The sequence below is a fragment of the Dolomitihabitans soli genome (assembly GCF_022213955.1).
Lineage (GTDB): Bacteria > Actinomycetota > Actinomycetes > Streptosporangiales > Streptosporangiaceae > Streptosporangium_A > Streptosporangium_A soli.
The window spans coordinates 344,437-401,510 of the sequence record NZ_JAKNTW010000006.1 but is presented as its reverse complement, the minus strand read 5'-3'; the positions used below and the strand labels follow the sequence as shown (position 1 = coordinate 401,510).

52 protein-coding genes and 1 tRNA gene (2 of these 53 only partly in view) are annotated in these 57,074 nt (G+C 68.9%); 32 read left to right on the top strand and 21 right to left on the bottom strand.

The genetic code is table 11. The annotated features are described in order from the left end of the window. A protein-coding gene (locus tag MBA17_RS15230) for an amino acid adenylation domain-containing protein (protein ID WP_238497097.1) crosses the window boundary here: on the top strand, positions 1–1,255 show its 3' portion. Its footprint begins 215 nt before the window's first position; the window shows 1,255 of its 1,470 coding nt (coding positions 216–1,470); the start codon falls outside the window, past its left edge; it ends in the stop codon at positions 1,253–1,255. A 49-nt stretch (positions 1,256–1,304) separates the two neighbouring features. Here MBA17_RS15230 and MBA17_RS15225 read toward each other — a convergent pair whose 3' ends face one another. Next, on the bottom strand, positions 1,305–2,696 hold the full coding sequence (locus tag MBA17_RS15225; protein ID WP_238497096.1) for a class I adenylate-forming enzyme family protein: 1,392 nt from the start codon (positions 2,694–2,696) through the stop codon (positions 1,305–1,307). A 79-nt stretch (positions 2,697–2,775) separates the two neighbouring features. Here MBA17_RS15225 and MBA17_RS15220 point away from each other — a divergent pair, with 79 nt between their 5' ends. From MBA17_RS15220 to MBA17_RS15210, 3 genes are all read left to right on the top strand, one after another. After that, on the top strand, positions 2,776–3,258 hold the full coding sequence (locus MBA17_RS15220; RefSeq protein WP_238497095.1) for a phosphopantetheine-binding protein: 483 nt from the start codon (positions 2,776–2,778) through the stop codon (positions 3,256–3,258). 2 nt (positions 3,259–3,260) lie between these two features. Beyond that, a complete protein-coding gene (locus MBA17_RS15215; RefSeq protein WP_238497094.1) occupies positions 3,261–4,601 on the top strand; it encodes an AMP-binding protein in 1,341 nt (446 codons plus the stop codon). A gap of 711 nt (positions 4,602–5,312) precedes the next feature. Continuing rightward, on the top strand, positions 5,313–6,650 hold the full coding sequence (locus tag MBA17_RS15210) for a hypothetical protein (protein WP_238497093.1): 1,338 nt from the start codon (positions 5,313–5,315) through the stop codon (positions 6,648–6,650). A gap of 455 nt (positions 6,651–7,105) precedes the next feature. On the opposite strand, the gene MBA17_RS15205 is transcribed toward MBA17_RS15210, so the two are convergent. The 3 genes from MBA17_RS15205 to MBA17_RS15195 all read right to left on the bottom strand — a co-directional run bounded on the left by MBA17_RS15205 (position 7,106) and on the right by MBA17_RS15195 (position 11,807). Then, a complete protein-coding gene (locus MBA17_RS15205; protein ID WP_238497092.1) occupies positions 7,106–7,795 on the bottom strand; it encodes a TetR/AcrR family transcriptional regulator in 690 nt (229 codons plus the stop codon). 1,007 nt (positions 7,796–8,802) lie between these two features. Next, positions 8,803–10,383 carry an outer membrane protein assembly factor BamB family protein gene (locus MBA17_RS15200; RefSeq protein ID WP_238497175.1) on the bottom strand — a complete coding sequence of 527 codons (1,581 nt, stop codon included), beginning with the start codon at positions 10,381–10,383 and terminating at the stop codon, positions 8,803–8,805. Positions 10,384–11,048: 665 nt separating this feature from the next. Further along, a complete protein-coding gene (locus MBA17_RS15195) occupies positions 11,049–11,807 on the bottom strand; it encodes a tyrosine-type recombinase/integrase (RefSeq protein ID WP_238497091.1) in 759 nt (252 codons plus the stop codon). Positions 11,808–12,505: 698 nt separating this feature from the next. Between MBA17_RS15195 and MBA17_RS15190 the strand changes: the two genes are divergently transcribed. From MBA17_RS15190 to MBA17_RS15175, 4 genes are all read left to right on the top strand, one after another. Continuing rightward, the gene (locus MBA17_RS15190) at positions 12,506–13,042 is read left to right on the top strand and encodes a TIGR03086 family metal-binding protein (RefSeq protein WP_238497090.1); all 537 of its coding nucleotides are present in this window, start codon (positions 12,506–12,508) and stop codon (positions 13,040–13,042) included. Then, the gene (locus tag MBA17_RS15185) at positions 13,039–13,371 is read left to right on the top strand and encodes an ArsR/SmtB family transcription factor (RefSeq protein ID WP_238497089.1); all 333 of its coding nucleotides are present in this window, start codon (positions 13,039–13,041) and stop codon (positions 13,369–13,371) included. Before MBA17_RS15190 ends, MBA17_RS15185 begins: the two co-directional genes overlap by 4 nt. Next, positions 13,364–13,765, top strand: a complete 402-nt coding sequence (locus tag MBA17_RS15180; protein ID WP_238497088.1) for an SRPBCC family protein — start codon at positions 13,364–13,366, stop codon at positions 13,763–13,765. The genes MBA17_RS15185 and MBA17_RS15180 overlap by 8 nt, the downstream gene beginning before the upstream one ends. 579 nt (positions 13,766–14,344) lie before the next feature. Beyond that, positions 14,345–15,526, top strand: coding sequence for an FAD-dependent monooxygenase (locus MBA17_RS15175; protein ID WP_238497087.1), 1,182 nt, complete (start codon positions 14,345–14,347; stop codon positions 15,524–15,526). A 97-nt stretch (positions 15,527–15,623) separates the two neighbouring features. Here the strand turns inward: MBA17_RS15175 and MBA17_RS15170 are convergent, their stop codons facing one another. Further along, positions 15,624–16,568, bottom strand: a complete 945-nt coding sequence (locus MBA17_RS15170) for an alpha/beta fold hydrolase (protein WP_238497086.1) — start codon at positions 16,566–16,568, stop codon at positions 15,624–15,626. Between the two features lie 576 nt (positions 16,569–17,144). Between MBA17_RS15170 and MBA17_RS15165 the strand changes: the two genes are divergently transcribed. Further along, on the top strand, positions 17,145–18,260 hold the full coding sequence (locus tag MBA17_RS15165; RefSeq protein WP_238497085.1) for a sensor histidine kinase: 1,116 nt from the start codon (positions 17,145–17,147) through the stop codon (positions 18,258–18,260). Positions 18,261–18,541: 281 nt separating this feature from the next. Here MBA17_RS15165 and MBA17_RS15160 read toward each other — a convergent pair whose 3' ends face one another. Then, positions 18,542–19,561 (bottom strand): LacI family DNA-binding transcriptional regulator, encoded by a 1,020-nt coding sequence (locus MBA17_RS15160; protein ID WP_238497084.1) that lies wholly within the window; start codon positions 19,559–19,561, stop codon positions 18,542–18,544. A 217-nt stretch (positions 19,562–19,778) separates the two neighbouring features. Between MBA17_RS15160 and MBA17_RS15155 the strand changes: the two genes are divergently transcribed. Genes MBA17_RS15155 through MBA17_RS15135 form a run of 5 tightly spaced genes read left to right on the top strand, consistent with a single transcriptional unit; the run spans position 19,779 to position 24,202 of the window. Beyond that, positions 19,779–20,762: an ABC transporter substrate-binding protein gene (locus tag MBA17_RS15155; RefSeq protein ID WP_238497083.1), complete on the top strand. Its 984-nt coding sequence runs from the start codon at positions 19,779–19,781 to the stop codon at positions 20,760–20,762. Further along, on the top strand, positions 20,759–21,586 hold the full coding sequence (locus MBA17_RS15150; RefSeq protein WP_238497082.1) for an ABC transporter permease: 828 nt from the start codon (positions 20,759–20,761) through the stop codon (positions 21,584–21,586). Before MBA17_RS15155 ends, MBA17_RS15150 begins: the two co-directional genes overlap by 4 nt. Continuing rightward, positions 21,550–22,377 carry an ABC transporter ATP-binding protein gene (locus MBA17_RS15145; RefSeq protein WP_238497081.1) on the top strand — a complete coding sequence of 276 codons (828 nt, stop codon included), beginning with the start codon at positions 21,550–21,552 and terminating at the stop codon, positions 22,375–22,377. The genes MBA17_RS15150 and MBA17_RS15145 overlap by 37 nt, the downstream gene beginning before the upstream one ends. Beyond that, complete coding sequence (locus MBA17_RS15140; protein ID WP_238497080.1) at positions 22,374–23,192, top strand: ABC transporter permease; 819 nt, start codon at positions 22,374–22,376, stop codon at positions 23,190–23,192. Before MBA17_RS15145 ends, MBA17_RS15140 begins: the two co-directional genes overlap by 4 nt. After that, on the top strand, positions 23,189–24,202 hold the full coding sequence (locus MBA17_RS15135) for an amidohydrolase family protein (RefSeq protein ID WP_238497079.1): 1,014 nt from the start codon (positions 23,189–23,191) through the stop codon (positions 24,200–24,202). The genes MBA17_RS15140 and MBA17_RS15135 overlap by 4 nt, the downstream gene beginning before the upstream one ends. 100 nt (positions 24,203–24,302) lie before the next feature. Here MBA17_RS15135 and MBA17_RS15130 read toward each other — a convergent pair whose 3' ends face one another. The 4 genes from MBA17_RS15130 to MBA17_RS15115 are packed head-to-tail and all read right to left on the bottom strand — an operon-like array spanning position 24,303 to position 28,241. Next, positions 24,303–25,151 (bottom strand): shikimate dehydrogenase family protein, encoded by an 849-nt coding sequence (locus MBA17_RS15130; protein WP_238497078.1) that lies wholly within the window; start codon positions 25,149–25,151, stop codon positions 24,303–24,305. Positions 25,152–25,177: 26 nt separating this feature from the next. Continuing rightward, positions 25,178–25,951: an enoyl-CoA hydratase/isomerase family protein gene (locus tag MBA17_RS15125; RefSeq protein WP_238497077.1), complete on the bottom strand. Its 774-nt coding sequence runs from the start codon at positions 25,949–25,951 to the stop codon at positions 25,178–25,180. Continuing rightward, entirely contained in the window at positions 25,948–27,513 is a 1,566-nt protein-coding gene (locus tag MBA17_RS15120) for an acyl CoA:acetate/3-ketoacid CoA transferase (protein WP_238497076.1), read from the bottom strand. The genes MBA17_RS15125 and MBA17_RS15120 overlap by 4 nt, the downstream gene beginning before the upstream one ends. A 5-nt stretch (positions 27,514–27,518) precedes the next feature. Beyond that, positions 27,519–28,241 carry an SDR family NAD(P)-dependent oxidoreductase gene (locus MBA17_RS15115; RefSeq protein WP_238497075.1) on the bottom strand — a complete coding sequence of 241 codons (723 nt, stop codon included), beginning with the start codon at positions 28,239–28,241 and terminating at the stop codon, positions 27,519–27,521. Between the two features lie 304 nt (positions 28,242–28,545). On the opposite strand from MBA17_RS15115, the gene MBA17_RS15110 reads away from it, so the two are divergent. Beyond that, entirely contained in the window at positions 28,546–29,706 is a 1,161-nt protein-coding gene (locus MBA17_RS15110) for a Gfo/Idh/MocA family protein (RefSeq protein ID WP_238497074.1), read from the top strand. A 114-nt stretch (positions 29,707–29,820) separates the two neighbouring features. Continuing rightward, positions 29,821–30,684 carry a sugar phosphate isomerase/epimerase family protein gene (locus MBA17_RS15105; RefSeq protein WP_238497073.1) on the top strand — a complete coding sequence of 288 codons (864 nt, stop codon included), beginning with the start codon at positions 29,821–29,823 and terminating at the stop codon, positions 30,682–30,684. A gap of 8 nt (positions 30,685–30,692) precedes the next feature. Here the strand turns inward: MBA17_RS15105 and MBA17_RS15100 are convergent, their stop codons facing one another. Further along, a complete protein-coding gene (locus tag MBA17_RS15100) occupies positions 30,693–31,718 on the bottom strand; it encodes a LacI family DNA-binding transcriptional regulator (RefSeq protein WP_238497072.1) in 1,026 nt (341 codons plus the stop codon). Between the two features lie 441 nt (positions 31,719–32,159). On the opposite strand from MBA17_RS15100, the gene MBA17_RS15095 reads away from it, so the two are divergent. The 8 genes from MBA17_RS15095 to MBA17_RS15060 are packed head-to-tail and all read left to right on the top strand — an operon-like array spanning position 32,160 to position 40,719. Further along, entirely contained in the window at positions 32,160–33,200 is a 1,041-nt protein-coding gene (locus MBA17_RS15095; RefSeq protein WP_238497071.1) for a glycosyltransferase family 2 protein, read from the top strand. Next, a complete protein-coding gene (locus MBA17_RS15090; protein WP_238497070.1) occupies positions 33,193–34,599 on the top strand; it encodes an aspartate aminotransferase family protein in 1,407 nt (468 codons plus the stop codon). Before MBA17_RS15095 ends, MBA17_RS15090 begins: the two co-directional genes overlap by 8 nt. Continuing rightward, positions 34,593–35,630, top strand: a complete 1,038-nt coding sequence (locus tag MBA17_RS15085; protein ID WP_238497069.1) for an NAD-dependent epimerase/dehydratase family protein — start codon at positions 34,593–34,595, stop codon at positions 35,628–35,630. Before MBA17_RS15090 ends, MBA17_RS15085 begins: the two co-directional genes overlap by 7 nt. Before the next feature lie 20 nt (positions 35,631–35,650). Next, complete coding sequence (locus MBA17_RS15080) at positions 35,651–36,601, top strand: UbiA family prenyltransferase (RefSeq protein WP_238497068.1); 951 nt, start codon at positions 35,651–35,653, stop codon at positions 36,599–36,601. Next, positions 36,598–37,683: an endonuclease/exonuclease/phosphatase family protein gene (locus MBA17_RS15075; protein ID WP_238497067.1), complete on the top strand. Its 1,086-nt coding sequence runs from the start codon at positions 36,598–36,600 to the stop codon at positions 37,681–37,683. The genes MBA17_RS15080 and MBA17_RS15075 overlap by 4 nt, the downstream gene beginning before the upstream one ends. Next, a complete protein-coding gene (locus MBA17_RS15070; RefSeq protein WP_238497066.1) occupies positions 37,680–38,669 on the top strand; it encodes a lysylphosphatidylglycerol synthase domain-containing protein in 990 nt (329 codons plus the stop codon). Before MBA17_RS15075 ends, MBA17_RS15070 begins: the two co-directional genes overlap by 4 nt. Beyond that, the gene (locus MBA17_RS15065) at positions 38,609–39,721 is read left to right on the top strand and encodes a glycosyltransferase family 4 protein (protein ID WP_238497065.1); all 1,113 of its coding nucleotides are present in this window, start codon (positions 38,609–38,611) and stop codon (positions 39,719–39,721) included. The genes MBA17_RS15070 and MBA17_RS15065 overlap by 61 nt, the downstream gene beginning before the upstream one ends. After that, positions 39,721–40,719, top strand: coding sequence for a glycosyltransferase family 2 protein (locus MBA17_RS15060; protein WP_238497064.1), 999 nt, complete (start codon positions 39,721–39,723; stop codon positions 40,717–40,719). The genes MBA17_RS15065 and MBA17_RS15060 overlap by 1 nt, the downstream gene beginning before the upstream one ends. A gap of 146 nt (positions 40,720–40,865) precedes the next feature. Here MBA17_RS15060 and MBA17_RS15055 read toward each other — a convergent pair whose 3' ends face one another. Next, the gene (locus MBA17_RS15055; protein ID WP_238497063.1) at positions 40,866–41,549 is read right to left on the bottom strand and encodes a response regulator transcription factor; all 684 of its coding nucleotides are present in this window, start codon (positions 41,547–41,549) and stop codon (positions 40,866–40,868) included. A 463-nt stretch (positions 41,550–42,012) separates the two neighbouring features. On the opposite strand from MBA17_RS15055, the gene MBA17_RS15050 reads away from it, so the two are divergent. From MBA17_RS15050 to MBA17_RS15020, 7 genes are all read left to right on the top strand, one after another. Continuing rightward, positions 42,013–42,417, top strand: coding sequence for a GntR family transcriptional regulator (locus MBA17_RS15050; protein ID WP_238497062.1), 405 nt, complete (start codon positions 42,013–42,015; stop codon positions 42,415–42,417). Next, the gene (locus tag MBA17_RS15045) at positions 42,414–43,301 is read left to right on the top strand and encodes an ABC transporter ATP-binding protein (protein WP_238497061.1); all 888 of its coding nucleotides are present in this window, start codon (positions 42,414–42,416) and stop codon (positions 43,299–43,301) included. The genes MBA17_RS15050 and MBA17_RS15045 overlap by 4 nt, the downstream gene beginning before the upstream one ends. Further along, positions 43,298–44,344, top strand: coding sequence for an ABC transporter permease (locus MBA17_RS15040; protein WP_238497060.1), 1,047 nt, complete (start codon positions 43,298–43,300; stop codon positions 44,342–44,344). The genes MBA17_RS15045 and MBA17_RS15040 overlap by 4 nt, the downstream gene beginning before the upstream one ends. Continuing rightward, on the top strand, positions 44,341–45,762 hold the full coding sequence (locus MBA17_RS15035; protein ID WP_238497059.1) for a S41 family peptidase: 1,422 nt from the start codon (positions 44,341–44,343) through the stop codon (positions 45,760–45,762). The genes MBA17_RS15040 and MBA17_RS15035 overlap by 4 nt, the downstream gene beginning before the upstream one ends. A gap of 10 nt (positions 45,763–45,772) precedes the next feature. Continuing rightward, positions 45,773–46,927 (top strand): alpha/beta hydrolase family protein, encoded by a 1,155-nt coding sequence (locus tag MBA17_RS15030; RefSeq protein WP_238497058.1) that lies wholly within the window; start codon positions 45,773–45,775, stop codon positions 46,925–46,927. 358 nt (positions 46,928–47,285) lie between these two features. Further along, positions 47,286–48,014 (top strand): helix-turn-helix domain-containing protein, encoded by a 729-nt coding sequence (locus tag MBA17_RS15025; protein WP_274385411.1) that lies wholly within the window; start codon positions 47,286–47,288, stop codon positions 48,012–48,014. Between the two features lie 186 nt (positions 48,015–48,200). Continuing rightward, positions 48,201–48,491, top strand: coding sequence for a hypothetical protein (locus tag MBA17_RS15020; protein WP_238497056.1), 291 nt, complete (start codon positions 48,201–48,203; stop codon positions 48,489–48,491). 42 nt (positions 48,492–48,533) lie between these two features. Here MBA17_RS15020 and MBA17_RS15015 read toward each other — a convergent pair whose 3' ends face one another. The 9 genes from MBA17_RS15015 to MBA17_RS14975 all read right to left on the bottom strand — a co-directional run bounded on the left by MBA17_RS15015 (position 48,534) and on the right by MBA17_RS14975 (position 56,826). Continuing rightward, a complete protein-coding gene (locus MBA17_RS15015) occupies positions 48,534–49,205 on the bottom strand; it encodes a response regulator (protein ID WP_238497055.1) in 672 nt (223 codons plus the stop codon). Next, positions 49,202–50,329 carry a sensor histidine kinase gene (locus MBA17_RS15010; protein WP_238497054.1) on the bottom strand — a complete coding sequence of 376 codons (1,128 nt, stop codon included), beginning with the start codon at positions 50,327–50,329 and terminating at the stop codon, positions 49,202–49,204. The genes MBA17_RS15015 and MBA17_RS15010 overlap by 4 nt, the downstream gene beginning before the upstream one ends. Next, positions 50,326–51,123, bottom strand: coding sequence for a hypothetical protein (locus tag MBA17_RS15005; RefSeq protein WP_238497053.1), 798 nt, complete (start codon positions 51,121–51,123; stop codon positions 50,326–50,328). The genes MBA17_RS15010 and MBA17_RS15005 overlap by 4 nt, the downstream gene beginning before the upstream one ends. A 1,007-nt stretch (positions 51,124–52,130) precedes the next feature. Further along, positions 52,131–52,204, bottom strand: a tRNA-Lys gene (locus tag MBA17_RS15000). A 268-nt stretch (positions 52,205–52,472) separates the two neighbouring features. Continuing rightward, the gene (locus MBA17_RS14995) at positions 52,473–53,147 is read right to left on the bottom strand and encodes a response regulator (protein ID WP_238497174.1); all 675 of its coding nucleotides are present in this window, start codon (positions 53,145–53,147) and stop codon (positions 52,473–52,475) included. Positions 53,148–53,250: 103 nt separating this feature from the next. Next, a complete protein-coding gene (locus tag MBA17_RS14990; RefSeq protein WP_238497052.1) occupies positions 53,251–54,348 on the bottom strand; it encodes a sensor histidine kinase in 1,098 nt (365 codons plus the stop codon). A gap of 51 nt (positions 54,349–54,399) precedes the next feature. After that, positions 54,400–54,798, bottom strand: a complete 399-nt coding sequence (locus tag MBA17_RS14985; protein WP_238497051.1) for an OsmC family protein — start codon at positions 54,796–54,798, stop codon at positions 54,400–54,402. Between the two features lie 271 nt (positions 54,799–55,069). Next, positions 55,070–56,131 (bottom strand): sensor histidine kinase, encoded by a 1,062-nt coding sequence (locus MBA17_RS14980; RefSeq protein WP_238497050.1) that lies wholly within the window; start codon positions 56,129–56,131, stop codon positions 55,070–55,072. After that, entirely contained in the window at positions 56,128–56,826 is a 699-nt protein-coding gene (locus tag MBA17_RS14975) for a response regulator transcription factor (protein ID WP_238497049.1), read from the bottom strand. The genes MBA17_RS14980 and MBA17_RS14975 overlap by 4 nt, the downstream gene beginning before the upstream one ends. Before the next feature lie 94 nt (positions 56,827–56,920). Between MBA17_RS14975 and MBA17_RS14970 the strand changes: the two genes are divergently transcribed. Further along, positions 56,921–57,074: the start of an FAD:protein FMN transferase gene (locus tag MBA17_RS14970; RefSeq protein WP_238497048.1), read on the top strand. 569 nt of this gene lie beyond the right edge of the window; the window shows 154 of its 723 coding nt (coding positions 1–154); it begins with the start codon at positions 56,921–56,923; its stop codon lies beyond the right edge, outside the window.

The following is a 57,074-nucleotide window of genomic DNA, read 5'->3' as shown; positions in this document are numbered from 1 at the left end:
GCTACGGCTGGGCGCGGCCTACGTGCCGATCGACCCGCTCGGACCGGCGGCCCGCGCGGCCGCGGTGATCGCCGACTGCGCGCCGCGGGTGCTGGTCACCACCCCGGCCAGGGCGCAGGCCCTTCCCTCCGTCGAGTGCCTCACCGACTGGACCGAGGTGACCGGGTGCTCGGCCGCCCCGCTTCCCGAGCCCGGCGGCGGGCCCGACGACCTGGCGTACATCCTCTACACCTCCGGCTCCACCGGCGTGCCGAAGGGGGTGTGCCTGTCGCACGCCAACGCGCTCGCCTTCGTCGAGTGGGCCGCGAGGGAACTCGGCGCCGGCCGCGACGACCGGTTCGCCAACCACGCTCCGCCGCAGTTCGACCTGTCCGTCCTCGATCTGTACGCCGCGTTCCGGGCCGGCGCCTCGGTGCATCTGGTGCCGCACGAGCACGCCTACGCCCCCGACCGGCTGGTGGCCTTCCTCCGCGAGCAATCCATCACCATCTGGTACTCCGTGCCGTCGGCGCTGATGATGATGGTGCGCGCCGGCGGATTGCTCGACGCCCGGCCGCCGCGGCTGCGCGCGGTGCTGTTCGCCGGCGAGCCCTACCCCGTGGCGCACCTGCGGCACCTGCGCAACCACTGGCCGGACGTGCGTTTCCTCAATCTGTACGGCCCGACGGAGACGAACGTCTGCACGTTCCACGAAGTGCCGATCCTGCCCGAGGACGGCACCGATCCCGTTCCCATCGGGCGGGCGTGCTCCGGTGACGAGGTGTGGCCCGAGCGCGACGACGGCAGCCGGGCGCGGGTGGGCGAGGAAGGCGAGCTCGTGGTGGCGGGGCCGACCGTGATGCTCGGTTACTGGGGACATCCGCCGCAGGGCGGCCTGCCGTACCGGACGGGAGACCGGGTCGTGCTGGGCGGCGACGGCGATCTGCGCTATCTCGGGCGTAAGGACGGGATGGTGAAGGTGCGCGGTCACCGGATCGAGCTCGGCGAGATCGAGGAGGTCCTGCACACCCATCCCGCCGTCGCCGAGGCGGCCGCGGTGGTGGCGGGCGACGGGCTCGCCGCCCGGCTGGTCGCGTGGATCGTGCCGAACGGCGAGCGGGTGCCCGGCCTGCTCGAGGTCAAGCGGCACTGCGCCGCGTCCCTGCCGAGATACATGATCGTGGACACCGTACGGGAACTGGACCGGATCCCCAGGACGGCGACGGGCAAGGTGGACAGGCAGCGCCTCGCCGCGCTGGAGACCCGCAACGGGTGAGCGGGTCCACGAACCTTTCGCCCGGCCCAAGAGGCTCCTGGACACCCCGCTAGTGGCGCAGCGCCGACCTGTCGATCTTTCCCGTGGAGCCGCGTGGCAGGTCGTCCAGGACGTGGCACGCGTCGGGGAGCTTCTGCGGGCCCAGCCGCGCCTCCAGCTCACGCAGGATGTCGGCGGAGCCGAGAGATCCGACGGCGTAGAGGATCGTCTTGCCGCCGTCGGCCGGAGGCACCAGCGCCGCGTCCCGCACGCCGGGGATCTCGAACACGGCCGCCTCGATCTCCGCGACGCTGGCGCGGACACCCTTGATCTTGAATATCTGGTCTTTCCTGCCCTGGAAGTAAAGGTGGCCGGATTCGTCGAGGCAACCGATGTCGCCGGTCCGCAGAAAGGGCACGCCGGTGTGCGGATCACGGCCGAACGTGCGTGCGGTGAGCTCGGGCGCCCTCCAGTAACCGGCCATCACGTGCGGACCGCAGACGACGATCTGGCCGCTCTCCCCCGCTTTCACCGGCCTTTCCCGCTCGTCCAGAATCGTGACCGACGTGCCGGTGAGCGGCCTGCCGACCGACAGCGGACTGCCGATATGTCCGTCGGGTTCGAGAATCGACACGCGCTTGCATTCAGTGAGCCCGAACATGAGCTGCACGGCCGCCCCAGAGAATGTCTCCTTCAACGCGCTGATCGTCGAAAGCGGAAGGTGTTCGCCGGTGTTGGTGAACAGCCGGACATGGGCGATGGGCGAACCGCGGCCCGCCAGACGCGCGAGCATTCCGGCCAGACCGGGCACCACGGGGACAATGGTCGCCTCATGGCGTTGAATCTCCACGGCGAGGCGTGCGTCGTCGCGCGGGTCGGCCAGGACCAGCGTCGCCCCGGAAAGCGCGGCGAGAAGGATCTGATAGAGGCCGTAGTCGAAATTCAGCGGCAGCCGGCAGAACACGGTGTCGTCGTTCCGGTAGCGCAGTCGCTCCTGGACGGCGCGGGCGGCGAACAGGATCCGCTCGTGCGGCGCGACCACGGCCTTGGGCTCCGCCGTACTGCCCGAGGTGTAGAAGAGGATGAGCGGGTCGGACTCCGGGTGCCTTGGGAAGCTGAGATCCCGCTCGGCGATCGCCGGCCACGCCGCGTCGAAGTCGACGGTCAGGGCGGGCTCGGCGTCACGCGTTATCTGGGCGCCTTGATAGGGCTTGAGCGTCTCACTTGTGGGGACGAAAATCGCGCCCACCCGCGAGCATCCGTACAAAGCCGCCAGGAAGCGTTTGTCGGAAATCGCCCTCACCATAATGCGGTCACCGCGGCGCACGCCTCGCGCGGACAACCAGGCGGCGAACGCCAGGCTGTTGCGCCGCAGCTCCGAATAAGTCCACGAGCCCGTACGGTCACGCACCGCCGTACGGCCGGGCAAGGTAATGGAGTCGAGTATGTCATGCACCAGCACGGAACAGAACCACCTTTGCTGATCGAGCCGCGTCGGGCTACCATCCCGGACACGATATCCGGCTGAATTGGGAGTAGAAATGACACCAGAGAAAGTGGCGTCCACTCATCCTTACGTGAAAAAGGCGGCGTCATTCATCCATGACGGCGAATTGGCGATCGCCGTGGTGCCCGACCTGTACGCCAGCGCGGTGGAAATCCGCGAGCATCTTTGGCGGGAGCTGAGGGACGACGCCCCCGAACTTGTGGCCCTGGTCGAGGAGTTGCCCGACGACGCGGGACTGTTGAGCGAGCGGGTGGCCGCGCTCGACCCCGGCGAGCTGTCCCGCTACGTCGAAGCCGCGGGAGATGTGGAACGGCGACTCCAGGGCATCGTCGCCGAAGTGCTCGAAGCCGAGCGCGTCGGCGTGCTGGACGACCTCATCGACCTGGGCGCGGACTCGCTGACGGTGGTGCGGATGAGCACGCTCATCTCCGAGCGGCTCGGGGCGGAGATCTCGCTGGAGGCGGTCTTCGACGCCTCGACGATCCGCGCCCTCGCGCGCCTGGTGGAGCACCAGTAGTCGTGTTCCTGGCCCACGGCGCACGAGCCGACCCCGCGCTCGTCCTCCCCGGCGGCGACGACATCCGCTACGGCGACCTGCCGCGAGCCATGGTCCGATGGAGCCGTCTGGCCGGCGAACTTCCGCGCAAGGGACTCGTGGCGCTCTTCGCCGACCTCTCCCCGGACACGGTCCTGTGCTACCTGGCCTGTCTGGAGGCGGGCCACGCCGTCCTGCTCGCCGATCCCGCCCTGTCGGAGCGGGCGGTCGCGCGCCTCCTGGCGGCCTACGAGCCGGAGCTGGTCGTGCGAGCCCCCGGCGTACCACCCGAGGGGTATGAGGCGCGGCAGGACACCACGGTGTGGCGGCGCACGTCGCCGGCCGAGCATCACCTCCACGACGATCTCGCTCTGCTCATGATGACCTCGGGCACCACCGGACGCCCGCGCGCCGTCCGCCTGTCGAGGATCAACGTGTCCGGCAACGCCCGCGACATCGTGCGCGCCCTGGGCATGGACGCCGCGGACCGGGCGGTCACGTCGCTGCCGCTCCACTACTGCTACGGCCTGTCGGTGCTCAACAGCCACCTGTCCTGCGGGGCCGCGGTCGTGCTGACCGACGCCTCCCCCACCGGCAGGAGGTTCCTGCGGCTGATGGCCGCCGAAGGCGTGACCGCGATGGCCGGGGTGCCGCTCACCTACAGGGCGCTGTGGCCCGTTCTGCGCAGGGAATGGCCGGCGTCGCTGCGTTCGCTCACCCAGGCGGGCGGGGCCCTGCCCACAGCCGCCGACTACGCACGGCTCGCGTCCGCGCGCGGGGCCCGCTTCTCGGTCATGTACGGCCAGACCGAGGCGACGGCCAGGATGTCGGTCCTCGACACCGCGGCGCACCCGGACGCGATCGGTTCCGTCGGCCGGGCCATCCCCGGCGGCCGGTTCCGCATCGAGGACACCGGCGAGATCGTCTACGAGGGACCGAACGTCATGCTCGGCTATGCCGACACCCGCGAGGATCTCGCACGGGGAGACCGGCTGCACGGCGTGCTGCGCACGGGCGACGTCGGAACGCTCCGCGACGGCTTCCTCTACCTGGACGGCAGGCTCAAGCGCATCGTGAAGGTGGCGGGCAGGCGGATCAACCTGGATGAGGTCGAGTCCGCCCTGGCCGGTATCGGCGAGGTCGCCGTCGTAGGGTCGCCGGAGGGGATGACCGCCTACTGCCTGGCGGACGAGGCCCGGGTGCGCCGGCACGCGGCCACGATCTGCGCCGGCTTAGGGATTCCGCCCGCCTACCTGCGCATTCAGCTGACCGGAAGCCTGCCGTACACGTCCACAGGAAAGATCGACTACCAGCGCTTCGGCTGACGAACCTCCGGCCGATCTCGGCCGGTGCATCGCCGAACTGGACGCGGCCGGATGACCGAGGCGCCCCGCCGTCGGGCTACTCGTGGCCGACGTATGAAGTGCCCTGAGGCAGCCCCGCGGTGGAGCCTCGCTCAGCCCCGGAGAGATTCGCTCAACCGAATCGTGATCCCATGTCAGGTGTTCGCCTGACATGTTCGCCTTCCCACTGTCTGTAAGCTCGCAACCGGCTGCTGTGCGGGCGCAGCCGTAAAGGCATGCCCGCCCAATGCCCCGGCGGACGGTACGAAGGGCTCGGGCGGCATCCGTTCGACATCGTCGGCGCCGCCCCCGAGCACGGTTTCCGTTCGTTTCCCGCGCGGTTTCGATCGCTTGGAGAACGGCTCGCGCACGTGGGTTCGCCAACAATCGCTGGTCTGTTCTGAGAGGTCGCCGATGTCCCACCCATTCCCGCCACCCCCCGGACCGGTGCCCGGCAGACAGCCGCACGGACCGGTGCCCGGCAGGCACGCGCACGGACCGGTCCCCGGCGGACAGCCGCACGGACCGGTCCCCGGCGGGCAGCCGCACGGACCCGGTGCGCCCGGAACGCCGGGCTGGAATCCGGGTGGCTATCCACCGGGGGGGCCGGCAGCGGGCGGCCCCGGCGGACACCGGCTCCCTCCCCGGCGCGGCAGCGGCGGCGGGAAAGGGCCGCTGATCATCATCATCGTCGTGCTCGCCGTCGTCCTGATCGGCGGAGTCGCACTGGTCGGGGGCTGGATGCTCCTCAACAGGGGCGAGCGCGAAACCGGACCGCCCCTGGGTTCCCCCGACGACCGGCGTTCTTCGGCCCGGTCGGCGTCACCGACCGCCGACGCGGTGCGGCGGACCGAGGCGGTCAAACTGCGGCCGATCAGCGGCGACCAACTCTGCGCCGCCATTCCGGAAGACCTCCGCAAGAGCCTGGTCACCGATGGCAAGTACGGCGGGAAGAATGCGTCCACCGGAGCCGCCACCGAACTCGAGAAGCGCGCGGGCTGCCAGTGGGACAACAACAAGATGGACGTCGGCGGCGGCACCATCGGCTATCGCATTCTGAGTATCTCGGTGGCGGCCCGCGGCACCGAAAGCCAGAACGCGGTCGAGTACGCCAAGACGCAGTTCGACAGCAACAAGGAGGGACACGAGCGGCGGGTCAACGTCCGGGACGGCAAGCGGATCGACGGCAAGACCTCCGGCTCGACGTTCGGCGATCTCAAGGAACTGAAGTTCGGCGACGCGTCGTACAGCCAGAGCTCGATCCAGCGCAGCGGCCTCAAGGCGACTGTGTTCGCCCGGCAGGGCCCCTGGCTGATCGAGGTCATGTACGGCGGCGACAACCGGACCGGGGACAAGTACCCCTCCGGCGACGAGGTGCGGGCCGGGGCCGACAAGGTCGCCGAGCGAATCACCGCGGAGATGGCCAAGGACGCCGGCGAGACGAAACTCGACGGGCCCTGCGCGATCCTCAGCCCCAAGGACATCGAGTCGGCGTTCTTCCCCACCGCCGAGGGACCATCCGTAAGCGGTAACGACGGCAACATAGAGCAGACCGGCTGCACCTGGAGGATCAGCGAGGCGGTCGAGCACGAGCCCGGCCAGGAGTACACCGCTCGAGGCGGCCAACTGGACGTCCGGGTGGTCGACTGGGGGGGCGGCGGCCTCGGATCGAAGTTCCAGTTCGATCGCGATGCGAAGAAGTACGACCGCTACCGCGCCCAGGGCGGCATCGGCGACGACAACATCCACACCGACTACCAGCCCCGCCAGGAGCTCTCCGGACTCGGCGAGAAGGCGTTCGCCGTGATCTCCTCCACCACCAGGCCGGATGAGCCGGAGAAGGATCCCAGGCAGGAGGTCCTGATCAAGGTCCTGACCGGCGACCGGACCATCGAGTTCACCTTCCGGGGGACGACGACCGGCGGCGGCCTCGTCGCCGCCGACGGCTACCAGAAGCCGGTCTTCGAGTCCTCCATCGCGCAACCGGCCGTGGAGAAGCTGGCCAGAACCTTCCTCGCCGGCCTGAAGTGACGGATGGCGCGGCGGCCCCCGCTGCCCGCACCCGCGGTGCGGGCAGTGGACCGCTCACGCTCGCAGGCGTGGGGGCAGATCAGGTCGTGCGTCCGGTGGCGGCCGGGCCCAGCGGATTCGAGGAGTCGCTCCCCCCGCGCGCGGATCCTCGCCGAATCCGCGGGCACCCGTGACCGCACCGGCCAACGCCAAGACGTGCGTCCCGGGTGAAGGGGGATACCCGCTGCCCCTGCGTAGTGGGTATCCGCGCGGCCAAGCCGCAGCTGATCACCACTCTACGAAGGCAGGGGGCGTGCCGATGTCCGGTGAACGCCTTACAACGAGGTCTCCGTTTGGTCGAGCCGGTTGACGGGAAGGTCAGCTCGCCTGAAGTGAGGGTGTCCTTCGCGCGAGGCGCCGCGTTCGCACCAGGCTGACCGCCGGCACGGCGGCGATCACGAACGCGCCGGTCCCGATCACGACGTAGCAGCCGCGCGGCCCGATTGGGTGGCGAGGATTCCGCCGGTGATGAAGGCGATGAGGCGCTCAAGGTCAGCGGTGCGGGAAGGGTTTTCCCGGGGACCGGGGCTCTGCCGCTGAGGCCATTCCAGTGCGGTGAAAGTTCCGGACTGATGGAGGCTGAGCAGTCCCAGCATGCTGGTGTAGACGAATCGGACGGCGTCCTCGTCAAGGTCGGGCAGGGCGCGGCCCAGCGCGGTGAGATAGCGGCCCTCCACGGGGTCGACCTGGTCGGCGAAGACCTGCCGGACCTTCGGATCGGGTTCGCCGAGCATGCGGCCGATGAAGCGCGCGACATCGGGCCCGCTCTGGCCGTGTCCGTCCAGAAGGCTGGCACCCGGTTCGACGAACGCGCGCACCAGCGCCGCCACCGACGGCGGCTGAGGCTCAGATTCGAACGCGTCCAGCCGGCGACGGCGTTCGCCGTTGATGGCCTGCATCGTCCGATCGATGACAGCGCGCAGCAAGCCGTCCTTGGATCCGAAGTGGTAGTTGACCGCAGCGATGTTGGTCCGGGCCGCTTCGGTCAGCATCCGCAGCGAAGTCGCCTCGATACCCCTCTCGCCGAACAGCCGCACGGCCGATTCGATCAACCGCTCCCGCGTGGATCCCATCTGCTGCGCAGCGGCGTCGTCGTGCGCGGTCATCACATCTCCCAAGCGTGTCGCGATGGTGTGCCCATGGTAGGGGGAAGGCCGGAATACGCCGGAAAGACACCGCGGGGCCTGAAGGCCGGTCGTTAGGGTGATCGTCGTCGTGTTGGTGGCGGTTTTGGGGGCTTCGGGTGACCTCGGTCGATCGGACGGCATATCCGGGGTTCGCCAGGGTGGTGTCGGCGCGGGAGCTGGCGGAGGCATTCACACCAACTGAGGCCGAGGTCGCGTGGGCTCGTGGCCGAACCCAGGATGAGCACCATCTGCTGGCGCTGGTGATGTGGCTGAAGTCCTACAAGGCTCGGGTACTTCCCGAAGGTCGAGGACGGGTCCGTGCCACCAGGGGGCCAAGGAGCTGTGAGTAAACCGGGGACTCCCGGAGGGCGTGACATAAAGGCGGTTAGCGAGCGACGCGACCTGCGGAAACGTCCCCGCCGTCGTTAACGCGGTGGCGAGCGCCGGACTCATCCCCGAACGCCCAGACCGGAACCCGGAGTCGGGCACCTCAGCCGTCACCCGCTGTGCGGCCAGGACGAAGATGCCGATCTTGCGCCTACAGTCCAGCGGGCTGGTTGCCGACCTGGCGGGGGCGCTGGGCATCGACCAGGTGCTGGAGTTCGGCGCGCTGGACGGCGAGGTCTGCCGGTCGGTGAGTTCGGGCCCAGCCGTGTGCGCGCCGGGGGTTTCGGTGGTCCTCACTGCGGCCGAACGGCGATCGATTCGGCGGAGAGCGTGACCTCGACGGTGATGTGCGGATTGTCCAGCTGCGGGAGCTGAAGCCCGCGCTTGAACTCCTCCGCATCGTCCGGCATCACCTTCGGCTGAACTGTGACCTTGACTTGGCCCTCCGCTCCCGAACGTGTCCCCAGCCGCCAGGTAGCTGATCGCAGGTCCTCAGTCGTTGTCGGTCACTCTGATTTCGGGGGACGTCGTGGGAGCGGAGGTCCTCGGCTTGGTGGCGAGGGGAGCAGCTAGGGCCCCTTGCTATCGGGATTGCACTATTAGGACGGGACCGTTGACCGAAGTTGCTTGACCACCGCCTGGACAGCCTCGGGCGGGCCGTCCACCCGCACGATGACGCCACCGACCCTGACCAGTGACCCGGCACGGAGTCCGGCGTCCGGCGCCTGGCCAGGGGTTCCGTCGAGCAAGGCGTCAGCGTCCTCTGGGCGCTTGGTGACCCACCTGACTCCGACGGAGACCTCGCCGATGCCCTCGATGTCGCTCGCGTAGCAGGAGGACCTGGCGACCCTGGTGGAGCCGATCACCATCTCGCCCCAGTCGCGCCGGCCGTCGGGCCGCCGTAGGCGCTTGCCCGGCACGGCAGCCACCAGTTTCGCGCAGTCGGGCCAGCTCCGGGGGTCCACACCGCTGAACTCCAGCGGCTCGGCCCCTGGGGTCGAGCTGTAGGCGATCAGCCGGTGCCCGGATGCCTCTTCAGACGCTTTTTGTGATGGGCGGATGGCCACGATCAATCGTCCGTCCACGGCGCCTACCCAGCGGATGGGTCCGAAACCTGGATTGGCGTGAATGGGCAGCGCCCTGGCTGATCCCGTCGCCGGATCGACGACCGTCACCCAGTGTGTCGGTTCGCCGCCTTGGCCGCCCGCCGGAGTCGGCCCGGTGCCGTACAGCCGGCGCCCGTCAGAGATGAGGTTCGACTGCGGTATCGGCAATGCCACGACCTTCGCGGCGCCGGTGTGAGCGTTGACGACAGCCATTCGCGTCTTCTCCGTCCCACTCCCACTCCCGGTGAGCCAGACAATGTGATCTCCTGCGATGACCGGCTCGCAGCGGCGGCATTCGAGCGTCTGTTGTGCCTTGTCGCGGCTGAAGATTGTCGTCCTCCCGGAATCCGACGCAGAGATCACCGCGGCACCTCGCGCCACCGAGATGACATCGGGATAACCGATCAAACCGTGGTCATGGCTCCAGAGCACATCGCCGCTGGCGGGGTCGAGGCCGAGAAAGCCACTCGTGAAGAGGCCCCCCCCACACCTTTCCTCCAGCACGATGACGCTGGCGTCGGTCGCGTGCGGGTAGAGCGCGATCGAGTCGCAGCCCTTGCCGACGTCCGGATCCCCATCCCACAACTCCTCGCCGGTGCGCATGTCGATCCCGGCAAGTACGGGGGTGGCGGGGGAATGACTCTCGCGGACCAGGACACGTCCATGAACGAAGAAGCCGGTGAAGGGCTCGACCTTCTTCTCCCAGAGCAGGCGTCCCGTTGCCGAATCCAGCGCGACGAGCCTCTCCTCCTCGCCTTCCGTACTGAGCAGCACCACACCCGCTGCCAGCCTCGACCAATCGACCTTCCGCCCAGGTTCCCTGTAGTGCCACACGCTCTGCCCGGTGGTCGCGTCGAACCCCTGCACCCCGTCGGTGGTGAACAGCACGAGGCTGCCACCCTCCACCTCGAAGTTCGCACGCTCCCCCTCGACCGTCACCTGCCAGTCCGCGTTGAGTAGCCCAAGGGCAGGCCCGTGACCGCTGACGGCGGTACGCGCCACCTTGCCGACCACATGATCCGTTTCCACCTTCTTCGGAGGATCCTCCTGAGCGCACGCCCCGGCCATCAGCATCACGGCCACTACGAGGGCAAGGATCCGCTTCATGGCGGCGGACGATACCCATCTCCGGTATATCCCGAGTATGTCGGGCCAGGAAGGCGTCAACCACCGCCATCCACTCGACCAGGCGTCCTTCTCCTGTAGGTGGCCCCAGCCGCCAACTAGCGACACAGCCCTGTTCACAGAGGTGCCGAGCTGGGGTTTTGCCTCTCAGCTGTGCGTGTTCTCAAAGTCGTGACCGTCTCCGCTCCCGAGAGCACGATCTTCTCGGAAACCGGTTGACCTGCGCAGATCAGCTTAGTTTGGGGTTAGGGACACGTTCGGGAGGAGGAGGCCGAGATGGCCGACCTCCTCAGGACGCGGCAGATCAGGGCCCGAACCGCGCTACTCGTCGGCGTAAGGCTTGAAGAGCACGTCGCGTTCCATCCACGACTCGTTGAGCAGAAAGCAACGAACCCGGCTCCGACCTACAAGAACGTGGCGCCGCCGCATGCGCCCTTCGAGGGCGTCGAGCTGCCGCACGGCGTCGGCCGCCTCCTGCAGCTGGGCGAGCAGGCCGCGCAGTCCCTGCGGTCGCGGGGGCGCCGGGTGCCGGCCACGATGCGGGCAAGGGCTCCAGCAGCAACCGCATCACCACGCCAGCACTGTAGTGCGCGCCCCCGCGCGAAGGCGCTGGGTCAGAGATCCTCGATATAGCCGGCGGCGATGTCGTCGGGCGGGTTGGTGTACAGGCGCAGGTAGCGGTCATTGGCGTGGCCGAGGCGGCGTTCGAGTTCGGCGCGGTTGTGGCCGGAGGCTTGGGAGAGCTGGAAGGCGAAGGTGTGGCGGGCGTCGTGCGGGCGCAGGGTGCCGAGTTTGCGGTCGGGGTCGTTGGTCTGGGCGTCGTGCAAGCGGCCGATCTCGCCGACGATGGTGTTGATCGAGCGGGGTGACAGGCGGCCGTCGGGGCGGCGGACGGCGATGGAGGCGGCCGACAGGAACAGCGCGGCCGGAATGGTACTGACGGCGGCGGCGCCGGGCCGCTCCTGGTCGAGGTAGTCGGCCAGCGCCTGGCGGGCGTCACGGCCGAGGAACACGGTCCGGCTGGTACGGCCCTTGCCGCGTACGCCGATCAGGCGCGCCTTCTTGGCCTGGCGGAGCCGGTCGGGGTCAGCCGGCTCCAGCTGGTCCAGATCCAGGCCGACCACTTCGGCGCGGCGCAGCCCGGTGCCGAACAGCAGGTAGATGATGGCGCGGTCGCGCAGCGGGCGCGCGTGGGCATGGGCACGCGCGCCGGCGCCGCGGTGACGGCGGCCCTTGAGCTCGTGGAAGGTCTCGATCCGGTCCACGATGTTCTTGACAGTGCGCACCTGGGCGGCGGCCAGCGCGCGCGGCTGCGGGGCGGGTAGCGGCAGCGGGGCCACCTTCTTGGCGTGCCGGTAAGAATCGAGCCACACGGCCCAAAGCGACGCTGCGTAACCGGGAGCTCCCGGGCGGCTTGACATAAAAGCACTTAGCGAGCAACGCGACCTGCGGAAATGCCCGATCCAGCGTTATCGTGCCGCAGAGCGTCGGACTCATCCCCGAACGCCCGGACCGAAATCTGCCCTCGGCGGGTGGCACAGTCGCGCACCGTGACCTGCGGCGACGCCGCTCGTTTGGGCCATGTGACGCGTTTCTTACCACCGGGCCTAATCGCGAAAAATCCAACGGAAATGCCCCTGGCCTGCTCTGATGTGAGGGCGTCGCATGGCTGGTGTGCCGGTGGTGGATGCGGCGGGCTGGGCCGAGGATGCCGCTGACTTCGCCGGAATGCTCCACGTCGACGCTGGCGAAGCGATATCCGTTGGATTTTCCGCCGTTGCTACCGGGACCCCATTACGAGTCAACGGCGGGGGCCAGGTCGGCGGGCTTACGCGCTGGTCAGGCGGTAGATGCGGTTCGGTGAGATGTGATCGCGTAAGACGGTGTTGCTGTACGGCACTGCTGTACAGCAACGTCGTCCGATGGCTCATCTCGCCGTCGTCGGCAGAGAGCCGGTTGGCGAGGTTGCGCGCGTCCATGGTTCCTCCGACGCCGGGACACGTCCTACCTCATCGGTCCGTCTACAAACAACCAATTGACTTTTGTACAAATCATTGTTTGTGTAGGAGCCATGCTCATCACCGACACCCCCGACCTGCTCGACGAGGGCCTGGCGTGGACGACGGCCCGCATCGCCGCCGTCCCAGCCGATGCCCTCGATGTCCCCACCCCCTGCGACGACTGGGACCTCCGGACGCTGCTCGACCACACCGTCGAGACCCTGGCGATCTTCGCCGACGCCCTCGACGGCGGCGGCGCCACCGCCACCGGACCATGGGACGCCGCCATGGCCGACCTCGCGGCCCGGACCCGGCTCGCCTGGCGGCAGCCCGGCGTGATGGACCGCACCTACGAGCTGCCGTTCGGGACGATGCCCGGGCCGGTCATGGCGTCGGCGACCCTGCTCGAGGCCGTCGTCCACGGTTGGGACATCAGCCAGGCGAGCGGCGAAGCGGCGTCCATCCCGGAGGACCTCGCGCTCGCCGTCCTCGCCTTCGCCCACGCGGCCCTCGGGGAGGCGCAGCGTGGCGACGCCTTCGGCCCGGCGCTCGACATCGGCGCAACGGCGTCCGAGCAGCTCATCGCCTACCTCGGCCGGACGCCGTGAGCGCCGCCACCGCCAAGGTGCTGGACAGCACCCTTCGGGCGCTGGCCGACGGCAACCGCCGCGCCATCCTGAGCATCGTTCGGGACGAACCTCGGGCGGTGGGCGAGGTCGCCGAGGCGATGGCGATGAGCCAGCAGGCCGTCTCCCACCACCTCCGGGTGCTCCGGGGGGCCGGGCTCGTCACCGAGACGCGGGAGGGCACCCGCCACCTGTTCGTCGTGCGCACCGACGGCTTCGCCGCCGTCCGCCAGTTCCTGGAGGGCTTCTGGCCCGATCACCTGGCCGCTCTCAAGGCCGCCGCCGAGAAGACCGCGAGGACCAATGGCTGAGTTCGCAACCTCCATCGACATCGAGGCCCCGCCCGAGATCGTGTTCGACCACCTCGTCACGGTCGACGGGATGCTGGCGTGGATGGGCCGGCGCGCCGAGCTCGATCCCCGGCCGGGCGGCGTGTTCGCCGTCGACATCGACGGGAACCCGATCCGCGGCGAGTTCGTCGAGGTCGACCGGCCCCGCTCGGTCGTCGTCACCTGGGGCCTGGAGGCCAACGACGTCCTCCCCGCCGGATCAACCGAGGTGGCGTTCCGCCTGACGCCGACGGCCACCGGCACGCGGGTCGACCTGACCCACTCGAACCTGCCGGAGTCGCAGGTCCCGCCACACGCCGAGGGCTGGCTGCACTTCCTCGGCATCCTCGCCGAGACAGCGGCCGCCGCCGCCTGATCGATCAGGTCGGCTGGGGCTCCCGGGGTAGGCCGAGGGGTCCCGGTAGCAACGGCGGAAAATCCAACGGATATCGCTTCGCCAGCGTCGACGTGGAGCATTCCGGCGAAGTCAGCGGCATCCTCGGCCCAGCCCGCCGCATCCACCACCGGCACACCAGCCATGCGACGCCCTCACATCAGAGCAGGCCAGGGGCATTTCCGTTGGATTTTTCGCGATTACTACCGGGACCCCCACGAGCTCACGGGTGACAAGGTCCAGTTCGGCGGCGAGCCAGCGGGCAGCGGCAAGCCGGGCCAGGACCGGATCATCGGGGAAAGCGCGGGTCTCGGCCGCCCGCTCGCGCAAGAAGCGGCGCAGGGCAGTCCGGACGGGACCTGCGGTCAACGGCTTACGCGGCGAGGAGGCCATGCACCTATTGAAACCTAAGTTTCAGCACTTCAGACGCCACTCCCGGGCATCACACAGCCTCGGCGGTGTCTTTCCGGCGCATTCCGGCCCTCCCCCTGATATAGCATCCGTTTAAATCGATCGTTTGAAGCGATCGTTTCAAATGGTCATTTGAATCGGGAGCGGCGGATGAGCACCAGCACGGCGATCATCATTGGCGCGGGAATCGGCGGCCTGGCGGCCGCTCACGCCCTGCAACGCGACGGCTGGCGAGTGACGGCCTATGAGCAGGCCCCCGCCATCGCGCCGGTCGGAGCCGGCGTGGGCATCGCCCCCAACGCCGTCAAAGCCCTGGACTACCTCGGCCTGGGCCAGGCCCTGCGCGATCACGGTCGGCGCCAGACAGGATTGGAGATCCGGCTACGGCGAGGCGGGCTCGTCGGGCACATCCCCGCCGCCGACATCGAGCGCCGCTACGGCGCCTCGTTCTACGCCCTGCACCGGGCTGAGCTGCACCGCCTCCTCATGGCTGGACTCAACCCGGACACGCTGCGCTCCGGCCACCGCGCCGAGAAGATCACACCAGGACCCGACGCGGCCACCGTCACCCTGAGCACGTCAAACGGCACCGTGTCGGAAACGGCCGACCTGGTCGTGGCCGCCGACGGCGTCCGCAGCCGACTGCGCGCGGCCCTGCTCCCCGACTACCCCGGCCCGACGTACGCCGGATACACGGTCTGGCGCGGCATCGTCCCAGCCGAGCGGGCCGAGCCCCTGGGCATACCGGCGATCCTGTCGGAGACCTGGGGACATGGCGCCCGCTTCGGCTCTGCGACGATCAACGACGGGCAGATCTACTGGTTCGCCTGCGAAAGCGTCCCGGAGCACGCCACCCCCGAGCACGACCTCGGCCTGCTCGCCGCCAGGTTCCGTGGCTGGCACGATCCCATCCCCGGGCTCCTCGCGGCGACCCCCGAAGACACTCTGTTGCGGCACGATGTGTACTACCTGCGGGCCAGGCTGCCGGGATTCGTCCATGGCCGAGTGGCGCTGCTCGGCGATGCCGCCCACGCCGTAACGCCGGACATCGGCCAGGGGGCCTGCCTGGCCATCGAGGACGCCGTGACGCTCGCCGCCGCGATCGAGGAGAACGGCATCGACGCCGGGCTCCTCGCCTACGACGAACTCAGACGCCCCCGCACCGAACGTATGGCGCGCACCTCCGGCAAGCTCGGGCGCATCATGCAGACCCACAACCCCGCAGCGGCCCTACTGCGCAACTCCATTGCCTCGGCACTACCCACATCGCTGCTGATCAGCGCAGTGGGAACCGCCTTGGCCTGGACCCCACCCCTCGGCGCCGACACCTGAACCCCGGGAGTAGCAGTCCTGGTCACCCTGAGCGCGCGAGGATGGCTATCCGTAAGGGACTGCGCAAACTCGTGACGACACGGTGCGATCGGCCGGGTCACCCACCATTCGTTTGGCGTGCGGCCTGCGAGGTGACGCGCTGAATAGCCTGGACGGCGACGTCAGGCTGGTCGACGTAGATGTAGTGCCCGCTGTTCGTGGCCGTTCTCAGCTTGCTGCTGCTGGACACCGCGAGCCACTTGCGCTGGCCTGCGGACCACGCCTTCTCCAGGCTCGGCCCGACCTCGGGGATGGCCGCGAGGTACTGCTGGCCATGCTGGACCACCTCCACCGGGATGTTCCCGGCGGAACGCACCTCGCCGTCGGCGATGACGAGCTTCTCCGGGTTCTTGCCCTTGAAGATCGCGAGGTTCTGTACGCGCACCTCGGCCGCCGGGCCCTTGGCGGACTCGGGGATCGCCTTCGTGATGTCGGCGACCATCGTGGGCGACGTGGCGTCCATCAGGACCAGCCCCTTGACTCTGGCCTCATGGTCGGGGGCGTACCTGGCGGCGATCAGCCCGCCCAGGGAGTGCCCGGCCAGGACGACCGGGTCGTCACCGGCGACGCGGTCGAGCACCCCGGTCAGAATCTTCCCGGTGCTGGAGAAGTTCTGAGGGTCATCCGGTTGGTCGCTCGCGCCTGCGCCGAGCCGGTCGTAGGAACAGACCCGGTTCTTCTTGCTCAGCGTCTTCTGGATGGCGGCCATCTTGTCCAGCCCGTCACCCCCTCCGTGCATCAGGATGATGACCGGCTTGCCTTTCGCGGGGTCTCCCGAACAGGACACGTTCACCGACCGGCCCGCGACTTTGACCTTCTTGGTTCCAGAGATCAGGTCGGCATCGGCTTTCCGCGTGGTGGGAGCGAAGGGATCCCAGTCGTCCGCCGATTCGCCCCCGCAGCCGGCGAGTCCCGCACCGACCACGGTGCAGCACAGTGCGACCACAACGAATGCCTTGATCTTGCGGAGCAAGATGTCCTCCAGGGAGAGAATTGACGCCAAGATGCACACGGCGGTGTAGTGGAAAGCGGCCGAAGCGCTGCGGCTACGCCGAAACGCTAGGGAATCGACGGCCCGGGAGTCATCACCGCACGGTGGACACTCGCCGGTAGCTCGCACGGGGGACAAGTGCGCCGCGACGAACCTGGCGCTCCAGGCCAGGGTGGGGGGCGGCCCTCGATGGTCGCCAGGCTTGAGGTCTTGCCGACCCATTCATGCCGAGCAGGGCGTACAACTCGCCCCGCCGCACCGGCGTGGACATCGCCGTACGTGAGGTTCAGGCGGCCGACGTCGATGACTGGTGTCGAGGACATGCCATCGAGCTCAGCCGTCGCCGCGCTCATCTGCCAGTGCGACCATGTCATGACCTCGCCATGACATTCCCGCAGGTGAAGTCATGACGCGGTGTCACTGTCGGCACCACGGAGCAGGAAGAATACTGGGGCAGACTCTGCTGTTCGATCCCGGAGAGCCACCCATGCCAGACCACTGCGCGATACCGCCGACCGTGGACATGGCTGATGTGGACAGCCGCGATCCCACCGCGCAACCGACCGCCCGGCAACCAGGTGAGGACCAGTGAGCCCGACACACGCGGCCCCCGAGAAGACCGAGCCGGCGCAGGGACAGCTACGCAAGCTCAACCTCACCATGTTCCTCCCGCTGCTCGCCGCCGCCGGGGCGGTGGTGGTGGCGACGGACGCCCGCTCCTGGTGGGAAGCCCTCGCCCTGGGCGCGGGCGTGGTGGCGGCACTGGTCGCCTTCGTGCGGTGGGCGGCAGGCGACGTCCTGCGCGTCGCGCTCCCCTGCCTGGTCGTCACCGCGGCCGTGTGGCCCTTCTCCGTACTGGTGGTCGACGGCAGCGCGGCGTTCTACGGCATTTCGATCGTGAGCTCTCTCGTCATCCCTCAACTGTCGCGCCACCGGGGCGCGGCAGCCCTCGCGCTGGCCGTCTATGTCGCCGCGGTGGGCGCGACGAGGCTGCTGGTGCCGCACGAGGACGTTCCCAGCGTTCTGGTGCACTATGTCCTCATCCCCACGGGCATCACCGTGGCGCTGATCGGACTCAGGTTCCCCAACAAGCGGTTCTACGACGTCGTCACGGAGCTGGAGGAGGCACGGGAGCGGGAAGGGGAGCTGGCCGTCATCCGCGAACGCGTCCGGTTCGCCAGCGACCTGCACGACATCCAGGGCCACACCCTCCACGTGGTGAAGCTGAAAACGGCGCTCGCCCAGAAACTGGTGGACAGCGACACCGAACGAGCCAAACAGGAGCTGCGGGAGATCCACGCCCTGGTCAGCGACACCATCACCCAGACGAAGGAGCTCGCCTACGCACAGCGGCGGCTCAACCTCTCCGCCGAGCTGGAGAACGCGAGGAACCTCTTCGAGGCCGCGGGCATCCAGGTGCGCATCGACCGCGAAGCAGACGTCGACCCGGGCGCGAGCGAACTGCTCGGCCAGGTACTGCGCGAGACCACGACCAACATCCTGCGCCACGCCCAGGCGACGCAGGTGCGGATCACCTTGTCGGAGTCGAGCATCACCATCGTCAACGACGGCGCCCAGCAGGCACCGCTGCCCGAGCTCCGGGGACTGGCCGCCCTCGAACAACGCGTCACCGCCGACGGAGGTGAACTGACGGTCGAACAGAACAACGGGCAGTTCCTGACGGGCGCGGCATTCCCGCACTGACGTTCCGGGGGTATCACTCCAAAAGCGATACCCAGGCTAATGAGATCACCGCGGGCGGCAGTGCGGTAGTCGATCATCCGGACGGGAGTTGACGTTCACGGACGCGACCGACGGCGTGATCGCGGGTCTGCGCCTTCAACTCCCGCTGGAAGGCGACCATCCCGGCCTGAACACCACACCACCGGTATCCGTCAAAGCGGAGCAAGCCCACCCGGTCAGAGTCAGTGGATGAGCATTGGCACGACACAGGGAGTGTGAGTGCCGTGATCTCGCCCGCGGGGTCACGAAGAGCGTCGTGCGGTGGTCTCCCGAGGGATGAGCCGGTGGCTCAGGATGGTGGTCGTGGCGTCGCCGGTGTCGGCGCCCGGGGCGGTGTCGAGGATGTGGCGGGCGGCCATGGCGCCCATCTCGTACAGCGGGAGGCTCACCGTGGTGAGGCCGACGAACTGGGCGACTCTGAGGTCGTCGATCCCGGCGACGGAGATCTCTCCGGGTACGTCGATGCGCGCCTGCCGCAGGGCGTTGAGCGCGCCGACAGCGGCTTCGTCGTTGGCGGCGATGATGGCGTCCGGCAGCGGCGGTCGGGCGATGAGCCGCATGGTGGCGGCGTGTCCGGCCTCGTAGTCGAAGCCACCGGGGATGCACCGCGCGGTTTCCGCGAGGTCGGCGTCGCTCATGCAGGCGAGGAAACCCTCGCGGCGCTGGTGAGTGGCGATCATGCCGGGCGGCCCCTCGATGAACGCGATCCGGCGGTGGCCGAGCGAGACGAGGTGGTCGGTGATGTCGTACGCGGCGGCCTGGCTGTCGGCGGTGATGACCGGGCATCCGAGGTCGCGGACGGTGAGTGAGACCGCGTGGATGCCCTGCTCCTGTGCCTGGCGGACGGCCTTGACCAGGGTCGGCGCCTCGGGGTCGTCGACATAGCCGCTGCCAGCGAAGATCACTCCGGCGGCACGGTAGTTGCGCATGGTCTGCAGCCGGTTGATCTCAGTGGCGGTGCGCCGGTCGACATTGGACAGCATGGTGACGTAGCCGGCCCGGGTCGCCACGTCGTCCACACCGCGGGCGATGACGGAAAAGTACGGGTTGACGATGTCGCTCACCAGGACACCCAGGAGGCGGCTGCTGCGCGAGACCAGCGCGCGCGCCAGGGCGCTGGGCGAATAGCCGAGCCGCTCGGCGGCCGCGATGACCCGGGCGCGCGTCGCGGCCGAGATGGGGTGACTGGAGCCGTTCAGCACCCGCGACGCAGTGGACACGGCCACACCGGCCGCTCGGGCCACTTCCACCAGGGAACTCACGACTATCCCTCCTAGGACAACGTTTGCCTAATCGTTGCAGCTCCGACCCAGGCAGGCAAGCGAATGAGAGAAAATGCCACATAGTCAACCTGCGGAAACCCCTTGACGAATCTGTGTCATAGCTCACTAACATGCCATCAGGCATACGTTTGCCTAGCTCGCTATCTCCACTTATGCAGGGCTTGGGCCAGCGGACGCGAGTTCGAAGGAGGAGGACATGCACGCCGGGACTCATATGAGAAGGCTCGCCGCGCTCGCGGTGCTGTCCGCCGTCGCCGCGTGCGGCGGCGGGGGCACAGGTACGACCGCAGACGGGACGTCGTCGTTCACGGTGGCGGTCATCGAGCCGGACATCACGACGGTGCCGATCCTGGCGGCCATCGACGCCGTCCGCCAGGCGGGACACGAGGTGAAGGTGGTCGAACTGGCCGAGCCGGAGCTGGCCATCGAGGGGCTGGCCAAGGGCGACTACGCGATCTCGGCGGAGGCGACGAGCCCCGCGCTGATCGCCATCGAGCAGGACGCCCCCATTAAGATCATCGCCGATGTCGTCGGCAACCAGTGGGCGATTTATGGCAAGCCGGGCATCTCCTCCTGTGACGATCTGAGCGGGCGCCCGTTCGGGATCTTCAGCGCGGGTGCGGTGGCGACGGCCATGGCCAAGGAGTGGGTGAGCACCGAGTGCGGCGCGGGCAAGGTTCCCAAGTACCTGACGATCGGCGGTTCGGACGTGCGCGCCCAGGCCCTCGTCGCGGGCCAGCTCGACGCGACGCCGCTGGAGATCTCCGACGTGGTCACTCTGGAGTCTTCGGGCACGTCGAAGTTCACCCAGGTGGCCGACTTCGGTAAGAGCCTGCCTGACGTGCATCCGCAGACCGTGTACGCCAACGCCGGGTTCCTCGCTGAGCACAAGCAGGCGGCGCAGACTTTCGTGACGGCCCTGGTGCGGGAGCACGCGAAGATCAACGCCGATCCGCAGCACCTGGTGGGGCTGGTGGCCAAGCACCTGCCGGACGAGAAGCCCGCCGACGTGGCCGAGATCGCCAAGCGGTACGTCAAGGCGGGCCTGTTCGACGCGGCGGCCCTGACGGAGCAGAACGTCCAGGGCACCATCGACTTCTTCGTCCGGGCCGGCGTGATCAAGCAGGGTATGACCGCGAAGGACGCGGCCGACCTGTCCTTCATCAAGGCGGCCGCATGACCGCCGCCTTCCGGGCCGGCCCTCGACCTGCGCGCCGCCCGGACGTACTGCGGCGCCTGGCCGGCGCGAGCCTGCCGTACCAGTTGCTGACGTTCACCGTCTTCGCCGCCGGCTGGGAGCTCTACGCCCGCGGGTGGGGCGGTCTGCTCATCCCCACCTTCACCGAGACCGTCGCGGCGACGGTGGAGCTGCTGGGCAGCGCGGAGCTGTGGCGGGCGATGTACGTCAGCAACCAGGCGCTGGTGCTCGGCTTCGGCATCGCGGTCGTGGTCGGCGTGCCGGCGGGCATCGTGCTGGGCCGCTTCCGGCTGCTGGAGCGATTCGCGGACGTGTATCTCAACATCCTGCTGGTCACCCCGATGGCGGCGATCATCCCGCTGCTGATGATGTCGGTGGGGTTCGGGCTGGCCTCGCGGGTCATCCTCGTCACGATCTTCTCGATCGTGATGGTGGTGGTGAACAGCCGCACCGGGGTCCGGCAGGTGGACCCGTCGCTGATCGAGATGGCCCGCTCGTTCGGGGCGAGCGAGCGGCAGATCTGGACGCGGGTCCTGCTGCCCGGCGCGCTGCCGGCGATCATGACGGGCATCCGGCTGGGCGTCGGGCGGGCGGTCACCGGGATGGTGATCGTCGAGCTGCTCATGGTGTCCACCGCGCTGGGCGGGCTGATCCTGGAGTACCGCGGCCTGTTCAAGGCCCCGCTGCTCTACGGCACCATCGTGATCATCTTGGCGGAGGCGCTCCTGCTGATCTCCGTCGCGCGGTGGGGCGAACGCAGGCTGACTCGGTGGGCTCAGACGACTACGGCAAGGAACGCGCGTTGATCGAGATCCGTGGATTGGGAAAGAGCTTCGTCGGCCAGGACAACGAGACGGTCGAGGCGCTACGGGACGTCAACCTCGATGTCGGGGAGAACGAGTTCCTGACCGTGCTGGGGCCGAGCGGTTGCGGGAAGACCACGCTGCTGAAGACCATCGCCGGGCTCATCCCCTGGAACGACGGCGACATCCGCATCGACGGCACGCCCGTACGCGGCCCCGGCCCCGACCGCAGCATGGTCTTCCAGAACTTCGCGCTGCTGCCCTGGGCCACCGTGCTGGACAACGTCGCGTTCGGGCTGCGCATGCGCGGGGTCGGCCGGGCCGAGCGCGAGGAACGCGCCCGCTCGCTGATCGCCATGGTGGGCCTGTCCGGGTTCGAGACCAAACGGCCCGGCGAGCTGTCCGGCGGCATGCAGCAACGCGTCGGCCTCGCCCGGGCTCTCGCCATGCGGCCACGGGTGCTGCTCATGGACGAGCCGTTCGGCGCAGTCGACGAGCAGACCCGCCGCCTGCTGCAGGAGGAGCTGCTGTCGATCTGGGAGGAACACCGGATGACCGTCGTGTTCATCACCCACAGCATGGAGGAGGCCGTGCTGCTGGGCGACCGCGTCGTGCTGATGAGCGCCCGCCCCGGCCGCATCTCCGAAATCGTCCCGGTTCCGCTGGAACGGCCCCGCTCCAGCGACGTCGGCGCCCTCGAACGCTCAGGCCAGTACGTCGAGATCACCGCCTACCTGTGGGACCGGCTCCGCGACATGCACGAAGAGCACCGCCCGTCCAAGGTGGCCGGATGAGTGCTCTGGCCGACCACCACAGCACACGTGCGGCACCTGCCCGCAAACGGCCGTCCTGGCGGCGCCTGCCCGCCGCCCCGATCAGTCTGGCCGCCGGAGCCGCGGCCTGGGAACTGATCGGGCAACTGGCCGGAATGTCGTTCTTCCCCCCGCTCAGCACGGTGCTGGCCCGCCTCGCCGACATGGCCACCAGCGGCCTCATCGTCACGAGCCTCGCCGACAGCCTGGTCAACCTGATCCTCGGGTTCGCCATCTCGCTGGCCGCCGGCCTGGTCGCCGGCGTCGCCATGGGCCGCTACCGCAAGGTCGAGGCCGCTCTCGGCGTGTACGTCTACGCGCTGCTGACCGCCCCGTCGCTGGTCTTCGCGCCGATCTTCTTCTCCCTACTGGGGGAGGGCCGCGGCTCGATCGTCGCCGTGGTGGTCATGTACGCCATGTTCGTCATCATCATCAACACCGCCTCGGCCATCCAGTCCGTACCGGTCCATCTGGTCGAGATGGCCCGCTCCTACGGCGCCGGCGAACGCCAGGTGCTGCTGCGCGTGATGCTCCCGGCCGCCGCCCCAATGATCATGGCCGGGGTCCGGCTCGGCGTCGGCCGCGCCGTCACCGGCATGATCAACGGCGAGATGTTCATCGCCGTCGTCGGCCTGGGCCGCATCGTCACCCAGGCCGGCGGCCGGTTCGACAGCGCCGGCGTGCTGGCCGTGCTCCTGGTCATCATCGCCGTCGCACTCGGCGCCGTCGCACTCGTCCAAGCCGTCGACCGCCGCATCACCCGCTGGGTTCCCAGGACAACGAGAGGAAATCAATGAAGGTCGACGCCTACAGCCACATCCTGCCCGCGCCCTACTTCGAGCGAATGCGCGAACTCGCCGTCGACCCGGGCGCGCTCAGGAGGTGGCTGGAGCTGCCCGCGCTGCACGACCTCGACGTCCGGCTCCGCATGATGGACGAGTTCGGCGACGGCTACCAGCAGGTGCTCACGCTGTCCTCACCGCCGATCGAACTGCTCGCCGGCCCGGCCGAGTCCGCGGCACTGGCCCGGCTGGCCAACGTATCGATGCTGGAGCTGTGCGAGAAGCACCCCGACCGGTTCCCGGCCTTCGTCGCCTCCCTGCCGATGAACAACCCGGACGCCGCCCTGGCCGAGCTCGCCTTCGCCATCGACGACCTCGGCGCCCGCGGCGTGCAGGTCTTCACCAACGTCAATGGCCGGCCGCTCGACGATCCGGCGTTCCAGGTCGTGTTCGACGAGATGGCCGGGCGCGACCTGCCCATCTGGATGCACCCCACCCGCAGCGCCGCCTTCGCCGACTACGCCACCGAGGACACCTCCAAGTACGAGATCTGGTGGGCGCTCGGCTGGCCGTACGAGACCAGCGTCGCCATGGCCCGGCTGGTCTTCTCCGGCCTGTACGAACGCCATCCCGACATCAAGATCATCACCCATCACATGGGGGCCATGATCCCCTACCTGGAGGGCCGGATCGGACTGGGCTGGAGCGACCAGCTCGGCAGTCGCACCGCCGGCGAGGACTACCGCAACCTGCTGCCACAACGGCCGCTCGACTACTTCCGCCGCTTCTACGCCGACACCGCCCTGTCAGGTTCCGACATCGGCATCCGCTGCGGCCTCGACTTCTTCGGCGCCGACCACGTCCTGTTCGGCACCGACTGCCCCTTCGACCCCGAAGGCGGACCCATGTACATCCGGGAGACCATCCGCGTCCTCGACGCCATGGACATCCCCGGCACTGATCGCGAGCAGATCTACCATCGCAACATCCGGCGTCTGATGCGGCTGCCCGGCGGACGACCGTAGCCAGGGACCACGCCGTCGCCGGCCGGGCGCGACAGCACCCACGGGGAAGGTGAAGGAGGGCGACGACGTCGCCCTCCTTCACGGCTTTGGCGACCCGGCCTCAGGGTTGGAGGTCGTCGCGGGCGAGCAGCGGCGCGACCGCGTCACGCATCACGTCGGTGGGATCGGCCAAACCGGTCCACCTGGTCCATGCCCTCGCCGCCTGAGCGACGAGCATCCGGTCGCCGTTCGCGGCGCGCATGCCCCGAGCGCGGGCCTGACGCACCAGTTCGGTCTCGGCCGGGATGTAGACCACGTCGAAGACGGCGGCGGAGGGGTTGATGAGGCCGACATCCACGACCGGCCCCGGAGACAGCATGCCGACCGAGGTCGCGTTCACGAAGACGTCGGCATGGGCGAGACGCTTGCCGACTCTGGGGTCCCCGAACGCCAAGGGGTCGATCGGGGCGAAGTCCGCGAACTCTTCGGCAAGCCTCCGGGGCATGGCGACGTCGAGATCGAGGACGGTGAGTTTCGCGACACCGGCCGTCGCGAGTCCGTACGTGGCGGCGTGGCCCACCCCACCGGAACCGGCGACCACAGCGGAGCGTCCGGTCAGCTCGCCGGGGTGGCACGACCGCAGAGCGGTCAGAAACCCGAGGACGTCGGTGTTGAAGCCGATGAGTCTCCCGTCCTCGCCGACGGCGACGCTGTTGACCGCACCGATCCGCCGGGCGTCCGGTTCGATCTCGTCGAGTAGGGTCATCACGATCCGCTTGTGGGGGGCAGTGATCTGGAAGCCCATCCAGCCGTCCCGCCGGGCCTGTTCGACCTGCTCGGCGAGCTCCGCTTCGTCGACCTCGCGCAACTCGTACCGGGCCTCGACGCCGGCGGCGGCGAACGCCGCGTTGTGCATGACCTCCGAGTGCCGTCGCCGCAGCGGCTTGCCGAAGAGCGCCGTTGTCCGCATCTGTTTCTCCTCAACTCCTGGATGGTTCAGCGACCGATGAACCGGGGTGCGCGCTTTCCGAGGAAGGCCCGTGCGCCCTCCAGGACGTCGCCGGTCGCGAACACGACCTCAGATCCGTCCATCTCGAGCGCTAGGCCCTCCTCGAGGGTGGTCTCCGTGGCGGCGTCGAGCAGCTTCTTCGCCACCCGCATGGCCACCGGCCCGCGCTCGGCGAGCGTGGCCGCCATCTCACGTGCGGCGGCCACGGCCCCGCCGACCTCGACGACCTGGGTGAGCAGCCCGATCGACAGCGCCTTGCCGACGTCCATCGGCTGTCCGAGCAGGATGATCTCTTTGGCACGCGCCGGGCCGACGATGCGGGGCAGGCGCTGTGTGCCGCCGCTGCCAGGAGTCACACCGAGCTTGAGCTCGGGCATGCCGAGCTTGGACCGGGGCGTGGCGATGCGGAAGTCGCAGCACAGCGCCAGCTCGAGCCCGCCGCCGAGCGCGTGACCCTCGATGGCCGCGATCGTGGGCACCTGGAGCATGGCGAGTTGGCGGTAGACCAGTTTCTCCAGAAGCAGCTTGCCCTCGGCGGCGCGTCCGTGAAGCGACTCGAACTCCGCGATGTCCGAGCCGGCGCAGAAGGCCCGGCCGCCGGCCCCGTACACGATCACCGCGCGGGTGGCGGCGTCCTCCGCCACCGCCTGCAGCACCTGACGCAGCTGGGCCGTAAGCTCGGTCGTCACGACGTTCATCGGCGGGTTGTCCAGCACGATCTCGGCGCAGATCCCGGGGACCAGATGCACCAGCTCGGTCACGAGAGCGCCTCCTCGGTGCGGAAGTGGCGGGCGAGGCCCATGGGCTCCGGCGCGAACAGCCGCGCATCCATCAGCGTGAGCGACGCGCTCATCGCGGGCTTCACACCCATGTGGGCCAGTACGTCACGCTCGACGTCGATGCCGGGCGCCACCTCGATCAGCGCGAGGCCCTCGGGAGTCAACTCGAAGACGGCTCGTTCGGTCACGTAGCGCACCGACTGCCCTTTCTGCGCCGCCAGCTCTCCGTTGAAGCTGATTTCGGTCACCGCGTCGACGAATTTGCGGTGGCGGCCTTCCCGCACGATGCTGAGGGAGCCGTCGTCGAAGGAGACCCGCAGGCCGCCGGCGGTGAACGTGCCCACAAAGCAGAGCCGCTTGGTGCTGGTGCTGATGTTGATGAAGCCGCCCGGACCACGGGGATGCTCGTCGAAAGCGTGCACATTGACATTGCCGGCGCGGTCGACCTGCGCGAACGACAGGCTGGCGATGTCCAGCCCGCCGCCGTCGTAGAAGTCGAACATCGAGGGCTGCTCCAGCCGGGCCTGGTAGTTGTACCCGGCGCCGCCGTCCCCGCCGAACGCGGGCACCCCGCCGAAGATGCCCTGCTCCACGGTCAGCGTCAGCGCCTCGGCCACGCCTTCCTCAGCGGCGATCGACCCGATCTGCTGGGAGATGCCGAACCCGAGATTGCAGATGTCGCCGGGACGGAACTCCATGAACGAGCGACGCGCGATGACCTTGCGAACGTCGAGCGGAGTCCGCGCCAGCCCGGCCGAGGGCGCCCGCAGTTCGCCGGAGTAGTAGGGAGAGTGAGACGTGAGGTACGTTTGGCGCTGCCGTGCGTCGGTGTACACAAGGTCGGTCAGCGCGCCGGGGATGCGGATGTCGCCGGGGCGCAGCGACCCGCGGCCGGCTAGACGCTCGACCTGAACGACCACCTTGCCACCGTTGTTGTGCGCCGCCATGGCGAGCGCGAGCGAGTCGCCGAGAATAGGCTCGTGCTCAAATGTCAGGTTGCCGTCCTCGTCGGCGGTGGTCGCCCGGATGACGGCGATGTCGATCGGCAGCGAGTGGTAGAACAACCACTCCCGCCCGGCCAGCTCGACGACCTCGACGATGCACTCGATCGTGCGGGCGTTCTGCCGCCCTCCGGTCTGCCGCGGATCTACGTACGTGCCGAGTCCGACGTGCGTCAGGTGGCCCGGGCGGCCTGCGGCCATGTCACGGCACAGGGCCGACAGGACTCCCTGAGGCAGCGAGTACGCCTCGAGGGCGCCCGCCGTGACGAGGGCGCCCAGCCGCGGCTCGTTGCCGATGTTGCTGCCGATCGTGCGCCGCGCCAGCCCGGGGAGCGCGAGCTGGGAGAACCCGACGTCGCCGAAGTCACCGATGCCGACGACCCGCACCGTCGTCAGGTCGCGAGGACGGCCGGCGCGCCCGAAGTGCTCAGCCAATGCGTCGATGAAGGCTTGCGGGACGCCGTGTCCGGCGCCGGAGCCTCCCACCCAGACGGCCGCGCCGTCATGGATCAGCGCGACGGCGTCCTCGACAGTGCCGATCACCGGGCTCATGGCATCAACCCGCCGCTGTTGGGATTGAGGGTCTGCCCGATCAGCAGCGACGACGCGTCCGACAGCAGGTACACGACGCAGTCCGCGACCTCGCCGGGCTCACCGAAGCGCCCCAACGGGAGCTCGGCCATCCGGCGGCGGCCGACCTCGCCTTGCATCACCATGCGTCCCATGTCGGTGTTGGTGACCCCCGGTGCCACGCAGTTCGCCCGGATGCCTCGCTGGCCGAACTCCCGTGAGATCGACTTCGCGAGCGCGATGACGCCTGCCTTGGCGCTCGCGTAGTGGGCGACCCCCGGCCAGCCGACCAGCCCCAGCCGTGACGCGACGTTGACGATGGCGCCCTTGCCCCGCTCGAGCATGCCCGGCAGGACGGCCTGGCTGGCGTGAAAGGCGCTGGTCAGATTGGTAGCGATGACCCGATCCCACTCTCCGGCCGTCATCTCCAGGAACGGCGAGTCCGGCATGACCCCGGCATTGTTGATCAGGCCATCGATACGCCCGAACCGCTTCTCCGCCCCTCGGATGAAGGAGAAGACCTGCTCCCGGTCGGTGACGTCGCACGCGAACACCTCTGCCTCGAGGCCGTGCCCGCGCACGAGGTCTGCGACCTCCTTCGCACCTGTCTCACTGTCGTGGTAAGCCACCGCGACGCTCGCTCCCTCCGCCGCGGCGGCCAGGACGATCGCCCGGCCGATCCCTTTCCCGCCGCCGGTCACCGCGACGACGCGGCCACTTAGCGAACCCTTCCCGTTCCGTGCAGCCATGCTGCTCCTTAGAAAGCGCTTTCAATTTTGGGCTATGCTCGCACAGCATGACGAACACCTCAAGAGACGATCCCCTTTCCCGCCGGCGACACGACCGCGGCCCGAGCCGTCGTGGGCGTCCGCTCATTGACACAGGCCGTCGCGCTGCGGCCCTCGGCGGCAACGCGTGCAGGTTGTTCGACTGTTAAGGTGCTCCTTGACAGATTACGAGCACAGCGATTAGAAAGCGCTTACAGAAACCAGAGAGGAGTCGGACATGGATCACGTTCGCGTCGGAATCATCATGAACGGCGTCACCGGACGGATGGGGACGCGCCAGCATCTGGAACGCTCGGTCCTGGCGATCCGCGATCAAGGAGGGATGCAGCTGGCCGACGGGCGGCGGCTGATGGTCGACCCGATCCTCGTCGGACGCAACCCGGCCAAACTCGAGAACCTGGCCAGGCGCTGCGGGATCGACCGGTGGACGACCAGTCTCGACGAAGCGCTGGACAACGCCGGCGACAGCATCTACTTCGACGCGCAGACCACCAAGGAACGAGCGGCGTCGATTCGCAAGGCCATCGCCGCCGGGAAGCACGTCTTCTGCGAGAAGCCGACCGCCGCATCGCTGGGCGATGCCCTTGAACTCGCGCGCCTGGCCACGAGCGCCGGGCTCAAGAACGGCGTCGTCCAGGACAAGCTCTTCCTTCCGGGCATGCGCAAACTCAAGCGGCTCATCGACTCCGGCTTCTTCGGCACCCTGCTCAGCTTCCGGCTGAACTTCGGCTACTGGGTCTTCGAAGGCGACTGGCAACCCCCGAACCGTCCGTCGTGGAACTACCGCAGCGAGGACGGCGGCGGACTCATCCTCGACATGTATCCCCACTGGCGCTACCTGATCGACAACATCGTCTCGCCGATCACGTCGGTTCTCTGTCACACGGAGATCCACATCCCGAGGCGGTGGGACGAGAACGGCGAGGAGTACCAGTCGACCGCCGAGGACGCCGCATACGGCATGTTCAAGCTCGAGAACGGCGTCCTCTCGCAGTTCACCACGTCCTGGGCGACCCGGCCCTACCGCGACGAGATCGGTGAGTGGCAGCTGGACGGAACCCACGGCAGCGCGATCGCCGGTCTGCGTGACTGCAGGACCCAGGAACGGGTCAACACACCGATGCCGGTGTGGAACCCTGACGTCCCGAACCCGCTCGACTTCCGCGCCGGCTGGAGCGAGGTGCCCGACAACGAGGAGTTCGACAACGCGTTCCGCGTCCAGTGGGAGATGTTCCTCCGGCACGTCGTGGAGGACGAGCCATTCGCCTGGGATCTGTTCGAGGGCGCCAAGGGCGTGCAACTGGCCGAGCTGGCTCTGCAGTCGTCACGGGAGCGGCGCTGGATAGACGTTCCCGAGTTGACGCTGGAACCGGCCTGACGTCGCGGGCCCTCCGCGCCCACCCGGCCGCGGAGGGCCGCAGGTGTTTCTCGCACACGTCCAGCACATGCTGCCTGTGCCGGCCGCGCCGGTCATCGACGGAAAGGGTCTCTCGTGAACACAGAGCGACTGAGCATCAACCAGATCACCGTGAAGAACTCCTCCTTCGAAGAGACGGTCCGGGGCCTGGCCAGGCACGGGATCGGCTGGCTGGGAGCATGGCTCGGCCCAGTGCGGGAGTACGGCGTCGATCGTGCGGCGAAGCTGCTGCGCGAGCACGACGTACAGGTCTCCAGTGTCTGCCGGGCGGGCTTCTTCACCGGCGAGAACCCTGACGGAGGCGGACTCGATCGCGCGGCGAACCAGCGCGCCGTCGATGTGACCGCCGCGATCGGCGGCGACGTGCTGTACCTGGTGGCCGGTGGGGTGCGCGACGACCTCGACCTCGAGGCGGCACGCCAGGCCGTCATCGAGGGCATCGCCGAGCTGGTTCCGTACGCCGCGTCGGCGGGGGTGCGCCTCGCCGTCGAGCCGCTGCATCCGATGATGTGCGCGGAGCGATCCGTCGTCGTGACGCTCGACCAGGCACTGGACATCGTGGAGCGATTCGACCCGGCACACGTCGGCCTGGCGGTCGACACGTACAACGTGTGGTGGGACCCGAACCTCTACGCGGCGATCGAACGTGCGGGTGAGCGCACGATCTCGTACCAGGCGTGCGACTGGCTGGTGCCGCAGCCGCACCCGCTGTTCGGCCGCGGCATCCCCGGCGAGGGCACGATCGACATCCCGGCGATCACTCGGGCGATCGGCTCCGCAGGGTACGCCGGTCCGATCGAGATCGAGATCTTCAACGAGGCGGTGTGGGCGACCGATCCCGACGACGTCCTGAGCACGATCACGGCCCGCTTCGGGCGGTCGGTCCTTGGGCCTGCGAGCGGTCGATCTCAGGCCCGGGAGGAGCCGGTCGCGGGTTGAATGGCGGATCAGCGCGGCGGTGCGACGCTGTCGCGCCGCACGAGAGTGCCCTTGACCTCCACGATGTGCCGCGGGGACGCGGGTTTCAGCGCGAGCTCCATCGCGTTCTCACCCACCTGCTCAAGCGGGAGCTCGACGGTGGTGAGCGAGGGCACCGCGTCGATCGCGGCCGGTATCCCGCCGAAGCCGGTGACCGACACATCGTCGGGGACGGTCATGCCCTGCGCCCGGAGCCAGGACAGCGCGCCGAAGGCAACGACGTCGGAGATGGCCAGCAGGCAGCGAGGCGGCTTGGGCCGCTTCATCAGCAGATGCGCACCGGCCAGCCCGCCATCGCGCGACATGTCGACGTACACGATGTCGTCGCGTCCCAGTGTGAGGCCATGATCCTTGAGTCCTTGCCTGATGCCCTGCAGGCGGTCGCGGACCGCGAGCAGCCGCAGCGGTCCGGCGATCACACCGAACGAGGTGTGGCCCAGCTCCACCATGGCGTGCACGAGCGTGCGCATGCCGCCGGAGTTGTCGATGTCGACCACGTGACCGACCGTGCGACCCCGTGTCACGGACACGACCGATCCGCCGGAGTGCTGGTAGGAGACGAGCTCGGCGTGCATCGCCGCGGCGTGGGCACTGTCGCGCACCGAGCTGCCGGCCAGGATGATGGCGCGCACGCGTTGGTCGGCCAACCGCTTGGTGTACTCCAGCTCTCGGGAGGCGTCGCGGTAGGAGCACACCATGCTGACCAGCAGATCGTGCCGCTCCGCCACGGTGATGACACCCCCGCTGAGCGTCGCGAAGTACGGATCGCGGACGTCGTGGATGACCAGGCCGATATTCGTCGAGGTGGCCATGGCAAGGGCGCGGGCGTGCGGGTTGGGCCGGTATCCCAGCTCGGCGGCCGAGGCGAGAACACGTTCGCGCAGGCCGGCCCGGCCGCCGTATTCGGGGTCGCTCAGCATCCGCGAGGCGGTGGCAAGCGACACCCCGGCATGCTCGGCAACATCCTGCAGGCGCACGAGGGGCTGTCCCACCATGACTGACTGACTCTCCTGTCGGCGGCTTCGGTTGTCGCCGTCACCGGGGATACATGACTGCGGAAATTGTAACCGCTTACACATGGAAGAGGTGCTTGAGCAGATCGCAGTGCCGGCGCAGGACGGTATCCGGACGCGCAAGGAGCCGCAGTCGGCGTAGGACCTCGCGCGTCGGGATCAGTCAGCATTCAAACGATCGCCGTCCTGGTCGGACTCGCGGCGGCACTCGGCTTCGTCCATCTGTTCACGGCACGGCTCGTGGGCATCGTCACATCTGATCCACCAGACCGGCCGTGCTTCCCCCAAGGTCTGAAGGCTCCTGGGACGAACCGCGCCGGATGGCTACTCCATTTGAGCGATCTTCCGTCTCTCGCGCATCAACCCGCCGCTGATGATCCTTTGTTGTGACACTCGCTCAGCACCATCACTAAGGGGGTTTGCATGGACCAGAGAAGACCCCTCGTCGCGATCATCGTGCCGAACTTCAATTACGGACATGCCCTCGCGCCCTGCCTGAAAGCCGCTCGCGAGCAGACCTACGAACCGATCGAGCTCATCGTCGCCGACGACTGCAGCACCGACGACTCCGTCGAGGTGGCACAGAGGTACGGAGCACGCGTCGTGAGCACCGCGGCCAATGGCGGAGCCGCCACCGCACGCAACCTCGGCGCGGCACACGCCTCGGGTGAGGTGCTGATGTTCGTCGACTCCGATGTGGCGCTCCGCCCTGACGCGGTGGCCAACGCGGTGGCGATCCTCCTGTCCGACCCGGAGATCGGCACCGTCTGTGGGACGTACGACTCCGTGCCGCTGACCAGGACCACCATGATCAAGGAGTACCGCTGCCTCCACCAGTACTACTGGATGAACGAGGCCGAAGGTACGAGCAGCTTCCACTCCGCGCTCTTCGCCATCGAGGCCGACCTGTTCGCGGAGGTCGGGCCGTTCGACCCGCAGCTACGCCACACCGAGGACGGCGACTTCGCCTATCGGCTGTCCCAGCACCGGAGAATTCTGTGCAGCACCGCCGTGCAGGGACGGCACGACCACGACGACACGCTCCGGTTGGTCCTGCGGAAGGTGTTCCATCGCACCAGGCTGCACATCCCGCTCTACCTGCGCCGTCGCGCCCTGTCGGGTGGCGCCGCGACCGGGCCGCGGGCGGGGGCCAGCGTGGCCGCCTTTCTTGCTCTGCCCGCGCTCGCGCTGCCGGTGGCGCTGGGGCCGCTGTGGTGGCCGATGCCCCTCGCGCTCCTGTGCCTGTCGGTGGTTTTGGACCTCGGGCTGTACCGGTTCGTCCGGCGCACCCGCGGTACGGCGTTCGGCCTGTACTTCACCGGGGTCCATTTCATCGCCAACGTCACCGTCGGCGCCGCGGCGGCCATCGGCGTCATCCAGTGGCTGAGTTCTGGTTCCTTCCGCCGCCTCTACGACGCCACATATCGCGGGAAGACGCGCCAAGAAGGGAACGTGCATGCCTGAACTCATGAGTGTCGAGCAGGCCGAGCAGCTCACCGCGGATCAGGTCCACCAGCTCTACCGGGATTACGTCAACAAGAACCAGGTCTCCCTGATGACCTCGTTCGGCTTCGGCCAGGAACTGGTCGACCACGCCGAGGGCGCGTACATCCATCTGAAGGACGGGCGCCGCATCCTGGACCTGACGGGCGGCGTCGGCGTGCTGAACCACGGCCACAACCATCCGCGGATCCTGGCGGCCCGGATGAAGTTCCAGCAGAACCGCCGGATGGAGGTACACAAAACCTACTTCTCTCCCTACATCGCGGCTCTCGGAAACAACCTCGCCGCCGTCCTGCCCGGCGATCTGAACATGTCGTTCTTCCCGAACTCGGGCGCCGAGGCGGTGGAGGGGGCCGTCAAGCTCGCCTACAAGTACCACCAGGGCAAGCGGAAGACGATTCTGCGCTCCGACATCAGCTTCCACGGCAAGCTGCTGGGCTCCGGCGGCCTGACGGGGAGCGCGCAGAACAGCTTCGCCTATCCCACCATCCCCGGGGTGGGCACCTTCCGCTACGGCGACCTCGACTCGGTGCGATCCGCCGTACGGGCGCACCGCGGCGACGTGTACGCCCTGCTCATCGAGCCGTTCAGCGCCTCCACGGTCTCGTGGTGCTCGGAGGAGTTCCTGCGCGGAGTGCGGGAGCTGTGCGACGCCGAGAACATCGTGCTCGTCTTCGATGAGATCTATACCGGGTGGGGCAAGACGGGCACCCTCTTCTACTTCATGCGCTATCCCGGCCTGGTCCCGGACGTGCTCACCACGTCGAAGTCCTTCGGCGGCGGGAAGTCGTCGATCTCGGCGTTCGTCGCGCGCGAGCCGGTGTTCCGCAAGGCGTACGACAACATGGCCGACGCCATGGTGCAAAGCACGAGCACCACCTACTACGGGTTCGGCGAGGAGTGCGCGACGGCGCTGGAGGCGATCAACATCGCCATGGAGGACGACTATCCGGCCCGCGCCCGGGCCCTGGAGGCCGTCCTGCGCCCGGGCCTGGAACGCGTGCAGAAGATGTATCCCGACATCGTCACGGACGTCGGCGGCTCGGGTGCGCTCTGGGGCCTCTTCCTCACCGGCGGCTCGAAGCTGCTCGACATCGCGGGCAGGATGCCTCCGCTGAAGGACCCGAAGTTCCGCGCGAAGCTCATCGCGAGTTCGATCATCGATGCGCTCTATCGCGATCACGGAATCTACGCCTACTACACGCTCAACGGGCGGAGCCCTCTCATCGTCGGGCCGCCGCTCGTGGCGGAGCCTGCGGACATGGAGGAGTTCGTGACCGCTCTGGAGAAGGTTCTCGACCGCGGTCTGGCGAACCTGATGACCCGCTTCATCCGCGAGAAGGTGAGTTCACTGTGGTAGGCAAGGTCGTGGTGACCGGAGCCGCGGGAATCCTCGGCTCCCAGCTGACCGAGCGCCTGCTGGCCGACGGGGTCGAGGTGTGCGGCGTGGACCTCCGGCCGATGGACCAGGCGGCGGGGTTCACCTCCCGCGTGGCAGACGTCCGCGACACGCCCGCGCTGACCGCCGCGCTGACCGGCGCCGACGCCGTCGTGCACTGCGCCGCCGCGTTGCCGAGCTATCCCAGGGATCAGATCCGGCCCATCATCGTCGGCGGCACCACGTCGATGCTGAAGGCGGCCGCCGACGCCGGCGTCACGCGAGTGGTGCACATCTCCTCGACCGCCGTCTACGGCCTGCCGAAGACCGTGCCCACCCCGGAGGACCACCCGAGGGTGCCCGTGGACACCTACAGCGCCGCCAAGGCCGAGGCGGAGGAGGTCGTCGAGAAGTTCCGCGCGGACGGCCGGTGCGTGAGCATCCTCAGGCCGAAGACGTTCCTCGGCCCTGGTCGCATGGGGCTGTTCTCCATGCTCTTCGAATGGGCGGAGGAAGGACGCAACTTTCCCGTCATGGGACGCGGTGACGTACGCATCCAGATGCTCGGCCTCGACGATCTGGTCGATGCGGTGGTGACGGTGCTGTCCGCCCCCGAGGACGTCGCTGCGGACACCTACAACCTGGGCGCGGCCACGTTCGGTACCCTGCGCGAGGACTTCCAGGCGGTGCTCGACGCCGCGGGCCGCGGTAGGCGGGTGGTCTCGATTCCCGCGCGCCCGGCCGTACGCTCGCTCGAGCTCCTCCAGCGGCTCCGGCTCTCTCCCGTGTACGGCAGGCTGGTGCACAAACTGCTCGACGACTCCTACGTGGACATCGACAAGGCCCGCCGCCGCCTGGGTTTCACTCCGCGTCTGTCCAACCAGGACGCCATTCTCCTCACCTACGACTGGTGGCGGGCTCATCAGCACCGGAGCGACGCGAAAAGCACGGGCAACACCAGCCGGGAGCCGTGGCGTCAGGGCGCTCTCTCGCTGGCCAAGGTCTTCTTCTGATGGCGGCCCGGAGGTAACGCATGTCCAGCACCCGACTGGATGCCCCACCCAACCCCGTGCTGCCCACGGTCAGACGCCGGGGCAGAGTCCGCGGGCTGATTTCGCTGGTCCGTCCGCATCAGTGGGTGAAGAACCTGCTGGTGCTCATTCCGCTGGTGGACCCGGTGACGTGGCCGCACCTCGCGCCGCTCCCGCTGACGTGGGCCGTCTTGATCTTCATCCTGACGGCGTCGATCGTGTATGTGGGCAACGACCTGCTCGACCGCGATCGGGATCGTCGTCATCCGGCCAAGCGGGAGCGGCCGATCGCCTCGGGTGAGGCCTCCGTCCCGCTCGCGTTGATCTTCGGTCTCGTTCTCCTGGGCGTCCTGGTCGCGCTGCTCGCGACGGCCGCCCCCGGGCTCGCCTTCCCGGTCGGCTGCTATCTGGTGCTCAACGTCCTCTACACCATCTGGCTCAAGCACATCCCCCTGCTGGATCTCTTCGTCGTCGTGATCGGCCTCCAGTTACGCATCGTCGCCGGGTACCAGACCACCGGGGTGGCGCCGTCGATCTGGCTGCTGCTGTGCGCGCTGTTCCTCTGCCTGGTGCTCCTGCTGGGCAAGCGCCGTAGCGAGTTGAAGGTCTCGGGGACGCTGCACCGTCCCGCGCTCAGGGGGTACTCCGCCGAGTTGATCGGCCAGATGCTCACCCTGAGCGCCGGCCTGGCGGCGATGTCGCTGATGCTGTTCCTGACCGGAGTGACGGCGCGCCAGCCGGTGGCGGGCCTCGCGGTCCTCCTGCTCACCCCGCTGGCGCTTCTCGGCCTGTTCAGATATCTCCAGATTCTGGCCATCGACGGCGGCGGCGCCGATCCGTCCCGCACGCTGGTGCGAGACCGGGTGATCCTGGTCATCGCCTGTCTGTGCGCGCTGATCGTGATCGGGCTGCCGCTGCTGGCCCCGATGATCTCGGAGGTCTGGCTGCGATGACCACTGTCACCACGCCGCGCAGTCCGGCGCAACAGGATGCGACCGGCCGGTGGTGCCTGGGCACCCGCCTGGTTATCACGGGGACCTCGCTCTGGGCGGCGTTCCTGCTCGCCCATGTCCTGCTGTCCGGGCGCTGGTGGCCGTGGGCCCTCGTCGAGCTGGCGCCGCCGCTGGTCCTGATCGTCGTCCCCGCGCTGCTGCTGGCGGTGACGCCTCTGGCCGCCCGCCGTACCCGATGGCCGGTGGCCGTGACGCTGAGCGTGACACTGGTCCTCGGGATCCCCTGGTCAGGGCTCTCCCTGGCCTCGTTCACGGCACCGCCGGCTGCCGCGGGGTTGAAGATCTTCTCCTGGAACGCCGACTACTGGAGCCAGGCCGACGACCCGGAGACGTTCTTCGACTTCCTGCGTTCGCAACGTGCGGACATCTACCTTTTGCAGGAGTATCTCCATTACACCAATGGGCCCATCAAGATCGACGACCTTGCCCGGATCAGGGCCGCGTTCCCCGGTTACCACGTCGCGGCGGCGAGTGAGCTTGTCACGATCTCCCGGCTACCGATCTCGGCCGCGCATCCCATCGCCGCCGCCAACGGCAGCGCCCCGCCGCCCGGCTCCGTATGGGACGACTACTACACGACCAAGGCCCTGCGTACGGACATCAGCGTCGGCGACCGGCTGGTCTCCTTCTACAACGTGCACCTCGCCGTACAGGTGAACCCGGACATGAGTCCGCTCAGCGGTGACTTCTACCAATTCGTTCGTGAGCAGTACCACCGCAGGGTCGCCCACCTGAACCAGCTCAGGGAGAACCTCTCCGCCAACGAGAACCAGGTCGTCGTCGCCGGCGACTTCAACTCCACACCCTGGATGAGGGAGATCCGGCAGTTCTGCGGGGATCTGACCTGCCATGATCCGGCCGGCTCCGGCCTCTACCCGGTGTCGTGGAACGCGCAGGACCGGCTGCGGCTCTGGCGCCTCGACTGGGTGCTGTCCCGTGGCGACATGACGGTGTCCGGTTACCGGTTCGTCGAAGGACGCGGCATGTCCGACCACGTGGCGCAGGTGTTCACGCTGTCGTGATCGTCAAGCTCCGCTCCATCATCTCCGTCGTCTTCGGGCTGGCTGTCGTCGCCTTCGTCGTCGTGGCCGTCCGTGAGCAGGACTGGACCGCGCTCGAGGCCATCGACGTCCGCCGTTTGCTCCCCTACGCCGGCGCCGCCTTCCTGATCAACGCGCTCGCCCTGTGGATCGGCATGCTGTCATGGCACTCCATGCTCACCGGGCTCGGTTCCCCCATCGGCCTGTGGGTGGGGTCGCGCATCTACTTCGTCGGCTTCCTGGCGAAGTTCGTACCCGGACGGGTGTGGACGCTGCTGGCCAACATCCGGATGGGAACGGCCGCCGGCGTCACCCCCGCACGCATGACGGCCGTCTACCTCCTCAGCGCGGCCATCGGAATACTGACGGGCGCCCTGGTGGGGATCCCGGCGGCACCGGCGGTGACGGGTACGCCCGGCCTGCTGATGGTCCTGGCCGCCGTACCCATCGGTGTCCTGCTGGCACGGCCCGGCCTGCTGCACCGAATGGTGTCGGCCGTGCTGCGCCTGCTGCGCCGCCAAGAGCCGCAGGACGTCCCCTCAGGGCGCGGGGTACGCCTGGCGATCGCCTGGCAGAGCCTGTCTTGGGCGATCTCGGGCATCCATCTGTGGCTGCTGGCCGTGGCCGTGGGGGCTCCCCCGCTCAAGGCGCTCGCGGTGTGCGCGGGAGCCTTCGGCCTGGCCGTCATCATCGGCCACCTGACGCTGCTGACGCCGGACGGCCTTGGCGTACGCGAGGCGCTTCTCCTCGCGGTGCTGACGGTCGTCCTCCCGCTTCCCGCGGCCGGCACCGTGGTGGTGCTCAGCCGTCTGATCTGCACACTCAGCGAGCTGACGATGGCCGGAACGGTGCTGCTCGTCGCTCATATCCGCGTACGGTCCCGCAACGAGCCGGAAGAGAGGGGCCCATGGCCGGTTTCGACCTCATCCTCGTCCTCAACTACTACTCCCCCTACGTCAGCGGTCTGACCGACTCCGCCCGCGCGATCGGCGAAGGGCTGGCAGGCCGTGGCTGGCGGGTCGCGGTGGTGACCGCACAGCATCTCCCCTCGTTACCGCGCCGGGAACGGCTGAACGGCGTCGAGGTGTTCCGCTGCCCGGTCGTCACCACGATCAGCCGCGGACCCGTCAGCCCGTCGCTGCCGTACACCGCGGCGCGGCTGGCGCGCAGGGCGTCCGTCGTCAACCTGCACACGCCCATGCTGGAGGCCGGGCTGATCGCCCGGATGTGCCGCCCCACGCCCGTCGTCACGACGTACCACATCGACCTGTGGCTGCGGCGCAGCCTGATCAGCCCGCTGGTGCTGGCAGGCGTCGACGCCGCGGCCCGATGGGCGATGCGGCACTCGGCCGCGGTCGTGGTGAACAGCGAGGACCAGGCGCGGTACTCACGGCTCTGGCCCACGATGCGGCGGGCGGACCTCCACTCCATCCCTGCCCCCTGCCAGGACAGGACCGGCGGCGACGCCGGCTACCGGGAGACGGAGGGCCTGCACGTCGGGTTCGCGGGGCGCATCGCCGCCGAGAAAGGGCTGGAATACCTCATCTCAGCCTTCCGCCGGATCCCCGAACCGGACGCCCGGCTCCTCCTCGCCGGCGACTACGTCAACGTCGCGGGCGGCAGCAGCATCGAGCAGGTACGGCAGGCCGCCGGCGACGATCCGCGGGTACGGCTCCTCGGCCTCCTCGGCGGCCGGGAGATGAACGACTTCTACTCCTCGATCGACGTGTTCGCCCTGCCGTCCATCTCGGAGTCCTTCGGCATCGTCCAGGCCGAGGCGATGATGACCGGAGTTCCGTCGATCACCACCGACATCCCGGGCGGCCGCGTGCCCGTGGTCGAAACCGGCTTCGGCCGCCTGGTGCCGCCCCGGAACCCGGAGGCGATCCTCGACGCGATCGGAGAGCTTCGGGGGGTCACTGCCGAACGGCGGAGTGCCGGTGCCCGGGCGGCCGTGGCGAGATACAGCCTGAACGCCTGCATCGACGCCTACGAGAGCCTGTTCAGGAAGGTGCACTGATGGCAGAGGTCGCCGTCATCATCCCCAACTACAACTACGCGAAGAGTCTGCGGCGATGCCTCACCGCCGTGTTCGCGCAGACCCTGCCGCCCGGCGAGGTCATCGTCGTCGACGACGCCAGCACCGACCTCTCCGTGGACGTGGCGCGGGAGTTCCCCTGCACGGTGCTCACGACCCCGGTCAACCGGGGTCCGTCCGCAGCCCGCAACAGGGGGGTGGCGGGCAGCACCGCCGAGATCCTCTTCTTCCTCGACTCCGACATCGAACTCGAACCGGACGCCATCGAGAACGCCGTGGAGATCCTCCGGGCGAACCCGGGCATGGGCTGCGTCCACGGCATCTATGCCAAGGAACCGATGTTCGAGGCGGGCGCGGTCGAGTACTATCGCGTGCTGCACAATCATCACGCCCGCAAGCGCGCCGTCGGCCCCTCGGGAGCGCTGTTCGCGCTCGGTGCGATGCGCCGCGAGGTGTTCGAGGAGATCGGGGAGTTCGACGAGGCGCTGCGCAACAGCGAGGACATGGAGTACGGCGCTCGCCTCGCACGCCGATATCCCAGCTCCCTGACGGATCGGATCGCAGGCCGCCACGACGACGACAAGTCGCTCCGCGTCATCCTGCGCAAGCAGTTCCAGCGCTCCCAGACGATCCTGCCGATGATGGCGAGACAGCCCCAAGGCCGCACCGTGCGGTTGAACCGCACCAGCGGCGTGGCGTGCGCCGGGCTCACGGTGCTCTCCGCGCCATTGGCCGCCGTGTCGCCCGTCCTGGGGCTGCTGCCTGTGCTCTTCCTGCTGCTGTTCGCTGTGCACGATCCGGCTCTGGCACGCTTGGTGATGCGGGAGAAGGGGGCGGTGTTCTTCCTTCAGTTCACTGCGATCAATTTCCTCGTGCAGCTTGCGCTGCTGGCCGGGGTGGCGGCCGGCCTGGCGCCCCGGCGGCGCGGGCCGGGCGCCCTGCCGGCGGGCGCCGGGGTCACCGGAGGCTCACCGAGGTAGCCGCAAGCCCCGCAGAGGGCGTGCCCTCTGCGGGGCTTGCTGATCGCCTCGCGCCGTGCCCTTCCCCGGGTGCGCCTCGTGCTCGGTACCGCCCGAGGCAGGGGCAGGGTGTGGTGCGATCGGATACGAGGCGGGCGAGTAACTTCTCAGCGGCTGTCTACCAGGCCGTGCTTCATCGCCAGCGCCACCGCCTGCGTGCGGTTGGGGCAGTTGAGCTTGAGAAGGATGTTGCCCACGAGGCGTTTCACTCCGTGCAGCGAGATCGACAGGCGTTTGGCGATCTCTTTGTTGCTCAGGCCGCCGATCAGCAGTCGCAGCGCGTCCTGCTCTCTGGCGGTCAACTCGACCGACCGCAGCCGGGAGGCCTCCGTGATGCCGCCAACGGTGTCGAAAATGTTGGTGAGGATTTCCGGCGGCATCGGAGTTTCGCTGCGGGCAACCTTCAGCAGCGCTTCTTCCAGGCCCTGTGTGGTCAATTCCCGCTGCAGGACGAATCCGTCGGGCCGTAGCGATGCCAGCTTCAACGGGTCTTTTACCATCTCATCGTCCATGAATACGAGAACGCGCTGACTGGCAGATCTCGCCACCGGAACGACGCTCAGCGCCGCGTCCCATTCGGTGTATGAAACAACGATGACATCGATCCCCTGAAAGCTTTCAGCAGCCGACAGGGCGGGCTTGATGGGCAGTTCGCGCACTACGTCGACGATCGACAGCTCGGCCAGGGCTGCTTTCAGGCCGAACCTGAGTATCTCATTCTCACAGACTACTCCGACGCTTAACCTCACACTAATTCGTTCGTCGAAGCTTTCCCAAACTAATTCCGTCATATCATCCCAGATCGTAGGTGTTCACGTTGAGGGCCTTCAACGCCGAGACCATCGCGCGGCTCCTTTCTCGGACCCCCCGAGGGTCAACAACAACACTAAGGCGAAGACGGTCACGAGCGCGAGGCGGGTAACGAAGTTCCTTCAAAGTGATCGCGTGCCGGGATCTGTCATCGTACTAATGCTGAGTATGTCGCCGGTATAGAGACGCAGTGCCGCGACGACGGAAGAGCCGACCGGGCCGTCAAGGGTGGTGTCATCTAACGCCTCAGATGAAGGGCGTAACCGATTTGGTTGCGGGCGCCGTCGGCGGCCATCGCCTGGCGCCCCTCACCGCCGCATGATCACCGCGCGTGTGGCCGCTGGTGACCGGCGAACCGCTTCGAGCGCCGCCGGGCGAGGCCTGTGCAGCGATCCTTATGATCCCTTAACATCTAGAAGTCTAAAGTGCTAGCAGGCTAGATAAATGGAGAAGCCGGTGATCGAGTTCCATCTGGACGGCAGGTCGGGTGTGGCGCCGTACCTGCAGCTGGTCCAGCAAGTACGTCAGGCGCTGCGGCTCGGCGTGCTGCGCGAGGGCGACCAGCTGCCAACGGTCAAGGATGCCGTGGCGCAGTTGGCGATCAACGCCAACACGGTGCTCAAGGCCTACCGGGAACTCGAGCACGAGGGCCTGGTCGCCGCCCGGCCAGGAGTGGGGACGTTCGTGACGGCGACGCTCACCGACGCCTCGCTGGCCGCGCACGGCCCGCTGCGGCTGGACCTGCAGCGCTGGCTGGCCAAGGCCCGCCGGGCCGGCCTCGACGACGAAAGCATCGAGGCCCTCTTCATGACCACCTTTCGGACCGCCGCTCAGGAGGACATAGCGTGACCTCGGTTCTACAGGCCCAGGGACTGGGCAGGAAATACGGCAAACGCTGGGCGCTACGCGAGTGCACCATCGACATCCCGGCAGGGCACGTCGTCGGGCTGGTGGGTCCCAACGGAGCCGGCAAGACCACGCTGCTGAAGCTGGCCAGCGGCCAGCTCGAGCCGTCCGCGGGCGGCATCACCGTGCTCGGCGGCCGGCCCGCCGGCGGCCCGGCGCAGCTGGCCAAGGTCGGCTTCGTGGCCCAGGACACCCCCGTCTACGCCGGGCTCAGCATCGCCGATCACCTGCGGCTGGGAGCACGGCTCAACCCCCGCTGGGACGCCACCATGGCGCGGGAACGGATCGCGCGGCTCGGTCTCGACCCCACTCAACGGGCGGGCAAGCTGTCGGGCGGCCAGCGCGCTCAGCTCGCCCTCACTGTGGGTCTGGCCAAGCGGCCCGAGCTGCTGATCCTGGACGAGCCCGTGGCCTCGCTCGACCCGCTGGCCCGCCGGGAGTTCCTGCAGGGGCTGATGGAGGCCACCGTCGAGCACAAGTTCAGCGTGGTGCTCTCCTCCCACCTGGTCTCCGACCTGGAACGGGTGTGCGACTTCCTGATCGTGCTCGTCGATTCGCGCGTCCAGGTGGCCGGGGAGGTCGACAAGCTGATGGCCACCCATCACCGGCTCACCGGACCGCGCCGCGATCCCGACCGGCTCCCCGCCGATCAGCACGTGGTCTCCGCGCGCCACACCGACCGGCAGAGCACGTACGTGATCCGTACCGACGCCCCGATCCACGACCCCGCCTGGACGGTCACCCAGCTCAGCCTGGAAGACCTCGTCCTGGCCTACATGGACAAGCACACCGCCGACCGGCGAGTCGCCCTGGAGGTGCAGCGATGATCTGGCTGACCTGGCGCCAGTTCCGCGGCTCGGCGGCGATGATGGCCGCCCTGCTCGTCCTCCTCGCCGTCGCCCTGGCCCTGACCGGCCCCGGCTTGGCCGCCGACTACTCCGCCGGGATCGCCGCCTGTACCCAGGACAACACCTGCGACCGCTTCTACGACCAATTCCTCGGCGGGCACGACACCGAGTTCATGGCCCTGACTCTCGTCGTGCTGCTCCTGCCCGCCCTCGCCGGGCTCTTCTGGGGAGCACCGTTGATCACCCGCGAGCTGGAGGCGGGCACGCATTTGCTGGTGTGGAACCAGAGCATCACCCGCGGCCGCTGGCTGGCGGTCAAGCTCGCGCTCACCGGCTTGACGGCCATGGCCTTCGCCGGCCTGTGCGGCCTCATGGTGACCTGGTGGTCCGACCCTCTGGACAAGTCGGCCGCTGAAGGCTTGGCCCTGATGGCTCCCCTGGTGTTCGGCGCGCGCGGCATCGCCCCGATGGGATATGCGGCCTTCGCCTTCGTCCTGGGCATCACCGTGGGCATGCTGGTACGCCGCACGCTGCCCGCCATGGCCCTCACCCTGGCCGTCTTCGCCGCGATCCAGCTCGCCATGCCGCTGCTGGTCCGGCCCCACCTGATGTCCCCGGTCACCGCAACCTTCGAGCTCGGCAGAACGAACGTGGACAACCTCAACATCCCCCAGGACGGAGGCGCGCTCCCGCGGGTCTCCCTGAATTCGGCCGTACCCGGCCACCTGGGCTCCTGGGTCCTGGCCAACAACCTGCTCGACCCATCCGGACGCCTGATCCCCGCCAGCGGCGAGGGAGCCGCCATCAAGGTCTCCACGACATCGGGACCCTGCGCACCGTCAGCAGGCCCGGGGGAGGGCTGCATAGTCGAGATCAACCGGCTCGGCTACCGGCAGCAGGCGACCTACCAGCCCCTTGAACGCTTCTGGCCGTTCCAGTGGATGGAGACCGGGATCTACGCCCTGTTCACCCTCGGCCTCACGCTCCTGTCCTTCCGGTGGATCCGCAGGCGCCTGTCATGACCGCCCTCAGAACCGCGACCGCCGGACTCGCCCTCCTCCTCGCGGCGGCCTGCACAGCCCCGGCGCCGCCGCGCAGCCAAGCGAGCGCGGCAGCCGGCACGGTCTGCGCAGCGCCCCAGGGACCTCCCGAGGCTGCGACGCCCACCACGATCGACGTCATCGAGCAGGCCTACCTCTGCATCCTCGGCAACTACTACAGCGGCGCCACACTGGACGCACGCTCACTGCTGGCCACCGGATTCGTCGCCCTGACCCAGGAGCTCAACCGCAACGGACGCGACGTGCCCGAGGCGACCATGCCGGCGCTGACCGGTGACCGCAAAGCCGACTGGACCGCGTTCGAGGCCGTCTACCGGAAGGTCACCGATCAGGTCCCCGACCTGCGTGACAAGCTGGCCGTCGTCACCCTCGAGGCCATCGTGGCAAGCCTCGGCGACAATCACGCCCGCTGGACGCACGACGCAGGGGGGCGCCACCCCGACTCCTACGACGGCGACGGCTACGGCCTGGGTCTCCAGGCGAACGTCAACGGCCCGCAGGTGGACGGCAACCCCGGCGTCGCCCTCCCCCCACTGTTCGTCACCACCGTGCAGGGCGGCGCGGCGCAGGCCGCCGGACTGCACCCAGGCGACATCATCGAATCGATCAACGGCTCGGCGCCCTTCATCGACGGAAAGGCCACCCCCGCGATCGCCGCCCTCTACCCGCGATACCCGCAAGCGAGCCCGGTCCGGCTGCTGCTTCAGCGGCAGAGCACCGGCCGCCGCTGGAGCGTGACACTCAAGCCCGGCCTGTTCCAGCGCGATCTGGCCGCCCTGCAAGTGGTGCAGTCGAAGCTGCTGGACGACGACATCGCCTATGTACGGATGCGCGGGTTCACTCCCGACTCCGCGGACAGGGTCCTCAAGGCGATCTCCAGGCTGCGCACCGGCCGGACGCTCACCGGCGTCGTGCTGGACCTGCGCGGCAACGGCGGCGGCATCCCCACCGAATCGATTCGGCTGGTGAGCGCGTTCGCCCACGACAAGGTCACCGCCTACCAGTGCACGGTGGACGGCAAGTGCGAAACTTCGTGGACCGACGACACCGTCGAACTGGTCGACCTGCCGCTGATGGTACTCACCGACCGCAGCTGCGCCTCGGCGTGCGAGCACGTCAGCTCCGCGGTCAAGGACCTGGGGATCGGCCAACTGGTCGGCACCAGGACCGCCGGCGTCATCTCCGGCCCCGCGCAGTCGTACCTGCTCGGCAACAACACCACGCTGGGCTTCCCCACCCGGCACCACCTGGGGCCCAAGCGCGAAGTGATCGACCGGATCGGCGTGCCGCCCGACCACCACGTGCCCCTGACCCCGAAGGACGCGGCCGCCGGGCGCGACCCCGCCCTGGCCAAGGCCCTGACCCTGCTGCGCAAGTGAGGACCGCTCGATGAGACACCTCCTGGCCGTCGCCGCGGGACTGGCCGTCCTGGCCGCGTCCGCCTGCTCCGCCCCCGCGCCACCCCGGTCCGCTGTCAAGCCGTCGGCGCCGACCGGGCCCGCCACCCTGCCCGCCCCCACCGGCGACCAGCCGGTCGGCACCACCGCCCTGCACTTGAAAGACACCTCCCGCCCCGATCCGTGGAACCTCGACGTCGACGCCAGAGAGCTCAAGGTCACCCTGTGGTATCCGACCAAGCAGCGGGACGGGGACCGTGCGCCGTACATGACGCCGAAGGAATCGGAGCTCTTCCTGAGGGGCACGGGGATCGGGGGCGTGCCGGACGACACGCTGAGCAAGACGCGCACGAACGCCATCAAAGACGCCGAACCGGCAGGGCGGAGTCTTCCGCTGGTGGTGCTGTCCCCCGGTTTCACCAAGCCGATGAGCACGCTCACGTCCCTGGCCGAGGATCTGGCCAGCCACGGGTACGTCGTGGCCGGCATCGACCACACCTACGAGAGCTACGCCACCACCTTGGCCGACGGGCGGATCGCCGAATGCCTCGCCTGCGACAGCGACACCGACCCGGGCTTCGGCACAGGCGTGGTCCAGGGCCGGGCGGCCGACGTCTCCTTCGTACTCGACCAGCTGCCATCGAAGTGGGACGGTTCCGAGCTGATCGACCGCTCCAAAATCGCGATGGCAGGCCAGTCGATCGGCGGGGCCGGCGCCATGGCGGCCATGGTGAAGGACTCCCGGATACGCGCCGGCATCGACATGGACGGCACCACCTACGCCCGGATCCCCAAGAACGGGTTCTCCCGGCCGTTCATGTTCATGGGCTCGCCGCAGCACATCCCCGGCGGCCGCGACACTTCGTGGGACCGCGACTGGAAGCTGCTGACCGGGTGGAAACGCTGGATCGTGCTGACGGGCGCGGACCACCAGTCCTTCACCGACGTCCCGCTGCTGGCGGGCGCCCTCGGCATCACGCCCCCTCACGGCATCCTGCCCGCGGCGCGCACCGCCGAGCTCACCCGCACGTACGCGGCGGCCTTCCTCGACCAACACCTGAAGGCCAAGCGCCAGCCCGTCCTGGACAAGCCGTCCGCGCGCTACCCAGAGGTCAAGATCTGCCCCGCGGCGTGCAGTCAGTCCTGACGCCGTCGCGCTCCCTGAAGCCATCGGGGTTTGCAGCTCGCCAGGCGTTCAGAAGATGCGAGAAGAGGGCGGCACCCCTGTACCCGGGAGGTGAACAACCCCGTCCGGAAGCTACGGCGGCCGGGCGACCACAACCACCCACGATGGAAGCTAGGAGCCCGCAACGCCTAGAACAAATCCAAAAGGCCGCCGACCCGCGCGTTTGCGCAAGTCAACGGCCTCATGAAGGGTGCGCCGCCAGGGACTCGAACCCCGGACCCGCTGATTAAGAGTGCACTGGACCGCCTGCCACACCATGCCGTGACGTATCGCGCCGTCCCGATTCATCGCACGCCACTGGACCTACCCGCACCGGGGAATGGGACGGCCTGCAACCGACCCGGCGATCGTGGCGTTGATACAGAAGCTGGCGCGGGAGAACCCGCGCTGGGGCTACGAACGTATCCGAGGCGAACTACGGCACCTGGGCCACCGAGTCAGCAGTGCGACGATCCGCCGAGTCCTGAAACGAACGCGCCTGGGCCCTGCACCGAGACGTGCCGACGACCGCTGGCGCGACTTCCTTCGCGCCCACGCCACGAGCACGCTGGCCTGTGACTTCTTCACGGTGGACACCGTCACGCTGCGCCGGTTGTACGTCTTCTTCGTGGTGGAGGTCGGCACCCGCTTCGTGCACGTGCTCGGCGTAACCGCCCACCCTGACGGCGCATGGGTTACCCAGCAAGCCCGCAATCTCCTCGCCGACCTGAAGGACTGGGCCGGCACCTTCCGGTTCCTGGTACGGGATCGGGACACGAAGTTCACCGACAGCTTCGATGAGGTCTTCGCCAGCGACGACATTCAGGTTCTGAAGATCCCGCCGCGGGCGCCTCGCGCGAACGCGTTCGCCGAGCGATGGGTCCGCACTGTTGTCGCGGTACTCCTTGATGTGCAGAGGCAAGTACGTCTGAATGTGCAGAGCGTTCGCGCTGATCAGTCGTCGGCGGCCACGACCAGAGTCACGGTGTTGCTGGTGCGGTTGATGGTGATCACTTCGTGGAAGTCTTGGTGGACGCGACCCCCAGTCGTGGTAGGCGGCCTCGCCTAGGTCCTTGAGCTGGTAACGGGCGGTAGCTCGGCGGATCCGGTCGAAGATCTCGACGTCCAGAACGGCCTGCAGCGGTTGCGGGACACCGCCGTACTGGTGGGCCCAGCTGGACATCGTTGCGATCATCGTGGGCGGGTCGACGGGTTCGTATGCCTGGGTGGTGATGTGGCGCAGCCAGTAGTGGCCATGACGGGTTCCCTCAGGGTTGACGCCGCCGCCGGCGTAGTCGTCGCGGAAGTGGTCGTGCTGGATGACGGCGTTGATGAGGTCGATGTCGCCGGCTGTCGGTGTGAGCAGGTCGAAGTGCTTGAGATCGATCCAGCGGTAACCGTGCGCGTAGAGATCAGCGAAGGGGTAGTCGCGGAAGTGAACCCGGCCCGGCAGGCGGCCACCGCGAGCGCCACGGCGATGGGGGTCTTGCCGGCTTCTCTATTGATCAAGCCCTCAGTTAACAACGCTCGTGGTCAGTACACCTAGAGGCCGCGGGCAAGTGGTCGTGCACGCGCGACTGGCGGGAGATCAGGCGATCCTAGGGCCTGGCCGCGTGGGTGGGGCCTCGGTGTTCAGCCCGTGTTCGTAGGCCCAGATGACCGCCTGGACGCGGTCGCGCAGCCCGAGTTTGGCCAGAATGCGGCCGACGTGGGTCTTGACGGTGCCCTCGGACAGGAACAGCGATCCCGCGATCTCGGCGTTCGTCTCGCCCCAGGCGATGTGCCGCAACACCTCGCGCTCGCGCTCGGTCAGCGGGTCCGGCGCGACGTCGGGCAGGCGCGGCGCGACGTGGTCGAGCAGACGGCGGGTCGTGGACGGCGCGATCACCGCGTCGCCTCGGTGGACGGTCCGCACGGCGGACAGCAACTCGTCGGCGGGGGCGTCCTTGAGGAGGAAGCCCGACGCCCCGGCGCGGAGGGCGGCGAAGGCGTACTCGTCGAGGTCGAAAGTGGTCAGCACGATCACCTTGGGGCTGTCGGCCGCCACCTGAAGCCGTCTGATCGCCTCGACCCCGTCCATGCGCGGCATCCGCACGTCCATGAGCACGATGTCGGCGGCCACGGCGCGCAGCCCGGCGAGCGCCTCGGCGCCGTCGCCCGCCTGGCCCACCACGCGCATGTCGTCCTGGGCGTCGATCACCATCACCGTGCCGGTGCGCACCAGATCCTGGTCGTCGACCACGTAGACCCGAATGGTCATGTCCGGTACGGAAGGCACGCCTCGACGACGAACCCGCCTGCCTCCTTTGTCCGTACGTCCAGAATGCCGCCCACGGCGTTCACCCTCTCACGCATCCCCGCCAGCCCGTTCCCCGGCTCGGACCCGCGCGGCGCGGCGGAGCCGCCGGTATCGGCGACGGTGATGCGCAGGACGTCGTCCGTCCACTCCAGCCGGACCGTGCCGGCCGCGCCGGGGCCCGCGTGCTTGAGCGTGTTCGTCAGCGCCTCCTGCACCACGCGGTAGGCGACGAGGTCAGCGCTCGGCCCGAGGGGACGTGCCGTGCCCCGGACGACCTCCTTCACCGGCAGCCCCGCGCTCCGGGTCCGTTCCACCAGCTCCAGCAGGTCGGCGAGGCCGGGCAGCGGCCGGCGTTCGGCCTGCCCCTCCTCGCCGCTGGCGCGCAGCACGCCGACCGCGGCCCGCATGTCCGTGAGAGCCGTGCGCCCTGTCTCCTCGATCGTGGCCAGGATCTCCTTCGCGCGCGCGGGCGCGAAGCGGCCGCCCCTCGCCTGGGCGACGATGACCGCTAACGCGTGGGCGACCACGTCGTGCATCTCCCGGGCGATCCTGGCGCGTTCGGCCGCCGTCGCCTGCGCCGCGGCGTCGCGGGCCCGCCGCCTCAGCAGGACGACGTAGGCGAGCTGGGTACGCCGGTACAGGCCGAACCCCCACGCCGCGACCGACACTGCGGCGAGCAGCCCGAACAGCAGCCACGGGTTCGGCCCCAGGTCGGCGGCGGCGACACTGGAGTCGGTCGCGAACCTGGCCGCCGCCACGCCCGCTCCCGCTAGGCCGACGACCACCGGCGGAACGCGGCGACCGTAGGCGGCGCAGGAGTAGACCGCGAACGGGAACAGCGCCGCCGACGGCAGTACGAGGAACAGCCCGGTCACGGCGACCTGCACGGCGAAGGCGGCGGCGACCACGAAGAACGCCCAGGTCTCCCGCCGGTACGCGACGGCCGCGTGCGCCGCCAGGCAGGCCCCGGTCAGCAGGGCCGCGCGGAAACCTGGCACCGACAGCACCGCCACCACCACTGACAGCGACAACAGCGGCACCCCGACGACGAAGGCCAGGACGACGTCCGCGCGCCTTGGCCTCACGGCGTCGTGGCCCGCTGGTAGGACAGCGTGGCCCCGCCCACCGCCAGGCCGAACAGCAGCCAGCTCCCGTACACGAGCCCGACCGTCACCATCGCCGCCGGATCGGATAGCGGCACGGGGCCCCGGGTGAGACCGACCAGCTGGGACAGCGTGCCGAAAACGGACATGGTTCCCATGGTGGTCAACATAGCGGCACCCGTCCAACCGCCCGCCAGGACGAGCCGGCGTGGCAACGACCGTCCCCACCGCTGGACCATGGCCAGCGAGCCGACCGCGCCGATGAGCAGCATGATCAGCTCACCGTACGGGAAGCCTTCGCCGTAGTCCGCGGGACGCAGCAGCGTGCCGCCGTAGGACCAGTACAGCTTGGCCATGGGATAGACGAATCCGATCGCGAACGCGCTGTACCCGAGCCACGCCCCGCCCGGCACTTTCATGCGAGGCAGCAGCAGCGCGCCCAGCAACGCGCAGCCCGCCAGGCTGAGCCCCCGCAGCGCCATCCCCGGCCAGTCGACCCGCGCGAACTCTCCGGCCGGGATCCCCGTGACGGCGAAGAACGCGCGGAGCGCGTCGAGCACGACGCCGCCCGCCGACCACAGCAGCAGGACGGCGGGCAGCAGCCCGGCCGGGTGCGGCCGTACGACGAAGACCGCGCCCAGCGCGGCGGCGAGGACGGTCACCCACTGCGGCGCGAAGCCCAGGGTGTAGGGGAGCGTCGGGAACGGCGCGAGCGCGAGCGCCACGACGAGCGCGAGGACGATCAGCGCCGAGATCTGCATTCGTTGGAGTCGCATGACGCCCACGATTCCGCCCGCTGCCCGGGGGCCGCGTCTCCGCCAGGTCCACACCGGATCCGACCTGAGAGGTATTGACATCGCCGTACCGAAACGTCTTTGGGAAGAAGTGTTTGCGGCTCAGAGGTCCTGACAGAAAGATCAGCGGGCTCGACCACCCGCCGGTGAACCCAGGCCGGAGCCGTGTGGGATGCCCGCCGGCGATGATGGGTTTGATGCCGGTACGCGAGACCAGGCGGCGGCCCGCGACGAATCCCGCCGAACCACGCGCGTCCGGCCGGTGCGGCTGGGAAGGTGCGGTCACGGACACCCCCGCCGCCTCTGGCACCCCCAAGCCCGGCCTTCCGGTCCTGCAGGTAGAGCTTGACCCGCTGGTAGTTTCCGGAGAAGCCGTACTCCTCCACCAGCCGCTCGTGGATCACCGTGCCCTCGAGCAGGATCTCCGCCCGCAACCACGTGTCGATGATCGGCGCGTACGGCGGGATCACCTGATTGCGCCGGGCAGGGCGAGGCGCTGCGGTCGGGGGCGCGACCGGGCCGTCTTCCTCCAGGTACTTCTTCACCGTGCGCCAACCCTCGCGCCGGCCCACATGGATAGGGCCACCTCGATGGTCAAGGGGCGTCAGGTTGCTCGGTGGCTGCTCGTGTGTGCGCGGTACGGCACGGCAGGCATGGTCACGGTCCTTTAATCTGTAGGTCCGGATCCGCACTTTGTGAGGCTGGCGGGGATGTCGACCAGCTGACTTCGCGTCTCGTGTGGCCGCTGCGCGACCTTCGGGCCCTGCAATCAGGCTTCCGAACACCATGGTGCGTCCCGACATCCGTTGTCGGCACGGCGATGTGGGCGGTGGCGAGGCGCCCGTCTCGGGCGTCGCAGGCCGTGTCTTCACGGGGTCGATGTACAAGATCTGTACGCGCGAGCCCGCTAGGAGCCCGCAGCCCCTAGAACAAAATTCCAAAAGGCCGCCGACCCGCGCGTTTGCGCAGGTCAACGGCCTGATGAAGGGTGCGCCGCCAGGGACTCGAACCCCGGACCCGCTGATTAAGAGTCAGCTGCTCTAACCAACTGAGCTAGCGGCGCTTGCAACGCGAGTAACTCTAGCAGCCACCTGACGGGTGTCGCACATCCCTGGAAAGGACTCGGGGCCGGACAGTCCCCCAACTGTCCGGCCCCGGTTTACCACGGTCCGGCCGGAACCTCCCCCCAGAGATCCGGCGGTCCCGCAGGCGGATGCGTTCCCCCTTCGCACCCGCTTCGGCAGAAAGCTCTTGGTCACTACCCGCTTGACCTGCTTCAACGGTACAGAAAGCAGGGCAATGACCACGTCATCCACGGGTTGATTTTCGGGCTACACCCAGGGTTGACCCGGTATGACTAGACCGGACTCGTAGGCGGCCACCACGGCCTGGGCGCGGGAGGTCAGGTGCAGCTTGTGCAGGAGGCGGTTGAGGTGGGTCTTGACGGTGCCGTCGGAGACGTAGAGGCGGGTGGCGATCTCGCGGTTGGAGAGGCCCTGGGCGACGAGCTTGAGCACCTCGGTCTCGCGCTCGGTGAGATCGTCGAGCCCTTCGACGATGATGTGGTGACCCCCGGGGTGGGAGACGTAGGCGTCGATGAGGCGCTGGGTCACGGTGGGGTCGAGGAGGGCCTCACCGGCGGCCACGACGCGGACGGCCTCGATGAGTTCGCGTGGCGGGCTGTCCTTCAGCAGGAACCCGGCGGCACCGGCACGCAGGGCGGCGAAGACGTGTTCGTCGATGTTGAAGGTGGTCAGAATGAGGACCCGGGTCTCGGGAGGCATCCGGCGGGTCGCCTCGATGCCGTCCATCACCGGCATCCGGATGTCCATCAGCACCACGTCGGGGTGGGTCTGGGCGACCTGGGCGAGCGCCTCCATGCCGTCGGCGGCCTCGCCGACGACCTCCATGTCGTCCTGCGCGCGGAGCAGGGCGGTCAGGCCACCTCTGATCAGCTCCTGGTCATCGACGACCAGGAGGCGAATGCTCGTCGACGCTCGCGCCATCACGCTCCCGCCTTGCCGTACGGCTGGACCGGCCGTGCGAGCCTCACCGTCAAGGTCGCGTTGCCGTACGGCAGGACCGGCCGTGCGGGTCTGGGCCCTGTCATCAGGATCCCGCCTTGCCGTACGGGAGGACGGCGCGGACCTCGAAGCCGCCCTGGGCGCGGTGCCCGGCCTTGAAGGTGCCGCCGACGAAAGCGGCCCGCTCGCTGAGGAACAGGAGCCCTCGCCCGCCTCCCAGGGCGGGGGCCGTCCAGGGTTCGCGCGACCCGGAGTCGGTCACGACGATCTTCACGGCGTCCGGGCCGGCCTCGACCTCCATCCGGGCGACCGCGGTCGGTCCCGCGTGTTTGAGGGTGTTGACCAGGGCCTCCTCGCAGATGCGGTAGGCGGCCAGTTCGACGGTCCGGTCCTGCACGGGAGGTGAGCCGGTCCGGGACAGGCTGACCTGGAGGCCGGTGGCGCGCAGATCGTCGACCAGCCGGGGGAGGTCGGCCAGGCCGGGCGGCGGGCCGTAGTCCTGGCGCTGGTCGGGGGCGCTGAGCACGTCGAGGAGTCTGCGCAGGTCGGTCATCGCGGTCCGGGCGGCCTCCTCGATCGCGCCCAGGGCCTCCTTCGCCTGCTCGGGGTCGCTGTCGAACACCTCACGGGCCACTCCTGCTCGCAGCACCACAATGCTCATCGCGTGCCCCACCGTGTCGTGCAACTCACCGGCGAGCCTGCCGCGTTCGAGCACGACCGCTCTGAACGCCTGCTGCTCCCCCGCTTCCTTGATCACCCACTCGTGTTCGATCACCTCGCGCCGCTTCGGCGTCACCCGGCCGAGCACCGCGGCGCCGAACACCCCGAGCACCTGGACGACCAGCCAGTCGGCGGGCCCACGCTGGAGGAGCCCGGTGGCGGGTACGGCGAGCGCGAGCGCCCCCGCGATCATCCCCTGCACCGGAGATGCCCGGCTGACCACGGTGTACACCGCGACGAGACCGGCGACCTGCGGCGCGACCGGAGGCCGGGACGACAGCTCGAAGACCACCAGGGAGGCGATCACCACCACCAGGACCGGCCACGGCCAGATCCGCCGCAGCGCCAGCGGCAGCGTGGCGAGGGCGGACGGGACTCCGAACGGGGAGAGCAGGAACAGCGCGAAGGCGATCGTCGCGTCGACGATCCGGCCGTGCCGCTCCAGCGAGTCGAGCACCCCCATGTCTCCCCCTGCCCGGCGGGCCGCAGGGGGTGTGCGGCCACCGTCTTGATGCTATTCGGGTATCTCCACCCGCACCTCGGTGCCCTGCCGCAGCGACCTGGTGACCGTGCAGTGTCGTTCGTGGACGCGGTGCGCGACCGAGCGGAAGACCTCGTCGGCGGCCGGGTCGTCCTCGGGAAGCTCCACGTCGTAGGTGATCGTGACGGGGCCCAGCAGGGTCGGCTCGACCTTCTCGGCCTCGACGGTCATCGCCAGGCGGACCAGTCGGTGGCCGCGCTGGGCGGTGAGCGGCTCGACGGTCACGATGTTGCACCCGCCGATCGCGGCGAGCAGCAACTCCACGGGGGTGAAGACGCCCTCCTCCGCGGAACTGCCCATCTTGACCTCCACGCCCCGGTCGTTGCGTGCCACGAAGCCGTCGTCGGTCCGCTCCACCCTCACGTTCGCCATGCCGTTCAGCCTACTCACGGAGCCCGATCAAGCAGACCTGGACCAAAAGCCGCCTACTCGCGCACCATCCCGCCGGGCAGCGTCTCCCTGCCGAGCGAGGGCAACCACGTGATCTCGGTCTCCTAGACCGGTTTCAGGCCGCGCCGACCGCCGGCGTGCACGGGGCCGCATGCACGAACCGGCCAAACGAGCCCGCCCACCCCGCCGCCCCGCACCTCGCCCTTACGCACGAAACCCCTGCTCACGGAAACCCTGCTCACGGAAACCCTGCTCACGAACCCCCCGATTCACGGAACCCCGCCAGGCAGACCCGGACCAACGTCCCCCCGCCGCCCGCCGCCTCGGCGGTCACCTGGCCGCCGTGGGTCTCGACGACCTGGCGTACGATCGCCAGCCCCAGGCCGGAGCCCGGCCGGGCGCGGGCGCCCTGGGCGCGGTAGAAACGGTCGAAGACGTGCGGGAGGTCCTCGGCGGCGATGCCGGGGCCGTGGTCGCGCACGGTCAGCACGCCGTCGCGCAGCCGTACCTCCACCTCGGCGCCCGCGGGGCTGTACTTGCCCGCGTTGTCCAGCAGGTTGGCGACCGCGCGGGCGAGGCGGTCGGCGACGCCGCGCACGTGGGTCTCGGCCAGATCCACGCGGAAGCGGACGGCCGGCCAGTACGCCGCGCCGCGCTCGACCTCGTGCTGGACGATCTGGTCGAACCGGACGTCCTCCACCAGCGCGACGGGCTCCTCGTCCCTTGCCAGCTCGACCACGTCGGAGACCAGCGCGGTGAGCTCCTCGAAGCCGGAGATGACCGCCTTGTCCAGCTCGGCGCGGTCGACGGGGCCGAGCTGATGGGGGCGGAGCAGCAGTTCCACGTTGGTGCGCAGGGCGGTGAGCGGGGTGCGCAGCTCGTGGGAGGCGTCGGCGACGAGGCGGCGCTGGGCGTCGGCGGAGCGTTCGAGCGCGTCGAGCATGGTGTTGAAGCTGCGGGCCAGGCTGCCCAGTTCGTCGTCCCGGTCCACGTCGATGCGCAGTTTCAGGTCGCGGGTCTCGGCGACGTGCTCGGCCGCCTGGGTGAGATCGGCGACGGGGCGCAACGCCGTACGGGCGACCAGCCAGCCCAGCAGGCCGGCCAGGGCCAGTCCGCCGACGGACACGGTCACGAACGGCCAGCCCAGGGCGTTCTGCATGTTCGCCACCCGGTCGAGGAGGCCGGGCGGCCCGAACGTGGCCTCGACCCGGTGGCAGGCCACGAAGTAAGCGAGGGTCATCACGGCGATCACGCTGAGCGCGGCGGCGACCCCGGCGGCCAGCGCGAGGCGCATGCGCAGCGGCAGCCGGCTCACGAGGGCTCCCGCAGCGCGTATCCGAGCCCGTGCACGGTCTGGATCATCCTCGGTTCCCCGCCGGCCTCGGTCTTGCGCCGCAGGTAACGAATGTAGACCTCCAGCGCATTGGATCCGGGTGCGGACGCGTAGCCCCAGATCCGGTCGAGGATGACCTCCCGGGGAAGCACCTGGCCGGCGTTGCGGATGAGAAGGTCGAGCAGGGAGCATTCGGTGCGTGTCAGGTCGAAGGCCCTGCCCCCGCGCATCCCCTGACGCCCGCGCGGCAGCAGGGTCAGGTCACGGAAGACGAGCGGCGCGGCGTCCTCACCCGGAGGCGTACGGCGGAGCAGCGCCCGCACCCGGGCGAACAGCTCCTCCAGCGCGAACGGCTTGACCAGGTAGTCGTCGGCTCCCGCGTCGAGCCCGGCGACCCGGTCGCTGACGCCGTCGAGGGCGGTGAGCATGAGCACCGGCGTGCCGTCCCCGTTGTCCCGCAGCCGGCGGCAGACCTCGATGCCGCCCATCTTCGGCATCATGACGTCGAGCAGCACGAGGTCGGGCCGGTCGGCGGCCATCGCGCCCAGCCCCGCGTGCCCGTCGGCCGCCACGGCCACCCGGTAGCCCTCCGTGCGCAGCGCCCGCGACAGGGCGTTGCGGAGTTCGGGCTCGTCGTCGACGACCAGCAGGCGCGCGCCGGTATCGGTTTCGGCCATGTCACCCCTCGCTCCGGCAAAACGCTTAGGGGGACATTACGCGAGAGCTGCCATGCTGGCTGACGGATCGTCGAGCATCGAAGGAGTGGAACCGATGGCGTTTCCCGGCACCGCCCGTGTGCAGCAGGTGATGGGCGTTCCCGTCGATGTGCACGTCCGTACGGCGTTGCCGGCCCGCGAGTTGGCGCCGCTGCTCGATGACGCCTTCTCCTGGCTCGGCTGGGTCGAACGGACCTTCGGCCCCGGCG

Bases quoted from the DNA above. Each gene is read 5' to 3' on its own strand.
- MBA17_RS15220 (WP_238497095.1), top strand. From the start codon at position 2,776: ATGACACCAGAGAAAGTGGCGTCCACTCATCCTTACGTGAAAAAGGCG.
- MBA17_RS15205 (WP_238497092.1), bottom strand. From the start codon at position 7,795: ATGACCGCGCACGACGACGCCGCTGCGCAGCAGATGGGATCCACGCGG.
- MBA17_RS15200 (WP_238497175.1), bottom strand. From the start codon at position 10,383: ATGCTGATGGCCGGGGCGTGCGCTCAGGAGGATCCTCCGAAGAAGGTG.
- MBA17_RS15190 (WP_238497090.1), top strand. From the start codon at position 12,506: ATGCTCATCACCGACACCCCCGACCTGCTCGACGAGGGCCTGGCGTGG.
- MBA17_RS15180 (WP_238497088.1), top strand. From the start codon at position 13,364: ATGGCTGAGTTCGCAACCTCCATCGACATCGAGGCCCCGCCCGAGATC.
- MBA17_RS15175 (WP_238497087.1), top strand. From the start codon at position 14,345: ATGAGCACCAGCACGGCGATCATCATTGGCGCGGGAATCGGCGGCCTG.
- MBA17_RS15155 (WP_238497083.1), top strand. From the start codon at position 19,779: ATGCACGCCGGGACTCATATGAGAAGGCTCGCCGCGCTCGCGGTGCTG.
- MBA17_RS15150 (WP_238497082.1), top strand. From the start codon at position 20,759: ATGACCGCCGCCTTCCGGGCCGGCCCTCGACCTGCGCGCCGCCCGGAC.
- MBA17_RS15140 (WP_238497080.1), top strand. From the start codon at position 22,374: ATGAGTGCTCTGGCCGACCACCACAGCACACGTGCGGCACCTGCCCGC.
- MBA17_RS15135 (WP_238497079.1), top strand. From the start codon at position 23,189: ATGAAGGTCGACGCCTACAGCCACATCCTGCCCGCGCCCTACTTCGAG.
- MBA17_RS15130 (WP_238497078.1), bottom strand. From the start codon at position 25,151: ATGCGGACAACGGCGCTCTTCGGCAAGCCGCTGCGGCGACGGCACTCG.
- MBA17_RS15110 (WP_238497074.1), top strand. From the start codon at position 28,546: ATGGATCACGTTCGCGTCGGAATCATCATGAACGGCGTCACCGGACGG.
- MBA17_RS15100 (WP_238497072.1), bottom strand. From the start codon at position 31,718: ATGGTGGGACAGCCCCTCGTGCGCCTGCAGGATGTTGCCGAGCATGCC.
- MBA17_RS15095 (WP_238497071.1), top strand. From the start codon at position 32,160: ATGGACCAGAGAAGACCCCTCGTCGCGATCATCGTGCCGAACTTCAAT.
- MBA17_RS15090 (WP_238497070.1), top strand. From the start codon at position 33,193: ATGCCTGAACTCATGAGTGTCGAGCAGGCCGAGCAGCTCACCGCGGAT.
- MBA17_RS15080 (WP_238497068.1), top strand. From the start codon at position 35,651: ATGTCCAGCACCCGACTGGATGCCCCACCCAACCCCGTGCTGCCCACG.
- MBA17_RS15075 (WP_238497067.1), top strand. From the start codon at position 36,598: ATGACCACTGTCACCACGCCGCGCAGTCCGGCGCAACAGGATGCGACC.
- MBA17_RS15065 (WP_238497065.1), top strand. From the start codon at position 38,609: ATGGCCGGTTTCGACCTCATCCTCGTCCTCAACTACTACTCCCCCTAC.
- MBA17_RS15060 (WP_238497064.1), top strand. From the start codon at position 39,721: ATGGCAGAGGTCGCCGTCATCATCCCCAACTACAACTACGCGAAGAGT.
- MBA17_RS15055 (WP_238497063.1), bottom strand. From the start codon at position 41,549: ATGACGGAATTAGTTTGGGAAAGCTTCGACGAACGAATTAGTGTGAGG.
- MBA17_RS15050 (WP_238497062.1), top strand. From the start codon at position 42,013: ATGGAGAAGCCGGTGATCGAGTTCCATCTGGACGGCAGGTCGGGTGTG.
- MBA17_RS15040 (WP_238497060.1), top strand. From the start codon at position 43,298: ATGATCTGGCTGACCTGGCGCCAGTTCCGCGGCTCGGCGGCGATGATG.
- MBA17_RS15035 (WP_238497059.1), top strand. From the start codon at position 44,341: ATGACCGCCCTCAGAACCGCGACCGCCGGACTCGCCCTCCTCCTCGCG.
- MBA17_RS15030 (WP_238497058.1), top strand. From the start codon at position 45,773: ATGAGACACCTCCTGGCCGTCGCCGCGGGACTGGCCGTCCTGGCCGCG.
- MBA17_RS15025 (WP_274385411.1), top strand. From the start codon at position 47,286: ATGGGACGGCCTGCAACCGACCCGGCGATCGTGGCGTTGATACAGAAG.
- MBA17_RS15020 (WP_238497056.1), top strand. From the start codon at position 48,201: ATGACGGGTTCCCTCAGGGTTGACGCCGCCGCCGGCGTAGTCGTCGCG.
- MBA17_RS15015 (WP_238497055.1), bottom strand. From the start codon at position 49,205: ATGACCATTCGGGTCTACGTGGTCGACGACCAGGATCTGGTGCGCACC.
- MBA17_RS15005 (WP_238497053.1), bottom strand. From the start codon at position 51,123: ATGCGACTCCAACGAATGCAGATCTCGGCGCTGATCGTCCTCGCGCTC.
- MBA17_RS14995 (WP_238497174.1), bottom strand. From the start codon at position 53,147: ATGGCGCGAGCGTCGACGAGCATTCGCCTCCTGGTCGTCGATGACCAG.
- MBA17_RS14990 (WP_238497052.1), bottom strand. From the start codon at position 54,348: ATGGGGGTGCTCGACTCGCTGGAGCGGCACGGCCGGATCGTCGACGCG.
- MBA17_RS14985 (WP_238497051.1), bottom strand. From the start codon at position 54,798: ATGGCGAACGTGAGGGTGGAGCGGACCGACGACGGCTTCGTGGCACGC.
- MBA17_RS14975 (WP_238497049.1), bottom strand. From the start codon at position 56,826: ATGGCCGAAACCGATACCGGCGCGCGCCTGCTGGTCGTCGACGACGAG.